General features: G+C 55.1%; 52 protein-coding genes and 1 tRNA gene (1 of these 53 running past the window's edge). 19 read left to right on the forward strand and 34 right to left on the reverse strand.

Annotation, left to right across the window (positions count from 1 at the left end; genetic code table 11):
• Positions 1-391: 391 nt before the first annotated feature.
• Together TH19_RS18705 and TH19_RS23210 are read right to left on the reverse strand one after the other, a co-directional pair.
• Positions 392-1,222, reverse strand: coding sequence for a substrate-binding periplasmic protein (locus TH19_RS18705; RefSeq protein WP_114103887.1), 831 nt, complete (start codon positions 1,220-1,222; stop codon positions 392-394).
• A 224-nt stretch (positions 1,223-1,446) separates the two neighbouring features.
• On the reverse strand, positions 1,447-3,258 hold the full coding sequence (locus TH19_RS23210; protein WP_114103888.1) for a DEAD/DEAH box helicase: 1,812 nt from the start codon (positions 3,256-3,258) through the stop codon (positions 1,447-1,449).
• Positions 3,259-3,637: 379 nt separating this feature from the next.
• Here TH19_RS23210 and TH19_RS18715 point away from each other — a divergent pair, with 379 nt between their 5' ends.
• Positions 3,638-5,308 (forward strand): methyl-accepting chemotaxis protein, encoded by a 1,671-nt coding sequence (locus TH19_RS18715; RefSeq protein ID WP_114103889.1) that lies wholly within the window; start codon positions 3,638-3,640, stop codon positions 5,306-5,308.
• A gap of 83 nt (positions 5,309-5,391) precedes the next feature.
• Here TH19_RS18715 and TH19_RS18720 read toward each other — a convergent pair whose 3' ends face one another.
• Together TH19_RS18720 and TH19_RS18725 are read right to left on the reverse strand one after the other, a co-directional pair.
• Complete coding sequence (locus TH19_RS18720) at positions 5,392-6,252, reverse strand: prephenate dehydratase (protein WP_114103890.1); 861 nt, start codon at positions 6,250-6,252, stop codon at positions 5,392-5,394.
• Between the two features lie 140 nt (positions 6,253-6,392).
• Positions 6,393-7,133 carry a 3-deoxy-manno-octulosonate cytidylyltransferase gene (locus TH19_RS18725; protein ID WP_114103891.1) on the reverse strand — a complete coding sequence of 247 codons (741 nt, stop codon included), beginning with the start codon at positions 7,131-7,133 and terminating at the stop codon, positions 6,393-6,395.
• Between the two features lie 629 nt (positions 7,134-7,762).
• Here TH19_RS18725 and TH19_RS18730 point away from each other — a divergent pair.
• From TH19_RS18730 to TH19_RS18740, 3 genes are all read left to right on the forward strand, one after another.
• A complete protein-coding gene (locus TH19_RS18730) occupies positions 7,763-8,386 on the forward strand; it encodes a c-type cytochrome (protein WP_114103892.1) in 624 nt (207 codons plus the stop codon).
• A gap of 164 nt (positions 8,387-8,550) precedes the next feature.
• A complete protein-coding gene (hisN, locus tag TH19_RS18735) occupies positions 8,551-9,333 on the forward strand; it encodes a histidinol-phosphatase (RefSeq protein WP_114103951.1) in 783 nt (260 codons plus the stop codon).
• Between the two features lie 118 nt (positions 9,334-9,451).
• Positions 9,452-10,669, forward strand: coding sequence for a cation:proton antiporter (locus TH19_RS18740; RefSeq protein WP_114103893.1), 1,218 nt, complete (start codon positions 9,452-9,454; stop codon positions 10,667-10,669).
• Positions 10,670-10,764: 95 nt separating this feature from the next.
• Here the strand turns inward: TH19_RS18740 and TH19_RS18745 are convergent, their stop codons facing one another.
• The 3 genes from TH19_RS18745 to TH19_RS18755 are packed head-to-tail and all read right to left on the reverse strand — an operon-like array spanning position 10,765 to position 12,883.
• The gene (locus TH19_RS18745; RefSeq protein WP_114103894.1) at positions 10,765-11,430 is read right to left on the reverse strand and encodes a LysE family translocator; all 666 of its coding nucleotides are present in this window, start codon (positions 11,428-11,430) and stop codon (positions 10,765-10,767) included.
• Positions 11,430-11,927, reverse strand: coding sequence for a DinB family protein (locus tag TH19_RS18750; protein ID WP_114103895.1), 498 nt, complete (start codon positions 11,925-11,927; stop codon positions 11,430-11,432). The genes TH19_RS18745 and TH19_RS18750 overlap by 1 nt, the downstream gene beginning before the upstream one ends.
• Before the next feature lie 32 nt (positions 11,928-11,959).
• The gene (locus TH19_RS18755) at positions 11,960-12,883 is read right to left on the reverse strand and encodes a DMT family transporter (protein WP_114103896.1); all 924 of its coding nucleotides are present in this window, start codon (positions 12,881-12,883) and stop codon (positions 11,960-11,962) included.
• Between the two features lie 36 nt (positions 12,884-12,919).
• Here TH19_RS18755 and TH19_RS22810 point away from each other — a divergent pair, with 36 nt between their 5' ends.
• Complete coding sequence (locus TH19_RS22810; protein ID WP_181846483.1) at positions 12,920-13,318, forward strand: hypothetical protein; 399 nt, start codon at positions 12,920-12,922, stop codon at positions 13,316-13,318.
• 68 nt (positions 13,319-13,386) lie between these two features.
• Here TH19_RS22810 and TH19_RS18765 read toward each other — a convergent pair whose 3' ends face one another.
• Positions 13,387-15,495 carry a potassium/proton antiporter gene (locus TH19_RS18765; protein ID WP_258548041.1) on the reverse strand — a complete coding sequence of 703 codons (2,109 nt, stop codon included), beginning with the start codon at positions 15,493-15,495 and terminating at the stop codon, positions 13,387-13,389.
• Between the two features lie 134 nt (positions 15,496-15,629).
• A complete protein-coding gene (locus TH19_RS18770) occupies positions 15,630-16,091 on the reverse strand; it encodes an Lrp/AsnC family transcriptional regulator (protein WP_114103898.1) in 462 nt (153 codons plus the stop codon).
• Positions 16,092-16,258: 167 nt separating this feature from the next.
• Between TH19_RS18770 and TH19_RS18775 the strand changes: the two genes are divergently transcribed.
• The 4 genes from TH19_RS18775 to TH19_RS18790 all read left to right on the forward strand — a co-directional run bounded on the left by TH19_RS18775 (position 16,259) and on the right by TH19_RS18790 (position 20,106).
• Entirely contained in the window at positions 16,259-17,281 is a 1,023-nt protein-coding gene (locus TH19_RS18775) for a DMT family transporter (RefSeq protein ID WP_114103899.1), read from the forward strand.
• A complete protein-coding gene (locus TH19_RS18780) occupies positions 17,274-18,218 on the forward strand; it encodes a DMT family transporter (RefSeq protein WP_114103900.1) in 945 nt (314 codons plus the stop codon). Before TH19_RS18775 ends, TH19_RS18780 begins: the two co-directional genes overlap by 8 nt.
• A 36-nt stretch (positions 18,219-18,254) precedes the next feature.
• Positions 18,255-19,220, forward strand: coding sequence for a DMT family transporter (locus TH19_RS18785; RefSeq protein WP_114103901.1), 966 nt, complete (start codon positions 18,255-18,257; stop codon positions 19,218-19,220).
• 124 nt (positions 19,221-19,344) lie between these two features.
• On the forward strand, positions 19,345-20,106 hold the full coding sequence (locus TH19_RS18790; protein WP_114103902.1) for an SDR family NAD(P)-dependent oxidoreductase: 762 nt from the start codon (positions 19,345-19,347) through the stop codon (positions 20,104-20,106).
• Between the two features lie 107 nt (positions 20,107-20,213).
• On the opposite strand, the gene TH19_RS18795 is transcribed toward TH19_RS18790, so the two are convergent.
• From TH19_RS18795 to TH19_RS18805, 3 genes are all read right to left on the reverse strand, one after another.
• Positions 20,214-20,504 carry a 4a-hydroxytetrahydrobiopterin dehydratase gene (locus TH19_RS18795; RefSeq protein ID WP_114103903.1) on the reverse strand — a complete coding sequence of 97 codons (291 nt, stop codon included), beginning with the start codon at positions 20,502-20,504 and terminating at the stop codon, positions 20,214-20,216.
• 88 nt (positions 20,505-20,592) lie between these two features.
• On the reverse strand, positions 20,593-21,228 hold the full coding sequence (locus tag TH19_RS18800; RefSeq protein WP_114103904.1) for a uracil-DNA glycosylase family protein: 636 nt from the start codon (positions 21,226-21,228) through the stop codon (positions 20,593-20,595).
• A 3-nt stretch (positions 21,229-21,231) separates the two neighbouring features.
• On the reverse strand, positions 21,232-21,891 hold the full coding sequence (locus tag TH19_RS18805; RefSeq protein ID WP_114103905.1) for a glutathione S-transferase family protein: 660 nt from the start codon (positions 21,889-21,891) through the stop codon (positions 21,232-21,234).
• A gap of 189 nt (positions 21,892-22,080) precedes the next feature.
• Here TH19_RS18805 and TH19_RS18810 point away from each other — a divergent pair, with 189 nt between their 5' ends.
• From TH19_RS18810 to TH19_RS18825, 3 genes are all read left to right on the forward strand, one after another.
• On the forward strand, positions 22,081-23,052 hold the full coding sequence (locus tag TH19_RS18810; RefSeq protein ID WP_114103906.1) for an alpha/beta hydrolase: 972 nt from the start codon (positions 22,081-22,083) through the stop codon (positions 23,050-23,052).
• Between the two features lie 218 nt (positions 23,053-23,270).
• Positions 23,271-24,671 (forward strand): leucyl aminopeptidase family protein, encoded by a 1,401-nt coding sequence (locus tag TH19_RS18815; RefSeq protein WP_114103907.1) that lies wholly within the window; start codon positions 23,271-23,273, stop codon positions 24,669-24,671.
• A 324-nt stretch (positions 24,672-24,995) separates the two neighbouring features.
• Complete coding sequence (locus tag TH19_RS18825; RefSeq protein WP_114103909.1) at positions 24,996-25,343, forward strand: MarR family transcriptional regulator; 348 nt, start codon at positions 24,996-24,998, stop codon at positions 25,341-25,343.
• Between the two features lie 321 nt (positions 25,344-25,664).
• Here the strand turns inward: TH19_RS18825 and TH19_RS18830 are convergent, their stop codons facing one another.
• From TH19_RS18830 to TH19_RS18860, 7 genes are all read right to left on the reverse strand, one after another.
• Positions 25,665-26,336 carry a LysE family translocator gene (locus tag TH19_RS18830; protein WP_114103910.1) on the reverse strand — a complete coding sequence of 224 codons (672 nt, stop codon included), beginning with the start codon at positions 26,334-26,336 and terminating at the stop codon, positions 25,665-25,667.
• A gap of 110 nt (positions 26,337-26,446) precedes the next feature.
• Positions 26,447-27,145, reverse strand: a complete 699-nt coding sequence (locus TH19_RS18835) for a hypothetical protein (RefSeq protein WP_258548046.1) — start codon at positions 27,143-27,145, stop codon at positions 26,447-26,449.
• 74 nt (positions 27,146-27,219) lie between these two features.
• Complete coding sequence (locus TH19_RS18840; protein WP_114103911.1) at positions 27,220-28,854, reverse strand: ABC transporter ATP-binding protein; 1,635 nt, start codon at positions 28,852-28,854, stop codon at positions 27,220-27,222.
• 12 nt (positions 28,855-28,866) lie between these two features.
• Complete coding sequence (locus TH19_RS18845; protein ID WP_114103912.1) at positions 28,867-29,898, reverse strand: ABC transporter permease; 1,032 nt, start codon at positions 29,896-29,898, stop codon at positions 28,867-28,869.
• Positions 29,899-29,900: 2 nt separating this feature from the next.
• Positions 29,901-31,010, reverse strand: a complete 1,110-nt coding sequence (locus tag TH19_RS18850; RefSeq protein ID WP_114103913.1) for a microcin C ABC transporter permease YejB — start codon at positions 31,008-31,010, stop codon at positions 29,901-29,903.
• A 3-nt stretch (positions 31,011-31,013) separates the two neighbouring features.
• The gene (locus TH19_RS18855; RefSeq protein ID WP_258548042.1) at positions 31,014-32,966 is read right to left on the reverse strand and encodes an extracellular solute-binding protein; all 1,953 of its coding nucleotides are present in this window, start codon (positions 32,964-32,966) and stop codon (positions 31,014-31,016) included.
• A 168-nt stretch (positions 32,967-33,134) separates the two neighbouring features.
• Positions 33,135-34,061, reverse strand: coding sequence for a LysR substrate-binding domain-containing protein (locus TH19_RS18860; RefSeq protein ID WP_114103914.1), 927 nt, complete (start codon positions 34,059-34,061; stop codon positions 33,135-33,137).
• Positions 34,062-34,227: 166 nt separating this feature from the next.
• On the opposite strand from TH19_RS18860, the gene TH19_RS18865 reads away from it, so the two are divergent.
• Positions 34,228-34,437: a DUF1127 domain-containing protein gene (locus TH19_RS18865; RefSeq protein ID WP_114103915.1), complete on the forward strand. Its 210-nt coding sequence runs from the start codon at positions 34,228-34,230 to the stop codon at positions 34,435-34,437.
• 318 nt (positions 34,438-34,755) lie between these two features.
• On the opposite strand, the gene TH19_RS18870 is transcribed toward TH19_RS18865, so the two are convergent.
• The 3 genes from TH19_RS18870 to TH19_RS18880 form a co-directional block, all read right to left on the reverse strand.
• Positions 34,756-36,033, reverse strand: coding sequence for a class I SAM-dependent methyltransferase (locus tag TH19_RS18870; RefSeq protein ID WP_114103916.1), 1,278 nt, complete (start codon positions 36,031-36,033; stop codon positions 34,756-34,758).
• An 86-nt stretch (positions 36,034-36,119) separates the two neighbouring features.
• Complete coding sequence (locus TH19_RS18875; protein WP_114103917.1) at positions 36,120-37,103, reverse strand: NADPH:quinone oxidoreductase family protein; 984 nt, start codon at positions 37,101-37,103, stop codon at positions 36,120-36,122.
• A gap of 134 nt (positions 37,104-37,237) precedes the next feature.
• Entirely contained in the window at positions 37,238-37,543 is a 306-nt protein-coding gene (locus TH19_RS18880) for a hypothetical protein (RefSeq protein ID WP_114103918.1), read from the reverse strand.
• Between the two features lie 347 nt (positions 37,544-37,890).
• On the opposite strand from TH19_RS18880, the gene TH19_RS18885 reads away from it, so the two are divergent.
• Positions 37,891-37,980, forward strand: a tRNA-Ser gene (locus tag TH19_RS18885).
• Positions 37,981-38,049: 69 nt separating this feature from the next.
• Here TH19_RS18885 and TH19_RS18890 read toward each other — a convergent pair.
• On the reverse strand, positions 38,050-38,565 hold the full coding sequence (locus TH19_RS18890; RefSeq protein WP_114103919.1) for a MarR family winged helix-turn-helix transcriptional regulator: 516 nt from the start codon (positions 38,563-38,565) through the stop codon (positions 38,050-38,052).
• 81 nt (positions 38,566-38,646) lie between these two features.
• Here TH19_RS18890 and TH19_RS18895 point away from each other — a divergent pair, with 81 nt between their 5' ends.
• Both TH19_RS18895 and TH19_RS18900 read left to right on the forward strand, forming a co-directional pair.
• Positions 38,647-39,558, forward strand: a complete 912-nt coding sequence (locus tag TH19_RS18895; protein ID WP_114103920.1) for an EamA family transporter — start codon at positions 38,647-38,649, stop codon at positions 39,556-39,558.
• Positions 39,559-39,595: 37 nt separating this feature from the next.
• On the forward strand, positions 39,596-40,297 hold the full coding sequence (locus TH19_RS18900; protein ID WP_114103921.1) for an NAD(P)-dependent oxidoreductase: 702 nt from the start codon (positions 39,596-39,598) through the stop codon (positions 40,295-40,297).
• Positions 40,298-40,385: 88 nt separating this feature from the next.
• Here TH19_RS18900 and TH19_RS18905 read toward each other — a convergent pair whose 3' ends face one another.
• The 8 genes from TH19_RS18905 to TH19_RS18940 all read right to left on the reverse strand — a co-directional run bounded on the left by TH19_RS18905 (position 40,386) and on the right by TH19_RS18940 (position 48,670).
• Positions 40,386-41,168 carry a pyrroline-5-carboxylate reductase gene (locus TH19_RS18905; RefSeq protein ID WP_114103922.1) on the reverse strand — a complete coding sequence of 261 codons (783 nt, stop codon included), beginning with the start codon at positions 41,166-41,168 and terminating at the stop codon, positions 40,386-40,388.
• A 50-nt stretch (positions 41,169-41,218) separates the two neighbouring features.
• Entirely contained in the window at positions 41,219-42,091 is an 873-nt protein-coding gene (locus tag TH19_RS18910; protein WP_114103923.1) for a hypothetical protein, read from the reverse strand.
• A 90-nt stretch (positions 42,092-42,181) separates the two neighbouring features.
• Entirely contained in the window at positions 42,182-42,736 is a 555-nt protein-coding gene (thpR, locus tag TH19_RS18915; protein WP_114103924.1) for an RNA 2',3'-cyclic phosphodiesterase, read from the reverse strand.
• 51 nt (positions 42,737-42,787) lie between these two features.
• A complete protein-coding gene (locus tag TH19_RS18920) occupies positions 42,788-43,654 on the reverse strand; it encodes a pirin family protein (protein ID WP_114103925.1) in 867 nt (288 codons plus the stop codon).
• An 84-nt stretch (positions 43,655-43,738) separates the two neighbouring features.
• On the reverse strand, positions 43,739-44,779 hold the full coding sequence (locus TH19_RS18925; protein WP_114103954.1) for an NADP(H)-dependent aldo-keto reductase: 1,041 nt from the start codon (positions 44,777-44,779) through the stop codon (positions 43,739-43,741).
• A 171-nt stretch (positions 44,780-44,950) separates the two neighbouring features.
• Positions 44,951-46,069 carry an FIST signal transduction protein gene (locus TH19_RS18930; protein WP_114103926.1) on the reverse strand — a complete coding sequence of 373 codons (1,119 nt, stop codon included), beginning with the start codon at positions 46,067-46,069 and terminating at the stop codon, positions 44,951-44,953.
• Between the two features lie 160 nt (positions 46,070-46,229).
• Entirely contained in the window at positions 46,230-46,934 is a 705-nt protein-coding gene (locus TH19_RS18935) for a J domain-containing protein (protein WP_114103927.1), read from the reverse strand.
• 1,028 nt (positions 46,935-47,962) lie between these two features.
• Positions 47,963-48,670, reverse strand: a complete 708-nt coding sequence (locus tag TH19_RS18940; RefSeq protein ID WP_114103928.1) for an arylesterase — start codon at positions 48,668-48,670, stop codon at positions 47,963-47,965.
• A gap of 168 nt (positions 48,671-48,838) precedes the next feature.
• Here TH19_RS18940 and TH19_RS18945 point away from each other — a divergent pair, with 168 nt between their 5' ends.
• Positions 48,839-49,585: an ABC transporter ATP-binding protein gene (locus TH19_RS18945; protein ID WP_114103929.1), complete on the forward strand. Its 747-nt coding sequence runs from the start codon at positions 48,839-48,841 to the stop codon at positions 49,583-49,585.
• A complete protein-coding gene (locus TH19_RS18950) occupies positions 49,582-52,140 on the forward strand; it encodes an ABC transporter permease (RefSeq protein ID WP_258548043.1) in 2,559 nt (852 codons plus the stop codon). The genes TH19_RS18945 and TH19_RS18950 overlap by 4 nt, the downstream gene beginning before the upstream one ends.
• Positions 52,141-52,259: 119 nt before the next feature.
• Here TH19_RS18950 and TH19_RS18955 read toward each other — a convergent pair whose 3' ends face one another.
• Both TH19_RS18955 and TH19_RS18960 read right to left on the reverse strand, forming a co-directional pair.
• Positions 52,260-53,876, reverse strand: a complete 1,617-nt coding sequence (locus tag TH19_RS18955; protein WP_114103931.1) for an acyl-CoA synthetase — start codon at positions 53,874-53,876, stop codon at positions 52,260-52,262.
• 138 nt (positions 53,877-54,014) lie between these two features.
• Positions 54,015-55,493, reverse strand: a complete 1,479-nt coding sequence (locus TH19_RS18960; RefSeq protein WP_258548044.1) for a hypothetical protein — start codon at positions 55,491-55,493, stop codon at positions 54,015-54,017.
• A gap of 238 nt (positions 55,494-55,731) precedes the next feature.
• Here TH19_RS18960 and TH19_RS18965 point away from each other — a divergent pair, with 238 nt between their 5' ends.
• Positions 55,732-56,451: a Bax inhibitor-1/YccA family protein gene (locus TH19_RS18965; RefSeq protein WP_114103932.1), complete on the forward strand. Its 720-nt coding sequence runs from the start codon at positions 55,732-55,734 to the stop codon at positions 56,449-56,451.
• 158 nt (positions 56,452-56,609) lie between these two features.
• Here the strand turns inward: TH19_RS18965 and TH19_RS18970 are convergent, their stop codons facing one another.
• On the reverse strand, positions 56,610-57,671 hold the 3' portion of the coding sequence (locus tag TH19_RS18970; protein WP_114103933.1) for a hypothetical protein. The gene runs 537 nt beyond the window's last position; only the last 1,062 of its 1,599 coding nucleotides appear in the window; its start codon lies off the right edge, out of view — the gene reads right to left on this strand; its stop codon occupies positions 56,610-56,612.

Raw genomic sequence — 57,671 nt, forward strand, 5'->3', positions numbered from 1 at the left:
AGGCGTCGTCATCGCTCTGTCTCTGTCGTGGTCAGTAGCTTGGGCTTGGGCTTGGGCTTGGGCTTGGACTTGGACTTGGACTTAGGCTCGGGCATCGAGCGTGAGGCATCGAGCATGGGGCGCGGGGCTTGGAGCCATGAGTCCGGGTTCCGATCCGGGCTCTAGGCTTTGGGCTTTGGAGTTTGGGTTCTGAGTGGCAGGCTTTCGGATGCCGACTACGAGCTACGGGCGCGCTGCGGATACAGTTACCGTGCCAGCTCTCGCTGGCGCTTCTGGCTCCGAGCTAAAGGCTCGGAACTATGAGTTACGAGTTCCGGCTTCCGGTTTGGGATATGGTGCGAATGCATGCTTTGGAATGTTTAGTCGAGGCCACACCTAGACTGAAAACAGCCTAGTTGGTGTTTTCGCCCCAGCGCTGGATATTGGCTTCGAGCATTTCCGTCATGGCATCATCGGCGATCAGTTTCAGTACCGCCTTCGTGATGCGCCCGCGCAGCGCGCCGGTGTTGCACGCCGATTTGTGCGACATGGTCAGATAGAGATTTTCGGTGCTGACCGGGGTGTCGTAGCTGCGGATATTGGTGATGTGTTCGCGTGCGGCATAGGCCTTGCCCGGGAATTCTTCGTAAATCAGATATTCCGCACGATCACGCGAAAGCATTTGCAATCCCTGCTCGAGGCTGGGCACCTCGGTAATCGTCAGATTGCCTGCCGCATAGGTGTCAAATTCCTGCCCGAAGCTGTTATTGATCACGGTCAGGCCTTCGAGTCCCCGAAGGTCGGCCCATTGCTGATAATTCAGATCAAGGTTATCGCGGGTCCAGATAACGGTGCGCGTGCCCTGAAACGCCGGGAAGAAATAATCCATATATTCAAGACGCGGCATGGTCAGGAATGCACCGGCAATCATATCAAGGGTGCCGTCCTGCATATTGTGCTGCACACGCCCCCAGCTTCCGGCATGGATGACTTCAATCTCGACTCCGGACAATTCGCCCACGCGCTTGATGAAATCGGCTGCCGCCCCTTCAAGGGTCAGACCATCATCGGATTTCCAGAGATACGGAGGATAATCGGGGTTGCCTGACGCCAGAAGCCGCGTGCAATCACGCGTCCCGTCTGCCTTCACTACAAAATGCCCAGCCTTGTCATGCGCATATGCCACAGCCGCCCCGGTAATCCAGGTCATTGCAGCCATCAGGATAACCAAGATCCTTCTCATGCAGGGCTAGCTCCTTGTTACTTCAGCAACGGCGAACAGATACTATACCTATGTGGGGTCGTGTTGCGAAATTTCCCCTACAAAGGATAGGTTCCTTGCAAAAAAAGCTTAGCGCTTAAGTTTGCACAAATTCAATCAAAAGTAAAAAAGTCGGCTGAAAGCAGCCGACTTTTTTAAAAATCTTGATCTTTGGCCCGATGCGAAATCACACGGGCGGGCGATGATTACGCAGAACGGCGTTTCATGCCCTGGCTGCCACCGCGGCCTTCGGAACGGCGCGGACGATCACCGAAGTCACGACGACCGCCATCACGGGCACCGTCACGACCGGCACCATCGCGACCACGGAAGTTGCCACCGCGATCACCGCGCGGCTTGTCTGCGAAACGGCGTTCTTCACGGTTGCCGCCTTCGCCGCGACCTTCACCACGCGGGCGGAAATTGCCACCGCGGCTGCCACCACGTTCTTCACGATCACCGCGCGGTGCACGATCATCATTGTCAAAACGCGGTTTGCGGAATTCACGATCTTCGCGACGCGGACGATCGGCGAAATCACGACGGCCACCATCGCGGCCACCATCACGGCCGCCGTCACGACCACCAAAAGCTTCGCGCGGTGCGCCATCACGACCACCAAAGCCGCGTGCAGCGCGTTCACCCTGGAAGCCGCCATCGCGACCGCCATCACGGGCACCGTCACGACCGCCGCCGAAACCGCGACCGCGACCACCGTCACGACCACCATCCCGGGCGCCATCACGACCACCGCCGAAGCCACGGCCACGACCACCGGCATCACGACCGCCGCCGAAGCCGCCACGACCGCGACCACCAAAGCCGCGACCAGCGCCTTCACGGCCACCACGACCACCACCGGTCGAACGCGGCGGCGGGGGCGGAGCATGGAATTCGTGATCTTCGTCGATATCGACATCCTGCTTGATGATGCGTTCGATGTTGCGAAGCAGGCGAATGTCGCGCGGCTCGCAGAACGAAATCGCAGTACCTTCGGCGCCACCACGACCGGTACGGCCGATACGGTGGACATAGCTTTCCGGATCGTGCGGCAGGTCATAGTTAATGACGTGCGTGATGCCCGGAACGTCGATACCACGTGCAGCAACGTCGGTCGCAATCAGAACCGGGAACTGGCCATTGCGGAAGTTGCGCAGGATTTTCTGACGGATGCGCTGCTGTTTGTCGCCATGGATCGCGTCGCTATCAACGCCTTCATCGCGCAGCTGGAACGAAAGTTCGTCTGCATCAGCCTTGGTTTTGGTGAAGACCAGAACACGTTCGACTTCGTCACGGTTCAGGAGCTGAACCAGAAGCGACATCTTGTCATGGCGTTTCACGAACATGCCAAGCTGGGTCACACGATCGGTTACGCTCGACTGCGGTGCAGTTTCAACCTTGACCGGGTCTTTGAGCAGACGGTCGGTCAGGTGTTTGACTTCGGCCGGCATGGTTGCCGAGAACATCACGGTCTGGTGGTTGTTCGGCAGAAGTTCGGCAACGGTCAGAACGTCTTCGGAGAAGCCCATGTCAAGCATACGGTCGGCTTCATCAAGGATGAAGACTTCGACATCGTCAAAGCGAACAGTGTTGCGCGACATGTGGTCAAGCAGACGACCCGGGGTCGCAACCAGGATATCAACGCCACGGCGCAGTTCCTGAATCTGCGGGCCCATCGGCGAACCGCCATAGACAACAGAAGAAAACAGGCGGATGCCTTTTTTGAAGTCACGCAGGCACTGACCGATCTGGGTTGCCAGTTCGCGGGTCGGTGCAAGAATGACGGCGCGCGGCTGGCCCGGTTTCGGACGCTGCGGGTTTTCGGCAAGACGCTGCAACAGGGGCAGGCAGAAAGCGGCAGTTTTGCCGCCACCCGTATGGGAAATACCCATAAGGTCGCGCCCTTCGAGAAGTGCAGGAATCGTCGCAGCCTGGATTTCGGTTGGCGCGGAGAAACCAGCAGCTTCAACATTGCGCAGCAGGGGCTCGATCAGGTTGAGCCCATCAAAATTCGTCATAAAGGATAGCCCTTCGTTTATCCGGTCGGCGCCATGTTAACGCCATTGGTGCCCGCTCAAACGCAGTCGAGACCGGTGCATGGCAAAGCAGCCACTGCGTCGGACCCTGCATGAGAGGCAAATGATGTGAGGTCACGACGTCATCACGTCGAAACCGCCCTCGCCTTTTTCATACAGTTCCTGACAGCTGATTCTGTCTTTGCAAGCGAAGGAATGAGCGGGGTGATACATGCGCCGACCCGATATGTCAATCAATCCCGGCGCCGGGCAGCCATGCAAAAACGCGTGGAAGACCCAACATATTATCAGATGTTAACTTTTTGGTTGAATATTTTCAGACAATACTCAGGCAAAACAGACAGCTAGAAGGGGACGGAAAATGCGTTTCAGGGTCGTTACCGGAATATTTTCAATTCCGGCAATTTGTCTTCTTGTATTGCTTGCTATCATCGCGACGGTTGCACTGAACTATCAGACCAGTCTGCGAAATGGCAAATTCGAACAGATTTCACATCTGACCGAAGGTGCGGTCAGCATCGTCAACAGCTATGTCGCCAAAGCCAAAAGCGGGGATATGAGCCAGGACGAAGCCAAAGCCGCCGCACTTGCCATCCTGAATGCCTACCGGTTTGACGGTGCGAACTATATTTATGCGTCGGACTACGCGCATTGCATGGTGCTTGACCCGTTAAGCCCCGAAGATGTCGGGAAATGTAACCCTGACAGCAAGGTCCGCCAGATGATCGTCAATACCGCCAAAGCAGGCGGCGGCATCATCACCTATGAAACCAAGAAACCCGGCGAAGGCGACAAACTGATCGAAAAAGCCGCCTATGTGCGTCCGATCAAGGATTGGAACTGGGCGCTGGGTGCCGGTGTTTATATGGATGACGTGCAAGCCGAATTTGCATCGGTCATTCAGCACATTGCCATCATCTCGATCATTGCGATTGTGATTGCCGGTGTGCTGTCCTGGTTTGTCGGCACGCGAATCACCAGAAGTATTGTCGGGTTGAACAGCGCCATTCGCACCATTGCCGAGGGCGACTACAAGGCCGCGGTTGATAGCGAGTCCCGCTTTGTCGAGATCGGCGATATGGCAGCCGGTGTTCAGGCACTGCGCGACAAATCGGCACAGGCCCAGCAGCTTGAAGCCGATGCCGCCATGCACAAGCAAAAGGCAGAGCAGGAACGGCGCAGCAATATCCGGTCGATTGCCCAGAAACTTGAAAGCGAAGTGGGCAGCATTGCCGGTGCCGTGAACCATTCCGTTCAACGCAGTAACGATCTCGCGATCAGCATGGCGCACAATGCCGACGGCATTCTGGGCCAAAGCCGACAGGTCGCAGCCGCGGCCGGTGAAGTATCGCAAAATGTCGATGCCGTTGCCGCCGCAACCGAGGAATTGTCATCGTCGATCACGGAAATCAATGTCCAGATTTCCCAGATGTCACACACGGTCGAACGGGCAACCGATGAAAGCCAAAGCGCATCAAACGATGTTGCCGGTCTTTCCGAAACGGTCGAGAAGATCAAGGAGATCATTGGCCTGATCAACGATATCGCCGGTCAGACCAACCTTTTGGCCCTGAACGCAACCATCGAGGCCGCCCGTGCCGGTGAAGCCGGCAAAGGCTTTGCCGTGGTCGCCAACGAGGTCAAGAACCTTGCCACCCAGACCGCCAAGGCAACCGACGAAATTGCCGCGCAGATCAACGACATTGTTGATGGCACCGAACGCGCGGTGACCGGTATTTCGCGGGTATCTGAAACCATCGAACAGGTGCGCAGCGCATCCACCGCAATTGCCGCAGCAATTGAGGAACAGGGTGCGGCAACACAGGAAATCTCGGGCAATGCCAATCGCAGTGCGGATGGCGTGAAACAGATTTCCTATAGCGTTGATGAAACCATGAAGAATGCGCAAGACACCACCCATGATGCCGACGAACTGAAATCGGCATCCGCAGAACTTTCAAGCCGTTCGGCCGAGCTGACCCAGATCATTCAGCGATTCTCGGGCGATCTTTTGAAGCAGGCCGGGGATTGATCCCTGCCCTCTGAAACAGGCTGGAACAATTGGGGCCGGACATCTTGTCCGGCCCTTTTGCATTTCGGGATCCTGCAAGCGCGTTATTCAGCCGGAAGATCATTTTCCCGGCGGAAGGAATGGGCCGGATAAACACCGAGAATACGGACTTCGTGGGAGAAGAATTGCAGTTCTTCGAGCGCATGGCGCAGGCCAAGCTGTTCGGGATGGGCTTCGACCTCGGCAAAGAACTGGGTCGCGGTGAAGTGACCTTCGACCATGTAGCTTTCAAGCTTGGTCATGTTGATGCCATTGGTGGCGAAACCGCCCAGCGCCTTGTAAAGAGCCGCGGCAACGTTGCGCACCCGGAAGACAAAGCTTGTCACGACCGGCTTGCCGTCATTGGGGATATCCAGTGGTTCACGGGCCAGAATGATAAAGCGCGTGGTGTTGTGGGCGGCGTCTTCGACCTCGGTGCGCAGCACATCAAGGCCGTAGATTTCCGCCGCCAGAACCGGGGCAATCGCGGCAATGGATTTATCACCGCGATCAGCGACTTCCTTGGCGCAACCGGCCGTATCGGGACCGACCACCGCATTTACACCCAGTTCCTTACGCAGTTTGCGGCATTGGCCGAGCGCGTGAACGTGGCTGTGGATTTCCTTGATATCTTCGATCTTTGTGCCCGGCACGGCGACCAGCGCATGGTTAATGCGCAGGAAGGTTTCACCGATGATATGCACACCCGATTCCGGCAGGATGTGGTGCACGTCGGCAACGCGACCGGCAAGGGTGTTATCAATCGGGATCACCGCCAGTTCGACTTCGCCTTCTTCCAATGCACTAAAGGCGCCTTCAAAGGTCCTGTACGGTACTGTCGTTGCACCCGGAAAGGCGCGACGGGCTGCCTGATCTGAATAGGCACCGTGCATTCCCTGAAAAGCGATCCTTTGTTGCGCAGTCATCTGGCTGTTTCCTGATTTGATAGAAAGACTTGTTATCGGCCGCACCCGAATGCGTGCGGCCGGATAGAAAACCCCAATTGGAACGGGAACTCAATGCAAACATTGGCCAACCATTGACCAATAGCTGGCAATGTCAGAAATCAGCCGCCCAAAACCTGACGGGCACGTTCGAGGTCTTCGGGGGTATCAACGCCAAGCGGCACGCCATCGACCAGTGCCACCGCAATCACCATACCGTTTTCAAGCGCGCGCAGCTGTTCAAGCTTTTCGCGTTGTTCAAGTTCGGCAGGCGGCAGGGACACGAACCGGTCAAGGGCCGCACGGCGATAGGTATAAAGACCGATGTGATGATAAAGCGGACCATCGCCATAAGGTGCCGTGGTGCGGGTGAAATAAAGGGCACGTGCAACACGACCACCGCCAAAGGCCGCAATCGCCTTGACCACGTTCGGGTTGGTGCGTTCTTCCTCGCGGGTGATTTCGGCAGCCAGGGTTGCAATATCAACGGCCGGATCATTGAGCGGTTCAAACACTGCCCGAATGTCGGCGGCATCAATGGTTGGCAAGTCGCCCTGAACATTGACGACCGCGTCATATTTGCCTTCGGGGTCAAAAGTCTGAAGCGCCTGATGCACACGGTCCGAACCGCTTGGCAAATCCGGATCGGTCAGAACGGCGATGCCACCGGCAGCTGTGATCGCATCGGCGATTTCCTGTTCGGCGCAGGCAACCAGAACCGGGCCGATTCCCGCCTCGGTGGCGCGACGCCAAACCTGCACGATCATCGGTTCGCCGCAAATATCAGCCAACGGTTTGTTGGGCAAACGCACAGAGGCCATGCGGGCAGGAATTACAACAACAGGATTGCGCGGCGTCGACATTTTGGAACTCCGGTCAGGCATAATTTCCCGTATCTTTGATCTCGCGCAATGCATGTCTTGTTTACGCGATGGCAAAACACGGGGGTGAATCGGCGCGACATTAGCCGGTTTTAGGGTCAGGACCTATTAATTTGATTCGAATGGCAGAGTTTATATTGGCGAAATCCAAGGAAAATCCCGCCGTGCGGGCTGGTATCCCGGACAAGGGGTTTGACGCCGGAGTTCGCCAATATAAACTCTGTCCTTCGGATCGTTCAGATTTGCACGGGCTACATTGTCGCGAAACCTTGAAAGATGCATATCTTCCGGCGGCTTCGCTTCGCGTATCCGCACAAGTCTGAGCGACCATTCGAACCAGATTAACAGATCCTGACCCTTGGGGCGGGCGAAAGACGGAATCGCTGTTTGCAGATGACTAGACGAAAGTTTTAGAGCATCCGTTTTCGCCTTGGTGTTTAAGAAAGGTTGATGCAAATCGCTGAAACGTATAGTTTCCCACCGACCAGTTTTGCCTGCGGTTACATGTGTGTTTCTCAATCTTGAGGATTATTCAGGGGGGCGCATGGGTGAACTGAGTGAATACTATAATGAGAAACCTGAGAGTGATTAGGCTGTAACGGGGTCCCGTCATGAACACGATGGAAATCAACAAGATCGTCGCCGGAGTCATCTGCGCCGTACTTCTGGTAATAGTTGTCGGCAAAATTGGTAGCGCGCTGGTTCATCCCGATGAACTGGAGGCACCGGTTTATCCCTTCTCCGAAGATCTGATGGCGGGTGCGAGTGCCAACGCCGCAGCAGCGCCAGCTGCACCGACCGGTCCGGAACCGATTCTTGCCATGCTGGCATCGGCTGATCTTGCCGAAGGCGAAAAAGTCTTCAAAAAATGCGCATCCTGCCACGATGTCGAAAAAGGCGGCCCGAACAAAACCGGCCCGAACCTTTATGGAATCGTTGGTGCGGCCTTTGCGCATAAAAGCGACTTCTCCTATTCCGATGGCATGGCCAACCATGGCAGCAATTGGGGCTTTGAAGAGCTGAACGAGTTCCTTTACAAGCCGCGCGATTATATCGACGGCACCAAAATGAGCTTTGGCGGCCTGAAAAAGGCATCTGACCGTGCCGCCGTGATTGCATGGCTGAACAGCAAGTCTGACAGCCCGCTTCCGTTCCCGGATCCTGCCGCAGCAGAGGCAGCAGCCCCGGCAGAGGATGCCGCCGCACCGGCTGAAGGCGAAGCGACCGCACAGTAAAAGTTTTGAAATCTCGCTGATTTTTTTCCGATCAGAGATTGCATTTTCGCAGGGGACAGGTAACTGTCCCCTGTTTGCATTTGGCCTTGTCGTTTCAGGCCCGTGCAGCGTCAATCTGCGGCCCCGCCGTGCCTTATAGCGACTGCCTTCAGGGATGTGCTTTGATGGAAAATCTCGACCAATTTCTGGAAATTGCCCACAAACTGGCCGATGCGGCCCGCCCGGTTGTGCGCAAATATTATCGCACCCCTGTTGCAGTTGACGTCAAAGCCGATGCCAGCCCGGTGACAATTGCCGACCGCGAGGTTGAACGCACCATGCGCGATATCCTCAATGCGGAACTGCCCGATCACGGCATTCTGGGCGAGGAACATGGTCGCGAGAATATTGATGCCGAATATGTCTGGGTTCTGGACCCGATTGACGGCACCAAATCCTTTATTTCCGGCAAGCCGAGCTTCACCACCCTGATTGCGCTTTGCCACAAAGGCAAACCGGTGATCGGCATTATCGATCAGGCCATTACCGATGAACGCTGGGTCGGGGTCATGGGACAGGCCAGCACCCTTAATGGTGCCGAAATCAGCGCACGTGAATGCGAAAACCTGGCCAGCGCGACCTTCTTTACCACCGCGCCGGAGCTTTTCCGTGACAAGGCGTTTGATGCCTATCTCGCGGTTTCGAAACAAAGCCGAATTCCGATGTATGGCGTTGATGCCTATGCCTATGGCCTGACCGCCATCGGTCTTGCTGATACGGTGGTTGAAATCGGGCTTCAGGCCTATGATTTCTGTGCGCTGGTGCCGGTTGTCGAAGGGGCTGGCGGTGTTGTCACCGACTGGTCGGGCAAGGAATTGACCATCGACAGTGCCGGTGACGTGGTGGCCAGTGGCGATGCACGCTGCCATCAGGAAGTTCTTGCCAGCATCAAGACGGCAATGGCCTGATCTACCAGCCCGGACAGACCAGCCCAGTTACCATCCAAGCCCGAAACCGTTGGAATAATTGTTATTTCGCGGTTTTTCGGGCATGATGCCCGGATGAAACAACCAGTCAGGTCGGGCGATGTTTGAGTGGGTGATCATCCTTTTTCTGGGATCGGGATTGGTGTACGGGCTTTTTTCCCGACGCCTTGAACATCGGAATATCTCGTCACCGATGGTGATGGTTTTAAGCGGTGCGGTGATCGCCTTGCCACTTGGCATCTGGCATGAAGCACCGTTGACCGCACTTAGTGGCAGCATTCATTTCGCCACCACCTTTGCCGAAATGACCCTTGCGATCATTCTGTTTCTGGATGCTGCGGTTCTTGATTATCGCAAGGAACGCGCTGCACGGACCCTTGCCACGCGGCTTTTGCTGATCGGGTTGCCGCTGACCATTCTTGCGACATGGGCGTTTATTTTCGGCACCGATCCGACCATCGGCCTTGTCCCGGCGCTTATTCTTGCCCTGATTGTCAGCCCGACCGATGCCGCCCTTGGCCGTCCGGTACTTGAAAACACCGACGTGCCCGAACCGGTCCGCCAGGGCATCAATATTGAAAGCGGGCTTAATGACGGGCTCGTCCTGCCGGTTTTTACCACCGCGGTATTGCTTGAAGCCAATGTCCTGAGCAACGGGCATCAGGGATGGATCAAGGAAGCGCTGCTTGAAATTTCCATCGGGGCCGGGGCCGGGGTTTTGATCGGCTTTGTCCTTGGCAAGATCGTTAACCGGACCGTGACGCAGGATATGATCGTTGACCGGTTTGAACGGTTGCTTGGCGTTCTGGCGGCACTGTTTATTTATCTTCTGGCCGAGCAGCTTGGCGGCAATGGTTTTGTCGCGGCCTTTGCCGGGGGGCTTGCCCTTAATATTTCAAGCGAGAAAGTCCGCGACACCATCGAAAGCTTTGGCGAGGCCGAGGCAGAGCTTCTGACCATGCTGACATTCTTTGTCTTTGGGCTGCTTGTTGTGCCCGCAGTTTATGAAAGCTGGACCTGGATGATGCTTGTCTTCTCGGTCGTCAGCCTTGTGATCCTGCGGCCGCTTTGTGTGTGGATTTGCATGATCGGATCACCCTACAGCCTTGGCGAAAAGCTTTATATCGGGTGGTTCGGGCCGCGCGGGATTGCGTCCGTGATCTATATGCTGATCATGGCGACCCTGATCAGTCCGGGCGAAATCAAATCCCTGATTGCGGCGGGCACCATGATCATCTGTATCAGCACCGTGGCGCACGGCGTCAGTGCCGCACCGCTTTCACAGGCGCTTGTCCGGTATCTTGGCAGGCGAGGGTAATCCTGAACAAAGCTATGAACGCATTCGGTTGCCCGGCATTCCCTGACTGGCGGTCTTTGCTTATGGCGGGGCTTATTGCCGGGCCAATTGTCGGTTTATTGCTGACTGAGGGCAAGCTTTGCCCCCAAGGCAATGAACATGCCGCCAAGCGCACGCTGTAACCATGCGCCCACAGCACCGTTTGCCTTGATCCGCGTTGCCGCACTTGCCACCATCAGAACGATGCAGCTTTCAACAATCAGCCCGATCAGATTGACCATCGATCCAAGGACCAGAAACTGTGTCGCGCCCTGCCCGTGCGCCAGATCGACGAATTGCGGTAGAAACGCCATGAAAAAGATCGCGACCTTGGGGTTCAGAACATCGATCATCACGCCCTGACGCCAGGCCTGAAGGGCGGTCATCGGCTTGGTGGAAATCGCAACAGCCGGGACAATTTCATCATCGGCGTTACAGTTGGCCTTGCGGGCAAAGCTTGACCGCAATGCGCAGATCCCCAACCACACCAGATAGGCCACCCCGACCCATTTGACGATGGCAAAGGCCAGCGCCGAAGTCGCAAGGATCGCCGACAGGCCAAGGGCCGCGGCAATCACATGCACAAAGGCCCCCGACACCACCCCAAAGGTCGAAAACAGGCCGATCTTGCGGCCATGAACGGCGGTTTGACCAATGATATAGGCCATATCAGGCCCCGGCGAGATATTGAGCAAAAACGCTGCAATCAGAAACGGGGTATATTGCACCAGAAGGTCAGTCATCAAAGTTGCTCGCGCCCGTAATAGATCAGATCGATTTCAAGTGCCTTGCCGCCTGCTTCGAGCACCATGTTGGAAACCTGTCCGCGGTGATGGGTCTGATGATTGAACATATGACCCAGCACCAGATCACGCGGCATGGTATAGGCCCCGGCAGTCACCGACTGATAGGTCAGGTCCGATGCGATGATGTCTTCGGTCAGGCTTGCGGTGAAATCGGCAATGTCGCGATCCTGCCCGATGCGCGCGGCCCGCAAATCATCGAAACCGGCAAACAGGATGGTATCAAGCGGCATGGCAACCGGCGCGCCAACCAACCGCGACAGCCAAAGCCGGTCTGCGACCAGAAGATGATTAAGCGTGCGCATGATCGACGGAAAGAAGGCGCGTCGCGGTGCCTCCAGCTCGGCCACCGGAAGGGCGGCACAGGCCTCATAGACATGCCGGTTGGCCCAGGCATTATAGTCTGCCAGACGCTTGAAATAGGCGACGCTGTTCATATCTGATCTCCGCTCTCTGGCAGGCTTTCTGCTCAGGACTTTGCACTGGTCGGGTTTGCGGCAACCCGGTCAAGAACCCCGGCCGCCGGTTTGGGCACACGTTTGGTCAGAATAACCACATTACCCACCAAAGTCAGGCCAACACCCCAGATGATATGCGCCGTCCAGTGGAAATCCTCAAACCAGGTCGACAGCAACAGGGCAACAACCGGAAACATGACCGAGCTATAGGCCGCGCGATCCGGGCCGATCTTGCCCAACAGCGTCAGATAGAACCCGAATGCCAGAACCGATCCGAACAGCGACAGATAAACCAACGCCGCAATGAAGCTTGGGCTGGTATCAAAGGTAACCGGAATCCCGGCCAAGCCGATATAGGCAAACAACAGGATCGAGCCATACAACATGCCAAAGGCATTGGCCTGAAGGACCGGAATGCCGTGGGCATGGTTGCGCGCCGAGGCCATATTGCCCAGCGACGCGATATAGGACCCGACCAGTGACACCATCAAACCGATGCTGCCCCCGGTTGCCAGATCAAATGTCGCCAGATCATCGGCAAAGACCAATGCAATCCCGGCCAGGCCGATACTCGCCCCGATCAGGGTGCGGGTTTCGGGACGGCGACGGAAAAAGATCACGCCATTGATCATGTTCATGATCACGATGGTCGAAAACACAACCGCCAGCAGACCTGATGTCAGATGCACACTGGCGACATAGATCAGAACATAGTTCAGGGAGAACAGGCAGACGCCCAGAACAGCCATGAAGAAATGATCACGCAAGCCAAAACGCATCGGCAAGCGACGCACCGCACACCATGCCATCAAAATCAGGGTCGCCAACGCAAAACGAAGAGCCACCGCGACTTCGGGCGCGACAGAAAGCTGATACTGAATGGCGATCCAGGTTGATCCCCAGATTAAAACGACGGCTGCATAAAGACCAAACATGGCCGGGGCGCTCCAAAAGAATTGAAGCGGCAATTTATGTCAGAATCTCACCCGAACCAAACCAGCATTTTTGATCCTGACATTAGTCAAACTAATGCAAAAACAGTCAAAGTAATGCGTGGGGCATCAGGGTTTCTGACCCTGCCTTTGAGCTGGGTGTGCGAGGGGCGTCGTATGGGTGGGGGATGGGTTGTATGGGATGCGTTGCTCGTGCCGGGTTGGCCGTGGGGGGGGTACGTAAAGGACGGATTGGGCGTGTTTGGGGCGTCGGATGATCTGGCCCGGCGTCAGAGTTGGGGTTGGGGTTGGGGTTGGCCGCTGGAGCTGGAGCTGGAACTCGAACTGGAACTGGAGCTGGAGCTGGAGCTGAAACTCGAACTGGAGTTGGGTCGCAGTCTGAGTGTGAACGGGTCGAGAGCCGGAGCCGGAAATTAGCCAGAGGTGCGCCCTAGTTGATCGGGGGCCGGGGCAGAAGCCATTTGGCAACCAGCCCCGCAGCCGACTTATTCCTTGGTGCGTTTGCGTCGTTTGGTCGTTTTAACCGGTGCATCGGTATTTGCATCGGCGTCTTCGCCACCTGCATCCTCGCCCGTCGGGTCCGGCTTTTTCAGCGGTTCGGCTGTTTCGCTGTCAGAGGCGGCGTCAGGTTGCGGTACGTCCGCGACGTCTTGGGCGTCAGGGGTCACATCCTTGTCAGCTTCTGCAACCGCAGTAGCAGTATCGGAGGCAGCAGTCTCGATTTCGACGGAGTCGCCGGTATCACTTTCTGACGTGCTGGTGGTGTTGGCAGCGCGCAGGGTAGCGTTCTTTTCGTCGCGTTTGCGTTTTTGCCAGTCTTTCCAGATTTCAAGCAGTTCCGAGCGCGACTGGAAGATCGGGATGCGGCGTTTGGGTTTGGTTTTCTGAACTTCGACGGCAAGGCCGACTTCGATCACACCATGTTCGTCATCGGTCCGGCGCACAATCAGTTCGACTGTGCCATAGGTGACACGATCACCGAGTTCGACATCGCCCGACAGGTCGCGTTCAAGAATATCGGCCACGGTCAGTTCCGCGTCATCGTCATCAACACCAAAGCCATAGAGGCGACCGATATCGACAATATGGGTATCAGCCGGGAAGCTGAAATCACCGAACAGATCGACGTCATTGGCCCCCTCGGCCGGACCGGCAAACAGTTGATCAAGCAGTTCGACATGCTTGGGCGGGGTGATGATATAGACCTGATCACCGGCCTGAATGTGACCGGCAGAATGCGGACGCAAGGATGCCCCGTCGCGCAGGATCAAACTGGGACGGGCCCAGCGCGGTATGCGATGACCGGTGGCAACGGCACTGGCTTCGTGTACGCGATAGACAACGATTTCCTGATTGGCATTACCGGGTAATTCAAGGTCAATACGATCGACCGGCCCGTGACGCGGCGGCACGATAATGCCCAGCCATTTCGCCACCCGTCTGATCGTCCAGCCCTGCAACAGAAGCGATGTGATCACGACGATAAAGGCGGTGTTAAACAAAAGCTGCCCTTCGGGCACGCCTTCGACCATCGGCACAATCGCAAGCAGGATCGACACCGCACCGCGCAAACCGACCCATGAAATAAAGGCGGTGTCATTGCGCGAGAAGTTAAAGAACATCAGGCACAGCCACACGGCAACAGGGCGTGCGATAAACACCAGAACAAGCGCAAGAACCACACCGGGAATGATCACCGCGCCAAATTCGGACGGGGTCGCCAGCAGACCGAGTGTGACAAACATCGCGATCTGGGCAAGCCATGTGGTGACATGCTGAAACCGCCGGACGCCGACACTCATATGCATCTTGCTGTTACCGGCAAACAGACCGGCGACATAAACCGCCAGGAAGCCACTGCCGCCCAGTATACTGGTCGCGCCAAACAGGCTGAGTGCGCAGGCCATGGTAATGATCGGCACCAGCCCCGGTTCCAGTTTGATGCGGTTGATCATCTGCACCAGCGCATAACCGCCCGCCAAGCCGAACACCGCGCCCAGACCGATCTGAAGCACAAAGCGTTGCAGCAGTTCGACCGCGATATTTTCTCCGCCGCCGATAATGATCAGTTCGACCAGTGAAATGGTCAGGAACACCGCCATCGGATCGTTCGAACCCGATTCGACTTCAAGCGTGCTGCGCGTACGATCACGCAAATTGATCCCGCCAACCCGTAGCAGGAAAAACACAGCAGCCGCATCGGTTGAACTGACAATCGCCCCAAACAGCAAGGCCACCAGCCAAGGCACATCAAGCACCAGCCAAGTCACCGCCCCGATCACCCCGGTCGTGATCATCACGCCAAAGGTGGCCAGCACAAGCGACGGCCATGCGGCAATTTTCAATGTTCGGAGCTGGGTTTCAAAGCCGCTGTCAAACAGGATCAGGGCCAGCGCGATCGAGCCGATAAAATAGGCCAGCGGCGCATTGTCAAAATTGATGCCGCCAATCCCGTCTTCGCCGGCACCAAGGCCGACAAACAGGAACACCAACAGCAAAGGGGCCCCGACCCGGAAACTGACCAGGCTGGTAAAGACCGCGACCACAACCAGAATCGATGCAATCAGGATCACCAGATTCATCGATTCAATCATGTTGGGGCTCCTTGTTTGTAATTATCGTAATGACTTTGTCTGGCTGAACACCATGGCGATCATTGCATGAGATATTTAGGAAATGGTGACCGCGAAAGGCCATTACCCAAAGAATTTGGCGAAATTACTGCAAATCAGTCAGTTTCGAGCCGTGCCGGAACAAACATTGTTTCCTTGGCCGTCGACAGGGCAATTTCCGGCAGAACTTCGACAATGCCGGGCATTTCCTTGATCGTATCCGACACAAAACTTTCGAGATGAGCCGTATCACGCAGGCGCAGTTTGACCAGATAATCAAAGCGCCCGGTCATATGATGACATTCAAGAACCTCGTCCGCCTTGATCAGCGATTTGACCAGTTTCTTGTTGCCCTTGGCCGGATCCGTGCGCAGCCAGACCATCGCGGTCAAGGAACGGCCAATGGCGTTCGGATCGACCGCAACACGATAGGCCTGAATGATCCCCTGTTCGCGCAATTTGCGCACCCGGTCATTCACCGCAGAGACCGACAGACCGACCTTTGTCCCCAAAACCGAATAGGACAGCGACGCGTCTTCCTGCAAAATGTCGATCAATTTGCGATCAATAGCATCCATTTATCTTCCCCCTGATGGATTATTGTCGACAGCCTTGATCTTACACGAAAATCAGGCCTGCGCGAACTGTTCACCAAATTCGCCGGGGCTGCTATGCGCAAATCGTATGATAAATTGGCCCTCGCAGACTGGATTTTTTCCAAAATCACGCTTATTCGTTGAGGATAATGGTTTTTTCACCCGCCTCTTCTGACAATGCAGCCCTTAGGGGCGCCCTGTTGATGATTTCCGCCGCACTGTGTTTTGCGGCCATGGCGGTGCTGATCCGTTATGTCACCCGCGATGTTCATCCGTTCGAAGCAGCATTTTTCCGCAACTTTTTCGGTTTGCTGCCGATGGTACCCTGGCTGATTGGCAATGGCATTGGCGGATTGAAGACCGAACGGTTCAAGCTGCATTTCCTGCGCGGGGCACTTGGGTTTGGCGCGATGTCGTGCCTGTTTACCGCCCTTGCCATCACCCCCGCCGCCCAAGTGATTGCGATCAACTTTACCCTGCCGATCCTGACCACGGTTCTGGCCGCGATCATTGTGCGCGAAACCGTGCGCGCGCGCCGCTGGAGTGCGATTGCTATCGGTTTTGTCGGGGCGATGATCATTATCCGGCCATTCGGGCAGGATTTTGAAACCGGTGCCATTCTGGCCTTGCTGGCGACCCTGTTCATGGCAGCGGCCATGACCACCGTCAAAATGCTGTCGCGGACTGAAAGTGCCAATGCCATCGTCACCTGGATGGGACTGGTCATGACGCCCTTGTCCCTGCCACCTGCGATCTATTTCTGGGAAACACCCAGTTTGTGGCAGTTGTTCATTTTGCTTTTGATTGCGGTATCGGGCACCGCCGGTCAGCAATTGCTGGTGCGGGCCTATCGCACGGCGGACCAGTCCTATGTGATGATTTTCGACTTCCTGCGCCTGCCATTTGTGGCAGCAATGGCCTTTGTCATGTTTGGCGAGGTGGTTGATCTTTGGACCTGGGGCGGGGCCGCCCTGATTATCGGATCAGCCCTTTATATCGCAAGGCGCGAAGCAGTATTGGCAAAGCGGGCCAAAACGGAAACCCGCCTGCCAACCACGGCCCCGGCCGACCCGCAGGCCATTCCGGCCACCAAGATTGATCGCCCGGAACAACATCAGGTCAATCCCGGCGAGACAAGCAAACCCAAAGACGAAAGAACACCCGATGCGTGATCGGTTCAACGCCCTTCCCCCCTATTTGCAGGCATCCGTCTTCGGGGTGATGGCGTCGATCAGTGCAGCGATCTTTTCGGTTTTTGTCCGCCTTGCGACCGAACATATTGATCCGCTTCAGGCGGTATTTTTCCGCAATTTTTTCGGATTGATCCTGATTGCGCCTTTGGCATTTCGTGCAGGCATTGCGCCGCTTAAGACAAAGCGTCTGCCAATGTTTGCCTTGCGTGCGGTATTGTCGATGGGGGCGATGAGTTTCTGGTTTTCCGCCATTGCCTATATGCCGCTTGCCGAAGCCACGGCCCTTAATTTCACCGTGCCGCTGTTTGGCACCATTCTGGCGGCGATCTTTTTGGGCGAAACCATTCGCAAATACCGGGTCGCGGCATTGCTTGTCGGTTTTTGTGGTGTTCTGATCATTATCCGGCCGGGTAGCGACACCGTGCAGCTTGCAAGTCTGTTTCCGATCGCGGCAGCAATCTGTATGGCAAGTGCGGGGCTTACCATCAAGTCACTGTCCAAAACTGAAAACCCGACCACCATCATCCTTTATATGATGGCGCTGACCACACCGATGACCTTGATCCCGGCCCTGTTTGTCTGGGAAACACCCAGTCTTGAGGTTCTTGGCCTGATGGCGGCCGGGGCGTTCATGGCCAATATCACCCAGATCTGCAACACCAATGCATTCCGGGTTTATGATTACGGATTTGTCATCGGGTTCAATTATCTGCGCCTGCCGATTGTGTCGGTCATCGCCCTTGTGATGTTTGGCGAGATTCCCGAAATCTGGCTTTTGCCCGGTGCGGTTCTGATTATCGGATCGGCCCTGTTCATTGCGCGCCGCGAAGCCAAACTGAACCGCGAAGCCAACCGGATCAAACGGGGGCCGTCATCAACCGCCAGCGACCTTGATCCGCCACCGTCACGCGACTGATCGAGTATCGCCAACGTAAAAGCAAAGGCCCCGACAATGCCCGGTGTGGTTAGAACATGGTTTGAACGCCAGCCTGCATCGATCCGGGCCAGTTTCTTTGCCCTTGCCGCGGCCATCCTTGCCGCGTGCTTTACCCTGACCATCCGGTTTGCCACCGCCGAACTTCATCCCTATCAGGCGGTGTTTTTGCGGTTTGCCTTTGGCCTTATCATGATTGCGCCAATGGTGATAAAAGCCGGGCTAACAAGCCTTCGAACCACGCGCCTGCCGCTGTTTGGCGTGCGCGGCATCCTGTCGGCAGCAGAGATGTGTTTGTGGTTCATGGCGGTGCTGTATCTGCCATTGGCCGAGGCCACGACACTTAATTTCACCGTGCCGCTGTTTGGCACCATATTGGCCGCCCTTGTCCTGCGCGAGACGGTGCGTATTCATCGCTGGCTTGCGGTTGTTATCGGCTTTGTCGGGGTCGGACTGATCATTCAGCCGGGCACCGATGCCATGCAACCGGCAAGCCTTTTGCCAATTGCGGCGGCCATGTGCATGGCCTGTGCGGGCATGATCACCAAACGACTGGTCAGCACAGAAAGCACGGTGTCGATGTTGTTTTATCTGATGATCATTACAACGCCGGTGTCACTGGTACCTGCCCTGTTTGTCTGGCAGACACCAAGCTGGGGCGTCCTTGGCCTGATGGCTGTTGCCGCCCTGATGATGAATGTCATGCAGGTTTGTAACGTCAAGGCATTGCAGCTTGCCGATTACAGCTTCTTTGTCGGCTTTTCCTATTTGCGTTTGCCGATCATCGCCATTCTTGCCCTTATCCTGTTTGGCGAAGTGCCCGATATCTGGATCATCCCCGGCGGGGCGATGATTATCGGGGCGGCGATCTATGTCGCCCTTCGCGAACACAAGCTTGCCCGCCAGAAAACCGGCGAGGACACTGATGCCATTACCCTTCCAGCCCAAGACCCGCAAGGCAGCACAATCCGCAAAGACAAATAGCGATACGCGATCCGTATTTCCGTACCTTTCCGGCATCTGAATTGAAGCTTGCCCGTTAAAGGTATAATTTGGTATACAAATACCAAATTAAGGGATTTCCATCAGAAACGGGAGGCTTCACGCCATGATCATCAAGGGTTCCATTGCCATTGTTACCGGGGCTGCATCGGGACTGGGTGCCGCAACAGCCGCGACATTGGCCGGGGCCGGGGCACGGATTGTTGCCTTTGATCTGAATGAAGCCGGGGCCAAAGCCACCGCCGAAAAACTGGGCGGGATCGGGTTTGGCGTTGATGTTTCGAACGCGGCAAGCGTTGAAGGGGCGGTTTCCGAAGTCGTCAAATCCGTCGGTATTCCGTCCATTCTGGTCAATTGCGCCGGGATCGTGCATGGCGAACGCATTGTCGGGCGTGAAGGCCCGGCCGATCTTGACGCCTTTGCCCGTGTCATCAATGTCAATCTGATCGGCACATTCAACATGATGCGGGTGACCGCCACCGCCATGAGCCGCAATGAACCATCACCAAGTGGCGAACGCGGAGTGATTATCAACACCGCCTCGATCGCCGCCTTTGAAGGGCAGATCGGTCAGGCGGCCTATGCCGCATCCAAGGGCGGGGTTGCGTCCCTGACATTGCCGGCCGCACGCGAATTGTCGCGTCACGGGGTACGTGTTGTGTCGATTGCACCGGGCCTGTTTGGCACACCGATGTTGATGGGCCTGCCCGACGAGGTTCAGGAAAGCCTTGCGGCCAATACGCCATTCCCCAAACGTCTGGGCGATCCGGCCGAATATGGCCGGTTGGCGATGCATATCTGTGAAAATGAAATGATCAATGGCGAGACCATCCGGATTGATGGCGCGGTTCGTCTGGAACCAAAGTAGTCCCACAGCTTTGGTTTAGCTATCTACCGCAGCCAAAAACACCCTGCCGTCCCCTACCGGCAGGGTGTTTTATTTGGGGAAGCGATTTTTCTTTAAGGCAATATGCCTCAGGTGCCCGATGCGGCATCACAGAAAACGGCCAGTTCAATGTCTTTCATGGTGACGCCCCCGGCATCATGGGTGGTCAGGGTCACATTGACCTTGTTGTAGACATTGAACCATTCCGGATGGTGATCCATCTTGTCCGCCATCAGGGCAACACGGGTCATGAAGCCAAACGCGGCGTTGAAATCTTCAAACCGGTAGACCCGGCCAATCGACAGGCCATCTTCGGACAATACCCAGCTTGGCAAGGATTTCAGTGCCGCTTCAATCGACGGCTTTTCCAGTTTGATCATACTCTTTGTCTCCTGATTTCCTGGCCTTGATTATCGGGGCGAGACGTCAGACCATTTGACCACAAAAAGTTGCATAAAGCATTCCTAATTAACCAAAAATCTTCTGAACGCGTTCGCGCAGGACCGGCAAAAGATCGGCTTCGAACCACGGATTCTTTTTCATCCAGGCGGTATTGCGCCAGCTTGGATGGGGCATCGGCAAAAGGGTGTCGGGCAGATAGTCGGCGAAGCGATGCACGGTTTCGGTCATGGTTTTGGCCCGGCGCGACCCAAGATAGCGTTCTTGCGCATATTGCCCGATCAGAAGGGTCAGTTCGATATCGGGTAGATGTTTTAACAATTCATCATGCCAGGCAGGCGCGCATTCCGGCCGGGGCGGCAAATCCCCGCCGCGATCAAACCGGCCGGGATAACAAAAGCCCATCGGCATGATTGCCAGTTTGGCGGGGTCATAGAAATCATCGACCGACAGATCAAGCCAGTCCCGCAGGCGATCCCCGGACGCATCATTCCAGGGCAGGCCGGTTTCATGAACCTTGGTGCCCGGGGCCTGCCCGATGATCAGAATGCGCGCGCCCTTGGCCATGCGCACCACAGGACGCGGCCCCAGTGGCAAAGCCCCGGCACAGATGCGGCACGCCCGGACTTCGTCCAGAAGGGCGTCAAATGCAACGTCCCCGCCCGCCGGATCAATTTCAGGAAGATCGCCGCAAAGACCGGGCATGTATTATTTCACCTCGGAATCTTCGATGACCCATTCTTCGGCGGCGGCATCGGCGTACCATTCCTTCATCGCAGGCAAATCAAGGATCGCCTGCATATAGGCATTGCCAACCGGATCAAGTTCGACCCCATAGGTTTTAAACCGCGTCACCACCGGGGCATACATGGCATCGGCAATCGAAAAGCCCCCAAACAGGAAATCACCGCCCTGCCCGTAACGGGTTCGGCACATTTTGAAAATCTCGCCAATGCGGGCGATATCCTTGTCCACGCCATCTGCCCGGCCCAGCCCCGGCAGGCTTTTGCGGCAATTCATCGGCATGTTGTTGCGAAGGGCCGAAAACCCGCCATGCATTTCAAGTGACACCGCACGCGCAATGGCCCGCACATCGATATCAAGCGGCCACAGCAACGTATCAGGTCGGCTATCGGCGATATATTCAAGAATGCCCAAGGCCTCCCAGATGGTTTTGGTGCCGTCAAAATATGCCGGAACCTTGGCAGTTGGTGAAAAGACCGGGGCCTTTGCCGCCCATTCATCGCTGCGCAACGCGATCAGGCGTTCTTCAAAGTCGATCCCGGCGACCTTCAGGCCAAGCCAGGCGCGCAGTGACCAGGATGAATAATTCTTGTTGCCGATATAAAGAACGGGGCGCGTTTCCATGATGGTTTCTTTCTGTTCGGGGACGATGATCCCAAGGCCGGGACACCGGAACTATCGGGTGTTTGGATATCGGGTTCAAGCCCATCTCGGGAATTTGATTTACCGTTTTTGATGCCCCGGACGTCGTAAAGATCAGAGGCGGCATCATTTCAGTTTGCCCCGCATGCATCATCTGGTTCAGGGGGCTTTATGCCGGTATCACTTCGTCGATTTGTCTTTGCAGCCGCGTCGCTGTTTGGCGTTATCCATGCAGGCACGTCACTTGCCAATGACCAGCCCAAAACACCAACCATCATGGCCCCGACCGAGGTGATTTACGAACATGTAGTGCATTCGGACCTTTTGGGTCGTGACATGCGGCTTCTGGTCTGGAAACCCGATCATGATGCGCCCAAAGACGGTTATCCGGTGATTTACAGCTTTGACGGGGAAACATCGATTACGGCATTGGCCGAATTTGCCGCCCAGGCAGAGGTTCTTGGCGCGCGCTATAAACTTGGTGCACCAATGGTCGTCGCCTTTGCCGAGATGCCGGGCGATTACAGCCATGAACAGCGGATGTATGACTTCACCCCCTTTGCCAAGACCTATGAGCTTCATGAACGGCCCAATATGCTTGAATGGCCGAAACTGGGCGGCGGGGATACTTACCTTGAAGCCGTAATGACGGAATTCAAACCGTTCATTGCCCAGACTTATGCCATCGACAAGGACCGGGAAACATTGTTCGGACATTCCCTGGGCGGGATGCTTGTTTTGCATATGCTGGCCACCCGGCCCGATGCGTTTGATGCCTATGTCGCGGTCAGTCCGTCCTTGTGGTTCAACACACCGCAACGGTTTGACGAGATCAGCACGTTGCTTGCCGATCCCGGCTTTGCCCCCGCACGCCCCGTACCGTTGATGATGACGGTGGGGGCCGATGAATCGGACCTGACAAAGTGGGATATGCGCCTGCCCGAAGATATGCGCAGCCGGCGCCTTGAATGGAAAAAGATCAACGCGATGGTCGATAATGCGCGCAAGATGGCGGGCGTTATTGCCAAGGAAGGGGCCGGGAAGATCGATCTTGATTTCTCGGTCCTTGATCGCACCAACCATCATACCGCCAAGCCGATCACCATGTATCGGGCGATCGAGATGGCGATGACCCCGCGTTAAGCGGCCTTTGCCCTTATCGTTGCCATTGCGGTTATCATTGCAGAATTTCACAGCCCCGCCCCGACCTTGATCCGGTTGGCGGGGTTTTGTTTTCTGGAATTGCTCTGAGAGAGTGGCAGCCGTAAGATCAGGACATATATCCTTTTCTGACAGGCCGTTTTTGACGCCTTTGCCTGTCTGCAATCTTTATCCCACGTCACCATCAGGGAAGACTTAAATTGTTCGACCACATCATCGCACGCGATAGTTCCACCAACCCGATCACCATCACCCCGATTGCCGAGGGCGATTTCCAAAGCTGGCTTTCGGATCAGTCCGAAACCACCAAGGCATGGGTGGCGGCAAACGGCTATGAGGCAAAGCGCGGCGCCCAGCTTGCCCTGCCCGGAACCAACGGCGCGTTTGGATCGGTGTTGATCGGTTATGTCGATGATGCCAAGGCGATCTGGGATTTTGCAGGGCTTCCGGCCAGCCTTCCCGAGGGTGTTTACGGCCTTTCGGCCAGCATTTCGGACAATGCGGCCCTTTATGAAAAGGCAGCCCTTGGTCTTTATCTTGGCGGGTATCGCTTTGACCGCTATCGCAAGGATGACGGCAAGAAGGACAAGCGCGCCAAAATCGCCCTTCACAACAACGAAGCCGCCAAGCGTGCGGAAAATGTTGCACGTGGCATCGGGCTTGCCCGCGACCTGATCAATATTCCGGCCAATGATATGGGCCCGGCCGAACTTGAAGCAGCCGCCCGCACCCTTGGCGACGAATTTGGCGCCAAGGTCAGTGCGATTGTTGGCGAAGACCTTCTTAAGCAGAACTTCCCGGCCATCCACACCGTCGGCTATGGCAGCGATCGCGACCCGCGCCTGATCGACCTTGTCTGGGGCGATGCAAACGCGCCGAAGATTACCCTTGTTGGCAAGGGTGTGTGTTTTGACACCGGGGGCTATGACCTTAAACCATCAAGCAACATGCTTTTGATGAAAAAGGACATGGGCGGTTCGGCACAGGTTCTTGGCCTTGCGCGCATGATCATGGCGGCCAACCTTCCGGTGCGTTTGCGCGTTCTGATCCCGGCGGTGGAAAACATGGTATCGGGCCGGGCCTATCGCCCGAGTGACATTTTGAAAACCCGCAAGGGCCTGACGGTTGAAGTCGGCAATACCGATGCCGAGGGCCGCATTGTTCTGTCCGATGCCCTGACCGAGGCGGCATCGGAGAACCCGGAACTGGTGATTGATTTCGCGACCCTGACCGGGGCGGCACGTGTCGCCCTTGGTCTTGGCCTGCCCGCCCTGTTTTCCAATGACGATGATCTGGCCAACGGGTTGATGGAAAATGGTCTGGCGCTAAATGATCCGATGTGGCGTTTGCCGCTTTGGGATGACTATCGCCCGCAGCTTGATAGCAAGGCGGCCGATATGAACAACATTTCCGGATCACCATTTGGCGGGGCGATCATTGCCGCCCTGTTCCTTGATCGCTTTGCCGAAGGGGCAAAAAGCTGGGCGCATATCGACCTGATGGCCTGGAACCCGACCGACCGTCCGGGCCGCCCGACCGGTGGCGAAGCACAGGGAATTCGCGCTGTTTTCAAGCTGATCGAAGATCGTTTCGGTAAGTAAATAAAATGTCAAAGGGGCGTATCGATGCCCTTTTGCCGGTCACCGGATTGCTTTTGATCGTGTCTGACGGATTACCTGAAAGGGTCGTTCGTCAGACATTTGTTTTTTGGACCAACGGAATTGTTTCGTCTTCTGATGGCGGGCATCCCGGGCACAACAAAGCGATCCTTGCCTTCCCGAAAAGAAGAATGAGCCGTCAAAACGGTTTCAACCTTAAGGGAAAAGGCAGGCGAATGCATATTTCCCAATAAGACCTTTGACATATGCGCAACCGTCAGGTAGACAGATTACGTATTCGTAACAAATAAATTGTTGGGCACGAACATGTCGATCGAGATCAAACCGTCTCAGGCACTCGACCTTTGGCGTATCGCGATTGTTGAAAGTGTGCGTCGGGATTCACCCGATCTTTCTGCCCGGCAAATGGCCCTGTTGCTGAATGTTTACCTGACCCAGGCCCCCCATACGGTACGCGGCCTGTCAGAGGCGCTTAATATCTCCAAACCGGCCATTACCCGTGCCCTTGATCGCCTCAGCTCGCTGGGGATGGTCAAACGCAAGGTGGATGAAGAAGACCGCCGTTCGGTTTTGATCCAGCGTACGGTCAAAGGATCGGTCTTCCTGCGTGAATTTGGCGATATCATCGTTTCAGCCGGCAAAGAAACCGAATAACCGCCCGACCCGCGTGCCACATTTAGCATCCTTGCTGATGGCACAAACGCCCTGATCCGAACAAACGGATCCCCGGATCGCCCAGAAACCGGGATTTAGGGCAGCAAAGCTTTCCCATCGTGAATGCATAAAATCTGATATGGCGAAAATCCGCTATATACAGACCGGTTGGTTTGTAAGCCCCACTGCTATTCAACCCAGTTAACAGCGTATTTTGCGTTTAACTTCTGATAGTTATGCCGCTCACACCATATTAGAAATGATGCATTTTCGCGTTCCTGACATCAATTTTGCGGATATCAGGCGCAAGAGGCAAAGAAGCTAGAAACGGGTGCCCGCAGTGCTTTCAGGCATCTCGATCAGCGATAAAAGGCCGGCAGCAATGATCAGAATAGCCCCGGAAACCCGCGCAATAGCATTTGTGCCGCCGCGCCGAACCAGCCAGGGCATGATGCGGGCCGCCCCCATCGCATAAATCATTACGAAACTGTAATCAAGAACCACAAAGGTCGCGCCAAGCATCAGTAATTGCGGTGCCAATGGCAGGCCGGGATCGACAAATTGCGGAAACAGGGCACCAAAGAAGGCGATGGCTTTGGGATTACCGGCTGCCACCAAAAAGCCCTCGCGGAACAGTTTACGGCGACTGGCGACTTCATAAGCGCCGGAAAATTTCATTTCGATTCCGGTTTTTCCCTTGGATTTATTGGCCTTTCGGAAAAAGGACATCAGCCCCATGACCAAAAGGAACGCAACCCCGCACCATTTCACAACGGCAAAGGCCGTGGCAGATGTCGCCAGAATGGCACCAAGACCAAGTGCCGCAATCACCATCTGGATCATGTTGGCGGTCACATCGCCAAGGGCGGTGATCAGTGTCGGACGCGCGCCATAGCGCAGCGCATGGGACATGCCGATCAAAACACTGGGCCCCGGCGTCATGACCATCATAACGGACAGGACGGTAAAACTGAGCCAGACTTCGAACGACATGGGGATACTCCGGAAAGGTGATCAATCCGGAATATCACAGCAGTGCCGCGAGACAATTGCGTCCTGCGCAACCGGCCCATGCGTGGCAGAGAAATGGAGAAGGAGACAGATCAGCGTTTCTTGGCGTCGCCCGGCCAGTGATCATAGAACATGCGTACCTGCACCGAACGCAAGGTATCGGGCGGCAGGAAGGTCTGCCCGGTGCCAAGAAGCTTGTTCTGAAGGGCGGCGAAATAGCGATTGGTAACCGGCGCAAACGGGGTGAAGGCCGGTTCAGGGACAATTTCCTCGCCCTTTTCCTTGGCGGCTTCGAGTGCCTCGGCCTCGGCGGCGAGTTCTTCCTCGGTCTTGGGCGGCGGGGGCGGCAACATCGCGGGTGCGACATATTTAAAGGATCGCTTGCCCTCTTCGCGGGTTTCAAACCGTTGCAGAGTGTCGCGATACATCAAGCGTTGCAGATCGACCAGGAAGCCATTGATGATTTTGGGCAGGGTCCGTTCGATCACGCCAACAGCCTGCTTGTTCTCGGCTTCGAGCCAGATATTGAACACCATCTGGCGAATGGTCCCGGTTTTGGGCAAAACCACCGTCAAGGACACAGGATCAGGAACGATGACGGTTTCCGGCATTTCGGGCACCGCATCCTTTGCCGGTTCTTCGGTAGTTTCGGCATCGGCCTTTTTGCTGTTGGCAAGCGCAGGCCCCGTCAGAACCGCAAGCATCAGCATTGCAAGGGGCATCGCCCCCAACAACATCGCCATGCCCCAGGAACGATGACCGTTCATCCGTTTGCGTCCAAGCAAAAGCATATCCACCCTATTATCCTGTTTTCGTGTCCTTTTTCTGAACCCTTTGTATCAGGTTTGATGCGAAATTGTCGCGGTCAGTTACTGACAAAATCTGTCCCGGCGGCCTTAAGATCAAGGGCCGCGGCCAAAAGCGCCTTGGTATAGGGCTGTTGCGGGTTATCAAAAACATCCGCAGCCGCACCACTTTCAACCAGCTTTCCGCCCTGCATCACCATCACCCGGTGCGACAATGCACGCACAACCCGAAGATCGTGACTGATAAACAGATAGGCCATCTTGTGACGGGCCTGAAGATCACGCAACAGTTCGACAATCTGGGCCTGTACCGACATATCAAGGGCCGAAGTCGGTTCATCGAGTACGATAAAGCGCGGCTTCAAGACCAATGCCCGGGCAATTGAAATGCGCTGACGCTGACCACCGGAAAATTCATGGGGATAGCGATCCATGGCATTTTGCGGCAGATCGACCTCGCTGAGTGCCTCGGCAATGCGGGCTTCGCGTTCGGCGACACTCAAACCCGGTTCATGAATTTCAAGCCCCTCGCCGACGATCTGGGCAATCGACATGCGCGGGCTAAGCGATCCGAACGGATCCTGAAACACCACCTGCATGTCCCGGCGCAACTTGCGCAGATCGGCACCGGCATATTTGCGGATATCGTTCCCGGCAAACTTGATGTCGCCTTCTGATTTCAACAGACGCAGGATGGCCATGGCAAGGGTTGTCTTGCCCGATCCGCTTTCGCCCACAATACCAAGGGTTTCACCCTGTTTAAGGGTCAGGGAAATTTTATCAACCGCATCAAGATAACGTTCCGGCCGCCCCAGAATGCCCTTGCGGCCAATCGGGAAACGGACATGAATGTTGCTGGTTTCAAGAAGTCCGGCGGCATTTTCCGGCAGCTCCGGCGCATTGCCACTTGGCACCGCCGACAGCAGCTTTTTAGTATAGGGATGTTTGGGATGATCAAACAGGCTTTGCCCCACGCCGCGTTCGACAACCTCGCCATCCTTCATCACGCAAACACTTTTGGCCATCTTGCGGACAATTTGCAGATCATGGGTAATCAGCAGCAAGGCCATGCCAAGCTTGTTTTGCAAATCCTGAAGCAGTTCGAGAATTTGCGCCTGAATGGTGACATCCAGCGCAGTTGTCGGTTCATCGGCAATCAGCAGTTCCGGTTCATTGGCAAGAGCCATGGCAATCATGACGCGCTGGCGCTGACCCCCGGAAAGCTCATGCGGAAGGGCCTTAAGCCGTGATGCCGGATCGGGAATGCCAACCAGATCAAGCAGTTCAAGGATACGTGCCCGTGCCTTGGCACCCCGCAATCCTTTATGAAGCAACAGCACCTCGCCGATCTGCTTTTCGATATTGTGCAGCGGATTAAGCGAGGTCATCGGTTCCTGAAAGATCATGGAAATCCGGTTGCCGCGGATCTTGCGCAGCGTCCTTTCATCCGCACCGACCATTTCCGTGCCATCAAAGGTGATGGAACCGGATGGATGGGTGGCCCGCGGATAAGGCAGCAATTGCAGGATTGAAAGGGCGGTTACCGATTTGCCCGATCCACTTTCGCCAACCAGCGCCATGGTTTCCCCGCGCGCCATCGAAAATGAAACGCCCTTGACCGCATGGACATTGCCGAAATTGACCGAAAGGTTGCTGACATCAAGAAGCAGCGGCTGGTCTGATTGCTCTGTCATTTTGCGGGTTCCTTAAAATGTCTTGCGCGGATCAAACGCGTCGCGAACGGCTTCGCCGATGAAAATCAGAAGACTGAGCATGATGGCAATCGCAAAGAAGGCCGTCATGCCAAGCCAGGGCGCTTGCAGGTTGTTCTTGCCCTGTGACAGCAATTCCCCCAGCGACGGCGAGCCCGGCGGCATCCCCAGTGACAGGAAGTCAAGCGAGGTCAGGGCGACAATAGACCCGTTCAGCACAAAGGGCAGGAAGGTAATGGTCGCCACCATCGCGTTGGGCAGAACATGGCGATACATGATCCGGTAATCAGTCATGCCAAGCGCCTTGGCCGCCCGCACATATTCAAAGTTACGCGCCCGCAGGAATTCCGCCCGGACAAGACCGGTCAAACTCATCCAGCTAAACAGCACAAGGATGAACAAAAGCGTCCAGAAACCCGGTGCAAACAGGCTGGCCAGAATGATCAGAATGAACAGCTGCGGCAGGCCGGACCAGATTTCAATCACACGCTGGAAACCAAGATCAACCCAACCGCCGAAATAGCCCTGTACGGCACCGGCCGCGATGCCAATCACGGAACTGACCGCCGTCAGTGCCAAGCCAAACAGGATCGAAATCCGGAAGCCGTAAATCAGACGCGCCAACACATCGCGCCCCAGCTCATCCGTGCCCAGCAAATGGCGTGAGGATGGTGGCGATGGTTGGGGTTCGCGCATATCAAAATCGATGGTCGAATAGGAAAACGGGATGGGTGGCCAGATGGCAAAGCCGTGATGGTCGATCTTGCCCTGAATATAGGGATCATAGAAATCGGTCTCGACATCGAAATCCCCGCCATAGGTGGTTTCCGGATGGTCCGAGAAGATCGGCATGTACCAGTTATCGTCATATTTAACGAAGATCGGCTTGTCATTGGCAAGCAGTTCGGCAAACAGGCAGGCCACAAACAGGATGGTAAAGATCACAAGCGACCAATAGCCACGCTTGTTGGCCTTGAAATTGGTCAAACGCCGTTGATTGAGCGGAGAAAGGGTCATTGAAGTCATGATCAATTCTCCCGCGCGTCAAAATCGATCCTTGGATCGACGAAATGATAACTCAGGTCGCTGATCAGGTTCATGATCAGACCAAACAGCGTAAAGAAATACAGGGTCGCGAACATCACGGGATAGTCACGGGTCATCACGGCGTTAAAGCCAAGCAAACCAAGTCCGTCGAGCGAGAAAATCACTTCGACCAGAACCGACCCGGTAAACAACATTCCGACAAGTGCACTTGGAAAACCGGCAATGATCAGCAGCATCGCGTTACGGAACACATGCCCGTAAAGCACACGCTTCTCGGTCAGGCCCTTGGCCCGTGCGGTAACGACATACTGCTTGTTGATTTCATCAAGGAACGAGTTTTTGGTCAGCATCGTCAGCGTCGCAAAACCCGAAATCGTCAAGGCAATGATCGGAAGCGTCAGATGCCAGAAATAGTCCCCGACTTTGCCCAGAAGCGACAATTCATCAAAGTTCGAGGATGTCAAACCGCGTAACGGGAACCAGTCAAGATAGGTCCCACCGGCAAAGATGACGATCAACATGACCGCAAACAAAAATCCGGGGATTGCAAAGCCGAAAATAATCGCCGCAGACGACCAGATATCGAAGTTTGACCCGTCACGCACTGCCTTGGTGATCCCCAGAGGGATCGAAATAATATAGATGATCAGGGTCGACCAAATGCCCAGCGATATCGAAACCGGCATTTTATCAAGGACGATATCGACAACATCGCGGTCCTGGAAATAGCTTTGGCCGAAATCGAAGGTCAGATAGTTCTTCATCATCATCCAGAACCGTTCCGGTGCCGGTTTGTCGAAGCCAAATTGCACTTCGAGCTGTTTGATGATTTCCGGATCAAGTCCCTGCGCACCGCGATAGTTAGATGTCGACGAGAAGTTGTTTCCAGCCCCCGATGATGCCGAACCACCGCTGTCAGCACCCTGATTGGTGATGCGCGCAGTTGATGAAACGTCGGTTCCTTGAAGCTGGGCGATGACCTGTTCAACCGGGCCGCCAGGTGCGAATTGAATGATCACGAAATTCAGCAACATGATGCCAAACAATGTCATCGGGATCAGAAGAAGACGCCGCAGAATATAGTTCAGCATGGTCTAGTTCCCCCCCATCGGCAATTTTGCGGCCTTTTCCGGATCAATCCACCAGCGCATTACCGATTCCCCTTTAAGCGGTATCGTGTCGGGTTGGCCAAAGATGTTCCACCAGGCAAGACGTTCCCCGCCAAGGTAATATTGCGGAATGACGTAATAGCCCCACAACAAAACCCGATCGAGTGCATGGGTCGCGGTGACCAGTTCATGCCAGCTATTGGCACTTGCAACCTTTTCGACCATCGCATCAACGACCGGACTTTTGATCCCAGCGAAATTGCGACTTCCGGGCTGGTCGGCGGCTTCACTTGACCAGAAAACACGTTGTTCGTTGCCCGGTGTCAGGGCCTGTGTCCACCAGAAGGTCGTGACATCAAAGTCAAAGGCCTGAATGCGGTTGACCCACTGCCCGGTATCAATCAGACGGATATCGAGCTGCACGCCAAGCTGTTTGAGGCGGGCCTTAAGAACCAGTGCGATTTTTTCCAGCCCCGGCTGACGAATGATCAGTTCGAACCGGAAGGGTTCACCGGTTTCCTTATTGACCAGAACCTTGTCGCGGAGTTCCCATCCGGCTTCGTTCAGAAGCGTCATGGATTCGCGCAGTGCCTTGCGGCGGCCATCGGTTTCATCAAAATCGGGAAGCTTGAAAGGCTGGGTAAACAGTTCGGCCGGCAGTTGATCGCGATAGGGTTCCAGCAATGCCAGTTCATCACCGGCCGGAATGCCACTTGATGCCAGTTCGGAATTCACGAAATAGCTGTCTGTGCGCTTATAGGCCCCATAGAACATGGCGCGACTGAGCCACTGGAAATCAAAACCGTATTGCAGCGCCTTGCGCACCCGCCAATCGGCAAAGATCGGCAGGCGGTTATTCATCACATAGGCCTGCATGCCCACAGGCAGATCATCGGGCATGAATTTTTTCTGGATGTCGCCACGTTCGACCGCGGGCGTGTCGTAGGCCGTACTCCAGTCGCGTGACGAATGTTCGGAGCGCACCATATATTCACCGGCCAGAAACGCCTGTCTCTGAACTTCCGGATCGAGATAGGTGTCGTAGCGAATGGTATCGAAATTGTTCTGACCGCGATTGACCGGCAAATCCGCCGCCCAGTAATCCTTGACCCGTTCATAGGTGATGCGACGGCCGGCTTCGATACTGGCGACCTTATAGGCACCACTGCCCACCGGCAGTTCAAAGGTGGTTTTCGAGAAATCCTTACCGTCCCAGAACTTCTTGGGCATGATCGAAATGCCCGCCGCGGTCATCGGTGTTTCACGGTTATTGCCGGGCTTGAAGGTGAATTTGACGGTCAGATCATCAATCGCCTCGGCCCCTTCGATCTGGGAGAAATATTGCCGGTAGACCGGGCTTCCTTTTTCGACAAGGATTTCATAGGAAAACACCACATCTTCGGCGGTGATTTCGCTGCCATCCTGAAAACGCGCACGTGGATCAAGATGGAATATGGCAAAGGATCGGTCCTCAGGGACTTCGATGCTGCGCGCAATCAGGCCATACATCGCATAGGGTTCATCGGCACTTGAGGCCATCAGGCTATCATAAATCAGGCCAAGACCGGCGGCCGATGTGCCCTTAAGCGTGAAGGGGTTGAGCGTATCAAACGCGACAATCGATGACTGGATCAGGGTGCCGCCCTTGGGCGCATCGGGATTCACATAGTCAAAATGCGTGAAATCCGGCCCGTATTTGAGATCACCATACAGCGATATGCCATGGGATGTTGTGGTCAGCGGGGCAAGTTCGGCTTCTTCGACTTTGACTGTTGGTGCCGGATTGATGACGGGCTTGTCGGCATCCTGGGCCCGAACGGCCGCCGATGTCATCGCAGCCACACCGGCCATGACACCAAAAGCAAGAAGTGCCGATGAAACCGTCTTGCGAACAAGCTGCGTGCGCGACGGTTTCGGATTGGCGACATGCGCGTTCATGTGACGAATCGTCTTTCCCCTAATGCAAACTGATTGCGTATCGTGTCACTTCTCGGGACGCAGCAGACAAACCAATGCGGGCATATTCGCCACCTCACCACCCTGCCTGACTGAATTGTTTTTATCTACTCTTCATAATGAAGAATAAAATGGTTCAATTTCAAGGCATCATGATGATGCAGATGCCTTTTGCGCCAGTTTTCGCCGTTCGGTTTCAATTTTGATTTCACCCATCAACCAGTTACGGAATGCGCGGACCTTGCGACGTTCCAGTCGCCCCTGCGGATAGCACAGCGAATAGGCATAGGGACTGTCGACCGGCAAGTCGAACGGCACGGTCAAACGGTTGGTCACCACATATTCGCCAATCATCGCCGGATCGGAAATCACCACGCCAAATCCGCTTGCCGCGGCCTCCATCGCCATATCAAGAGTGGCGAAAACCGGACCGTGATTGGCATCAACTCCGGTGACACCCGTACCATTCAGCCAGATATGCCAGTCTTCGCGCTGGGCCGAGCAATGCAGAAGCGTCACACCTGCAAGGTCTTTGGGGGATTTTAGCTGTTTGGCCAGATCGGGATGACAGACGGGCAAAAGCCGTTCGCCGGTCAGGAATTCGTGAACCAGTTGTTCTTCCTGGGTATCGGCAAAGCGCACGGCAATATCGACCTCGTTGAAATCAACCGGGGCCTTGTCATCATTATAGGTGCCAAGCTGTACCTGAAGATCGGGATATTCCATCTGAAACCGCCCAAGCCGGGGCACGATCCAGCGCATGGAAAATGTCAAAGGGGCCAGAACCGAAAGCTGTGTGTCATCGGCGCGGTCTTCAACCTTGGCCACCGCATTTTCCATGGCATCAAAAGCCGGGGTAAGACCATCCAGAAGGTTGCGCCCGGCCCGGGTAAGCTTAAGGCTTCGATGCTGCCGTTCAAAAAGTTTACGGCCCAAAACTTCTTCAAGGTGCTGCACCTGTCGGCTGACCGCGCCTTGGGTCACGTTAAGCTCATGTGACGCTTTGGTGAAACTTTCAAGACGACCGGCAACTTCAAAGGCACGAAGCGCATTTAATGGCAATGGACGGCGTTTCATGACAATGGCTTTGCATGATTAAAACTCATGCAATGATGACAAAAGATGGTTTGAGCGCAAGTGTTTTTAGGCGTAACTCTGGGTTTAACGAAATGAGACACACGCATCACAGATGCTGGGCCGCTGATTAATCGAGAGCAGCCTGAATTTATGAAGGAATAAAATCATGGTCGCGATCACCAAAGATGCAGGCGCATTTGTTGCAACCCGCCGTCACCACAACACCGTCAACCTGATGGATCTGCCGCGCGAATGGTATAAACGCCACGATCTGCGCAAGAAACTTGGTCTGATGGATGCCCGTATGCTGCGCGATATCGGCTGGAACGTTTATGACGCCCGTCGCGAAGCTGCAAAACCGTTCTGGAAAGCATAAGTACAGAACAAACCCGCGCTTTGGCGCACAACAGAGTATGTATCATGTCTGCCCCGATCTTTCGCCTGCAAGGTTCCCTTTCATTCCCCTTGCAGGTGCTTGATGCTCTGCTGAGCATCCTGAAGGTCCCGAGCCCGCGATAGGGTTTGGAATTCTTCATTCTCCCCCCCCAGAGCTTATGCTTCAGCTTATGCTTCAGCTTATAGCTCTGGCGCAGCGCCGACTCCCCCCGTTGGCGCATGCGCGTAAGACTGCCGGTCACTCCCCCTGTGTGACCGGCATTTTCTTTTTCGGGATCAGCCCAAGGCAGCGATGTGCCTATTTCTTTTTGGGATAGCGCAGATACATCAGGTTGGCCGCATTCAGAACCGAATACATCACGGCAAATTGCGCGTTGAATTCGAACTTTTCCGGGCGCGGATCAAACATCTCGTAAATCTGGCGGATGGATCGTTTGCCATCGATGCGCGACAGGATCGCCGGTGAAGCCGCGGGCATGGTGCGGGTAACCGAAAGCCCGGTAAAAGTGATCTTGATATTACCCGACTTGGCAACCGAGCGGGCAAGGGTCGGACCATCAACCCGGTTAAAGAACGGAATGGTGTCTTCGTCGGGAACCGGCGCTTTGATCTTGTTCTTGGCCTTGACCACATAGAAGATATGCTTGGTGATATTGCCCGCCATCAGTTCCGCCAATGCCGCACGTTCGCGGAACGGCACATGGACGGCCTTTTCCAGAACATCATGGCGCGAACAATAGGTGGTTGGATCATAGCGCATCGGCTCGATAAAGCTTTGCAGGCGTAAACCGGCCTTTTCGACAAAATCAAAAACTTCATCGACCCGGTATGCCCGGTCCTGTTGATGCAGCAACAGGTCATAAAAACCGGCATCGCCGCCATGGATATGATCGCCGACAAACGGATTGCGCTTCAGCCAGTTGGTCCCCGGCAATGAATTAAAAAGCGCCTTGCCGAAATGAAGTCTGCGCGCGCCACCGGCCTCGGCATTCAGGCGTTCCATCATTTCCTGCATGTGATAGACGCCCTGACGACCCAGTTCGCCATAGACCATCAAACCCATACCACCATTGGGTTTCAGCGCATCGGCAAGCGCACGCAATCCCGCATCGGGATCGGGCAAATGATGCAGCACCCCGCAGCAGTCAATATAGTCAAACGGCCCGTATTCCGAGGCCAGATCAACGAAAGAGCCGGTCACGAAGGTCACGTTCTTTTCAAGATTGCGGCGCTTGATGCGGGCCTCGGCAATCTCGCGGGAGCTTTCGGACAGATCGATATAGACGATGTCGGCCTTGGCTTTGCGATCGCGGGCCTGCTGGGCCAGCATGACAAGCGCATCACCAGTCCCGCCCCCGGCGACCAGAATTTTGATCTTGCCGCTTTTGGTCTGGGCAGACGGATCACGCCCGCCAAAGATATAATGAACAACTTCATCCCAGTTCCCCGGCGAGCCGAAGATCAGCCGCTTGTCTTCGTCTTCGGGATCGCGCGCCGGATAAGGATAGGTCTCGTACTGGTCGCGTGTTTTTTCAGACGATTGCACCGCGTCGGCACTGTTTTTGTTGTCGGGCATTACCGAATTTTCCAGCAGAGAAATGGTTGGGACAGAAACATCCTATACCAACGAATTAATTAATAAAATCCAGCAGTTCATTCAACTTAGCGCATATTGATCACAAGTTTGCCGGTTGCCGTGCGATTGCGGATCGCCTCAAGGGCAATCATGGCCTCTGACAGTCGATAGGTCGCCGAAATCATCGGGGTGATTTTGCCCGTGGCCAAAAGGTCCAGAAGTTCGCCCATGCCCTGGCGGGCGATGTCGGGATTCTGTTCCAGATAGGCACCAAAATAAAAGCCGATCACCGTGACATTCTTGACCAGAAGGATATTGGCCGGGATTTGCGGCACCGTGCCACTGGCAAACCCGATCAGAAGGATTCGCGCCCCGGGCGCAACACAGCGCAGGCTTTGATCAAACACATCGCCGCCCACCGGATCATAAACCACATCCACCCCGGCAGGTTTGCCAAGGGATGCCGCGATTTCGCGCACCCGGTCGCGGATATTTTCGATCTTGTAATCAATGGTGTAATCAGCACCATGATCGCGGGCGATCTGGCATTTGTCCGCCCCGCCCGCCGTGGCAATCACGGTGGCCCCCAAAAGCTTGGCACATTCAACCGCGGTCAGGCCAACGCCCCCGGCCGCCCCATGCACCAGAACAAGATCACCCGACTGCACGTCGGCGCGATATTTCAACCCGAACCAGCTTGTTCCATAGGCAATCTGAAAAGCCGCTGCCTGATCATACCCAACCGTCTCGGGCAATGGAATGACAGTGGCAGCATTCGCCACCACCTGCTCGGCAAAGCCGCCCCAATCGGGCAGCGCCATGACGCGATCACCGAGATTGATGCCTTTGACATTGGCACCGATGCTGCGCACCGTGCCGCTTACTTCAAAGCCCGGGGAAAACGGGCCGTCGGGGCGTTTTTGATATTTACCGATCAGGATCAGGGTATCGGCGAAATTGACCCCGCAGGATTGCACATCAATGGCGACCTGATCGGGACCCGGAACAGGATCGGCCCAGTCCGTCAGCACAGCTTCCTCGCCAAATGCCTTGCAAATCCATGCCTTCATGCCGGTTCCCTGTTGTATCAGATCGAACGGGCACAGTGTGGCGCGTGTCCTTGGCACAGACAAGCCAACATTGGACTAACAGGCATTATTGCGGCGGGGTGGATTGGCCAAAAAGGTGGATCAGGAACGCCGGATCAGAAAATCCGGGTACGCTTGCGCTTGCGGGTCAGCAACAGCAAGACAAAGGACGGCACCAGCAAAACAACCAGCGCCGGGGCCAGCAAAACCGGCACAAAGATATTATCCCAGGCCCAGGACGAGATATAGCGCTGGATGACGGACTGCAACAGGTTCAGGCTTCCGGTATCAAGGCGATACCAAAGCTCTCCTGCGGCGACCAGCCGGAAACTGCCTGTCTGAAGCGCGGTAATGGAATCGTCAACCAGCACAGCAATACTGGCAAACAGCAAAATCCATCCCAACGCCCTTAGAACCCACATTATCCTCTCCAGACTACCCGTAAGGGTTGGTATGTACGGCCATTCTGATCGCAATCTATCGGCTTTGCTCTGCCAACCTAAAGGAGCGCAAAACCGCAAAAAATGACATTGCGAATCAAAATCCTGACGTCAAACCTTACGGCCCAGACATCAACAAGAAGTAAAGATTACGCCAAATCCCGGTTTACCAAGGGTTTTGTGCCTTGATCGGACCGCAGGTACCCGGTTTTTTCTTTGAAATCAGGCCGATTTCACGAAAGTGAAAAAAGTGGCTTATTGGGCCTTGTCAAGCAAGGTCGGGTCGGCTAATGTCCGCCCGCTTTCGCGATATATACAAGATCGCATGTGGAGAGGTGGCCGAGTGGTTTAAGGCGCACGCCTGGAAAGCGTGTTGGGGTGTAAGCCCCTCAGGGGTTCGAATCCCCTCCTCTCTGCCACTGACTAAATTCCCGAAAATGACAGATCAAACGCCACACAGTTCCCGCTGTGTGACGAAACGCGTTTGCTTATTTATCTGATCCGGTTTGGCCCGAAACAGCCATCAGCCATTTGCGCAGCAATCCATCAAGCTGTTCCATTTCATCGGAACTGAGCCCTTCGAGCAACCGGTGCTGGTTGGCGACGTGATTGGTCACGGCGGCATCAATCAGCTCGAACCCGTGCGCGGTCAGGGCGACGACAAAGCCGCGGCCGTCTTCCGGGTTGCGCTGGCGGGTGATCAGGCCTGCTTCTTCTAGCTTATCAAGCCGGTTGGTCATAGTGCCCGATGTTACCATCGTCCATTCGATCAATTGTGACGGGCTAAGTGCATAGGGCGGACCGGACCGGCGAAGCGTTGCCAGCACATCAAAGCTGGCACCATTCAGATCGTGCTGTTTGAACACGCGATCAAGTTCGATCATCAGAAGATTGCGAAGCCTTCCCATGCGGCCAATGACGCCCATCTGGGTCACGTCAAGGTCGGGGCGTTCGCGGCGCCATTGCGCCAGAATGCGGTCGATTTTGTCAGTGCTGTTTTCCATGGTTTGAGCATATGCCGAAAATTTATCTTGACGTCAAGATTTCTGATTATATCTTGACGTCAAGATAAATGGAGCTATCCCATGAACAGAACAACAGACTTACTTCTGACTGCAATCGCCCCGGTAATCTGGGGCAGCAGTTATATCGTGGCGACGGAATTGCTGCCGCATGGCTATCCGTTGACCATTTCGCTTTTACGCGCCCTGCCTGCCGGTTTGATCCTGTTGCTGGTGGTACGTCAGCTTCCCGCTGCCGGATGGCGTGGCCGGGTTTTCATTCTTGGTGCATTGAACTTCGCGGTTTTCTGGTCGTTGCTGTTTTTGGCCGCCTATCGCCTGCCGGGCGGGGTTGCGGCAACCCTTGGCGCGGTTCAGCCGTTGCTGGTGCTGTTCCTTGCCCGTTATGCATTGGGCAGCACAATCACGACGCTTGGAATTCTTGCCGCGGTTTCCGGCCTGATCGGTGTTGCGATGCTTGTCCTTGGTCCGTCGGCAAGCCTTGATCCGGTCGGCATTGCCGCAGCCCTTCTGGGTGCGCTTTCGATGGCGGCCGGTACGGTCCTGAGCCGGAAATGGCAGCCGCCGGTTTCGCCCCTGACCTTTGCCGCATGGCAATTAACAGCGGGCGGCATCCTTTTGATCCCGGTCGCCCTGATTGTCGAGCCCGGCTTCCCGATGCCGACCATCACCAATATTGCCGGCCTGGTCTGGTTGGGGCTAATCGGGGCTGCGCTGACCTATTTCCTGTGGTTCCGCGGTATTGCGCGGCTTGGCCCGACCACGGTGACAAGCTTTGGCTTCTTAAGCCCCACCAGTGCGGTTCTTCTTGGCTGGGTCATTCTTGGCGAACAGTTATCCGCCCTTCAGATGGCCGGTGTTGTTGTTGTCCTGATCAGTATCTGGCTCGGACAGCGTGCCGCACGGCCCAAACCAGTCCTTAATCCCGACACCACCAACGATACCAGCCCCCTTGCTGCCACCCAAAAATCCTGACCTGCCACCAAAACACAATTCAGAAAAGGAACGTCCGATGACCAATACCGCCCCGCATAATCGCAAAATCGTTGTTTTTGGCGCCACCGGCGATGTCGGCCGCGAAGTTGTGACCGAGGCGCTTTTGCGCGGATACCAAGTCACAGCGGTTGCCCGCGATATTGCAAAACTGTCCGCCCTTCCAGACTCTGTCGCCCGCCAAAGCATCGATATCCTTGCCAACCCGGAAATTGCCGCAGAAGTCCTTGCCGAACATGATGTTGCGGCCAGTTCGCTGCGCCCTGCGACCGGACAGGAGAGGCTGCTGCCGGAAATGACCAAAGTGCTGCTGGATGCGGCCCGTCAAAACCGGACGCCGATTTTCCTGACCGGCGGGGCGGCAACCCTGAAACTTGCAGATGGCAGCGGCCATACGGTTCTGACCGCGCCGGACTTCCTGCCCGATAGCGTACGCCCGATTGCCGAAGCCTGCGAACAGGTCGATATCCTGTTTGATCAATATGCCGATGTGCAATGGACCTGCCTGCGCCCGCCCACCATGCTGATCCCCGGCGAGAAAACCCGCAACTATGTACGCGGCACCGATACCCTGGTCACCGATCACGATGGTGCGGCCCGGATTTCTTTTGCCGATTTCGGTGTGGCTATGGTCGATCTTGTCGATGCCAGCTTTGATGCCGGCATCAGCAACCCGCAACGTTTGACGGTTGGCTATCAGTCACAGGTCGCAGCGGCCTGATCCGGCCCAAACAACACATATATAAAGATATAGATGCAAAGCGGGCGGCGCGACAAAACCGGATAAAGCCGCCCGTTTTCAATTCTGATCAACCGGATTTGGATGCGGATTTGATCCGGGCAAAGACTTCATCAAGGGCCGTATGGATTGCCGATGTGCCGTTTTCACGGACAAAGGCCTTGGCGACCTGTTCGTTCAGACCGCCCGGTGTGGAATGGCCGTCGACCAGTTGGGCAAAGCTTTGATCCGGTGACTTGGTAGTGTTCTCGGCAAGGCCGGCAAACAGTGCCGCCAGATAACGTCTGGCATCGGCATCACTCGATCCCTGTTTGACCATCCAGTCGGCCGCACTTTCAAGGACCGTGAAATAGGTCGCCATCAGCGCACTTCCCGCCGCATAGCCATCAAAGGCATCGACGGTTTTGGCTGCAACCGCCCCGCCAAGCGCACCAAACAAGGCCATCACATCATCCGATCCGGGATAGATCGCGGTCACACAGGCATGATGTTCGACCGATGGCAGGGGAATGGCGCGATCAGTTTGCGCATTGGTGTCCAGCCAGGATTTAAGATCATCAATCGGGATGGTCGCGATCAGGCTGACGATGGTTTTGCCATCCGGGACATGAAGCGGTTCAAGCACTTCACGGGCAATTTGCGGCAAAACGGCAAGAAAGATCATATCGGACTGATCAATGATCGCCTGATTGTCATCAAGAACCTGCACCTGATCAAAATCGGCTGCCAGTCGGGATGACACCCGTTCACCCCGGCGCGAAACGATAACGTCGGAAACCGGAAAATCCGATGATACCAATCCACGGATCATCGCATCACTGATTGCGCCAGTCCCGATAAACCCAAGCTTCATTCGCTATACACCGCTAAGACTGTACCCGACCTTATTGCAAGCATGCCGACTCACTGCATTAGACCTGATATCCAACCGAACACCAATTTACTTGCAAGTAATTGTAAGCCGAATCCCAAAATCAGAAGAAAGATACCGACTTTAGAGAACCAATCGTATTTTTTCCCCTTCGCCACCTCTTTATCTGAACCTGAGATTACAACTTCATTTGATCCATCTGCCGAGATCTTTGGACGAACCCCGAAGAAAAAGATCAGAACTGCACCAATGATGTCCAAAGTCAGACCTACGGCTGCGAGCCAAGAACTCATACTCCCCCCAATCACCACATTCGTTAGTAGTTGAGCATTGGGGTAGAATGCTGCAATACCGCTAAATCCACCCACAGCTAATGCGAGGAAAGAGGCAACCGCGCATACCAGTGATATTCTACTGAATACGTCACAAAGATAATTGTGTCGTCTTTGACGCTTCCACGACCTTTCAGAGTCTGCATCAATGTCTTCAGATTTTCGATCGCTGTCTGCTTTAGAAAGTGATAGGCGCCATTGTTCTTCGACTTCCATCCATCCCAATGCTGTTCGTTCTTGAGCCAAATACGTTAAAAGAAAAGAAGACAGGGCGAACAACAAACCCAGAAAGAATGACATCAAAGGCAGATGTAAGTTCCCAATGTTAACCCCATCGTTCATTGCTTTGAATGCAGGTAAAGCCACGAACGTTCCGCCATTCAGTAAAATTAAAGCCTTAATCCCTTCTCTCGCGGTAACGAGCGCTGACTCACTAGTTGTCTGACGCCACGTCTCTGCAGAGCCTACATAGGCACGATACTTTTCTAGCTGGAGCGTCTGCCGTGAGATTGTCGCTTGGAAATGGGCGACATTTCTCTCATAGGCTAAGTGTGCATCATCTTTTTCAGCCATCTAACCCTTCCCAAGCAATCTAATTATTTTAAAGTGATATATCGCTTATTTAGATAACGCTCAGCTACAATTAATCTCTCATAAAAATTGTTAGAAAAAAGCTGCTTCCGTGCCGTCATAGGCGGCAATCACCCGGAATTCCGGCCCGTCCGAGGTCGAATGGCTTTCATACAAACAAAAACGGTCGATGGTGAAAACCCGCGAGGTCTGATCGACATGATCGGCGACCGCCTGTTCGATGGTCGCACGTGCCGCTTCGCGGTTCCGGCCGAGCGTGATGTGCGGGGTGAATTTGCGGACATCGAGTTCCAGGCAATCATCAAGTGCCAGAAGGGCATTTTCAACCCGTTGGGCAAGACGACGCATCACCGGCTGATCCTTGACCCCGGCCCAAAAGATGCGGATTTTGCGGCTTGAGGCAAAAACATCCAATCCCTGAACCTGAAGGTCAAAGGGTTCGAACGATACTTGCGCAAGGGCCTGATCAATTTCTTCGGCCAGACCGGGATCAACATTGCCGATGAATTTAAGGGTGATATGCATGTTTTCCGGGGTCTGGGCATCCAGTCCCTTGATCCCGCGCGCAAGCGGATAAAGCTCGGCTGCGATATCGCCGGGGATTTCCACGCCGACAAACAGACGCATGATGGGTATCCAATTCTATTCTGGTAGCAAAGCCGGGGCCGAAAATTGTCCCTAGCCGGTGGAGCGTCCGGGCAGCGGAAGCACATCATCCTCGCCATCAATTTGCGGAAAATTGCCCGATGCCCAGTCGGCTTTGGCCTTTTCGATGCGTTCCTTGGAGGAAGCAACGAAATTCCACCATAAATGCCGATGGCCCAGCGGCAAGCCGCCCAGCAACATCACGCGGCTTTCGGTCGCAGCAACGATATCGGGGATTTCTTCGGGCGCGACATAGACAAAGCTTTCCGGGCCATAGGCGACGCCATCGATATTGACACTGCCCGAGACCACATAAACTGCCCCTTCCTGATTTTCACCGGGAAGCAGCAATTGCGCGCCTTCGTCCATGTGAACATCAAGGTAATACAGCTTGGATTTGACCGGCACCGGTGCGGTTTTCCCGAAAGCTTCGCCCGCGATCAGACGCATGTGAAGCCCGGCATCCTCGATCACCGGCAGGTCGTTTTTCGAGACGTGATAAAAGGCCGGTTCGGATTCTTCTTCTTCCTCGGGCACGGCGACCCAAAGTTGGAGACCGTCAAGTTCGTGCACCGAATTGCGCACCGCCGGTGTTTCACGTTCGGAATGGGTAATGCCATGCCCGGCATTCATCCAGTTCAGATCGCCCGGCGTGATTTCCAGATTGCTGCCCAGACTGTCACGATGCAGAACCGCCCCCTTGAACAGGTACGTCACGGTTGCCAGACAGATATGGGGATGCGGGGGAACGTCAATGCCCTGCCCCGGCTGAAATTCGGCAGGTCCCATATGATCAAAGAACACAAACGGCCCGACCGAACGGACGTCGCGATGCGGCAGAACGCGGCGCACTGAAAACGCACCCAGATCGGCTTCCTTGCCAGTGATGAGCTTAACCAAGCGCCGCCTCCTTTATATATGTCAGGTGGGAACAGCCCGAACCGGCGGACTGTCCCGGTTTAATGTGCCGATATCACTGCCCGATTACGGGCACGGGAATGGCCATTTCTGATGGATTGCTTCGATCTCGGCCAGAACATCGTCCGACAGCGTGATCTTGGCCGACCCGATATTGGTTTTCAGTTGTTCCATGCTGGTCGCGCCGATGATGTTCGAGGTCAGGAACGGACGCGAATTCACATAAGCCAACGCCATCTGGCACGGATCAAGACCGTTATCCTTGGCCAGTTTCACATAGGCCTCGGTCGATTTGATGCCGTTTTCGGTCTGATAGCGGCTGAAATATTGCGGCCATTTGGCAACACGGGTTCCTTCGGGACGGGCGCCGCCCAGATATTTGCCAGAAAGCGCACCACCACCCAGCGGCGAATAGGCCAGAAGACCGGCATCTTCGCGGATCGAACATTCAGCCATGCCGACTTCATATTGGCGGGTCAGAAGGCTGTAGGGGTTTTGAACCGAAACCACACGCGGCCAGCCATTTTTCTCGGCCAGTTCAAGGAACTTCATCAGTCCCCACGGGTTTTCGTTCGACAGACCGATATGGCGAACCTTGCCGGCCTTTACCAGTTCATCAAGGGCCTCGAGGCTTTCCTCGATCGGGGTGAAATCTTCGTCGGCGTCATGGACATAACCCAGCTTGCCAAAGAAGTTGGAGTTACGATCCGGCCAATGGAGCTGATAAAGATCGAGATAATCGGTTTTCAGACGGGTAAGCGACCCGTCAATCGCCTCAAAGATTTGGGCACGAGTCAGACGCGGCCCGTTACGAACATAGGAAAAACGTTCAGCCGGACCGACAATCTTGGAAGCAATCACCAGATCATCGCGTTTACCGCGTTTTTCAAGCCAGTTGCCGATGATGGTTTCGGTTGCGGTAAAGGTCTCTTCCATTGCCGGGACCGGGTACATTTCGGCGGTATCAATGAAATTGACTTCATTGGCGGTCGCGTAATCAAGCTGTTCGAAAGCTTCGTCCTGCGTATTCTGCTGGCCCCAGGTCATCGTGCCCAGGCAAATCACACTGACATCAATGTCAGTACGTCCCAATCGACGGTATTCCATATAACAATCCCCTTTTGCATCCCGACGCCAAGCGGCTCCTGATGGGATGCGACTTTTCACAATGGTATGAATATATCCCGTGGCGCGCGCGATGAAACCGCCCGACATAAAAAATCTTCGTCCGCCATGGATTTATCGCGCAGTTTCAAACGATGTTAGCGCTAACAAAGCCTAGATAAACAGGGTCAGAACCCCGGTATAGCCATAGAAACGGTCGTTGCAAATTTCGCCATTGCCGTAAAAACCGGTCAGGGGCAGATCACCGAGTTCGTCGCGGATGATCATCATTTCACGGCTTTCGGTGCCAAACAGATGCGGGCCGCGCGCGACACAGCTGCAATAAAGGGCGCCGCGCGGCTTGCCCGGCAGGCGTTTTTGCAATTCCGCCAGCATACGGCGCAAATCCTGTTCGGCGGCCGCACCGTCACGACGGACAAAGCGGATGGCATCACCGGCCTGCACATCGCCACTTATGGCAATCATATTGTTGTTGGGATCAATCCCCATCAGATTACGCACAACAAAATCGCCGGTATCAGAGCCGGGCACCATCAGGGCCGCATGATAACGGCCCGATGCGATGGAATGTTCACTGCCATCGGCATCAAGTTCTTCTTTCAGGACCTCAAGTGCCGGGCGATCATCAAGCGTGGAAACAATGCCTTCGCGTCCCTCGGTCACGCGGTGAACCGGCCCGACCGGCGTGCAGGCCTGACTGATGCCGACCTGTACTGTGGTTTTGCCGTCAAACAAAACGCCTGAAAGACCGCCGTCAACAACGCGATCGGCGATCTGTGGTGCGCTTCGTTCGCCAGAAGCAATCCCGCCAACAAGATAGGTTGAGCCCATCCGCGCCAATTCGGACAAGGTCGCAAGACTTTGCGGTGCGCCCGGATCGCCATGCACCAGACCGAATATCGGTTGCAGACGATCAATCGCCTTTTGCAATTCCGGCGCATCGAGATCGGCATCGGTTTTAAGCGGCTCAAAGATATGGAATTCATCACTGGCAAAGGGGGCAACCATCACGGATGCCGCCGGCACTCCGAAATAGGCCCGACCCGATCCACACACACCAACGCCCGATGTGCCGATCCAGTGTTCAACAGAAAGCCGGGATCGCAGGAAGGTCAGGATACTGCCGATATCTTCAGCCAATGCCTCGGAAACATACAGGAAAGCCAGCGCCTGATCAGGTAGCGGTTCTTTTTCCAAAAGCTCTGCCAGTTCGGAGGCAACAGAAGCCCAGTTTTCCCCGCTGGCATGTGCAGCCCGAAATTCCGCTGTCATGTATTCTCCCGATCTAGACTGGTCTGTTGATCCGGGTCTTGCGCCCGTTTTCTCCCGTAAATGCCGATTTATTGGTCACGGCACTTTCTGTTATCTAAGCACTCGGCCAAGTCTTCGACAAGGGCCAAGGCCAATGCATTGGCAAATGTCATGACCGGCATCAGGAAATATGTTTGCGCAGCAAATCCATCGCCGCATTCAACTGTGTCATCCGCTGATGGGAGCCATAATTGCTGTCAGGATGGTGAATGGCCGCCAGAACGCGATATTTGGCCCGAACAGCGCGCATATCGGGGCGCGCATTGGGGGCAAAACCCATTACATGCAGGGCCTCGTTAAAGGTCGTGACACCGCGATCAAGCGGATCAAAGGCCAGATTATCCACAATCTGGCGCAGACGTTCGAGTTCTTCGCGCGATTGCAAAAGTTCGACGGGCGGTTCGGCCTGTCGCTTTTTAAGCGCCCGGGCTTCTTCCAGGGCGGCCCGTTCCGCGGCTAGAACGTGGGATTTTTCAACCCGCATCTTCACGTAACCCGCATCGAAATCAATGGCCATTTTCAATGCTTTACGCACTGTCACAATGGCAAATCCCGGCGGAAGGCGCAGTTGCAGGCGCGGCTTGCGACGCCAGGGACGGCCTTCGGCGGGGCCGGATTTCAAAACGATGGTTTCGCGGTCACCTTTTGGTGGATCGCCCGGATCTTCGTAATCTTCAATAGCCTTTTCCGGCACAATCAACATGACGGAACGCGCCAGATCGGCGGCATTAACACCGCGGCGCTCGGCCAGTTGCAAAACAGCATCCCGGAAAACCGACGAACAGGGGATGGTATAGGATTGCTTGACACCAGTTGCTGCGGACACGCCAGACCCTTTGATAAGATACTGATTTTATTTAAAAATAATGCGGTCTTTTCGCGGGTTACCTATCACAACAGCGATGCTGTGATCCCGGATTTGGAAAAGTGTATCTGTCGATTCCGGCCTCTGCAACTGCATTTGCAGTCAAGTTTGAATCGCTTCCGATTCATCCACAGGAAAAACAGCGACTCGAAATGTGATCCCGGAGTCGACAAAAAGGATTCAAGTCCCTGATATTGCGCCATTCTTGCAGAATCCCCAATGAATCCGCGGGGCGACTCGGCGAAAACTTATTCAACAAACTTATCCACAGGGCGCTGGTATCGGTAGAGAACAATTTTTGCCTAAATCGTTGAATCAACTGGCTTCTTTGTATGAATCACCGGTTTCAACATGGCATGACAAAAACAACGTTTCAGGTCAAGAGCCTGAAATTGCCGTTTCGGAATTCAGATCGGAACACATAAAACAACATATGCAGTTAACATGTGGAGAGATCGGAACATAACCGAAAGTAAATGGTATGTTAATTTTACAGCATCCCCGCTGTTGAGAGGGTAAAAACGGCGTTTTCACCCGTTTTTCTACCTGTTTTCAGCGGCCCACACATCACTTTAACCCATTGTTTTAATACACACTTTCAGACAATCACCTGGTCTCTCACCGGATCAGGCACGCAACCAAATTATTCGTTTCGGGTTGTTGATAATTTCTATCTACATATGCAGTTTTATTTTCTGAGGACCTCCAATTTTAGCCACCAGCAGCGTAATTTCAGAATTTGAAAGACGCCACACGCCCTGATAACACCCTGTAATACTGCGATTTTTTAGCATCTGCAAAATGGAGATGGTGAAAGCCGCGAACAGCATCCTGATCTGCGATCAAGACGATCCGTGATCAGATCGAAAATCGCCTGATGTGCCGATTTGACATTATCCAGAGGCGCAGGCACGCGACCGACACGCCATTTGGGTATAAAAAAGCCCTGTCACGGCAAGCATGACAGGGCTTTGGGGTATTGTGATTGATCAGGAGGCGTCATCAAGAAGGTTGATTACATTGGGTAGAATACGTTCGACAATTACCCCGACCCCGTCGGCATTCGGATGCATTCCATCATCCTGATTAAGGGTGGGCTCGGCCGCAACGCCATCAAGGAAAAACGGATAAAAATCAATCTCGTAGCGCCCGGCAAGGTCGGGATAGATGCTGTTGAATTCATCGCCATACGCCGCCCCCATATTGGGCGGCGCCATCATTCCGGCCAGAAGAATATCCACATCCTGCGCCCGCAGCTTTTCAATGATCTGTGCCAAATTATCGCGGGTCTGGGACGGTTCGACCCCGCGCAGGGCATCATTGGCCCCCAGTTCAAGCAAGACGGCATCAGGCTTGTCGACAAGCGCCCAGTCAAGGCGGGCCAACCCGGCCGCCGAAGTATCACCGGACACCGAACTGTTGATCACCCGAACATCATGCCCTGCGTCCTTAAGGGCGGCTTCAAGTTTCGGGGCGAAGCCATCATCATGGGAAAGGCCATATCCGGCCATCAAGCTATCCCCAAACAAAACAATGGTTTGCGGTGCTTCATCCTTGGCCTGAACTGGTGCAATCCCGCCGAACAATGCGACAAACCCCAACAGGATCGCCGACAGAACCGGTGCGAAATGCCGTTTGCGCAACCGCAAAGCAGTGAACTCGATTACAGTGCGACCTTGCCCGGAAGCCCAATTCATATCAATTCTCACCTTGTAAGCTGTCACCTTGCTGATGTGGTTACCTACCGGTTACCCTTCGACAGCGCATTCAAACCGCTAGAAGTTTGAACCAGAAACGTCCTGATCCGTAAGCTTATGTAACCTGCTTTGTTGATCTTGCAACGGACAAGCCCGATTGGACCCGATATGAGTGTGACCGAAACCACCACGATCCCGGAACAAACAGATATTTCCGCGGGCGAGAAACCCAAACAGACAATTGATGTCCGGAACCTTAAGCTGCGCCTGCAAGGTCCGGCCGGCATTGTCGAGATTCTTAAGGGTGTTGATCTGTCACTGAATGCCGGGGAACGGGTCAGTCTGGTCGGCCCGTCCGGGTCGGGCAAAACATCACTTTTGATGGTTATTGCGGGATTGGAACAAGCGCAGGAAGGGGTCGTCAATGTCTGTGGCAATGATCTGCGCGCCCTTGATGAAGACGGCCTGGCACTTTATCGCCGCCACCATGTCGGCATTGTATTTCAGGACTTCCATCTGATCCCGACCATGAGTGCGCTTGAAAACGTTGCACTTCCGATGGAGTTCGCCGGACGCAAGGATGCCTTTGAAAAGGCCCGCGCCGAACTTGAACTGGTCGGGCTTGGCCATCGTACCGATCATTATCCCGGCCAATTGTCCGGCGGCGAACAACAGCGTGTCGCCCTTGCCCGTGCGCTTGCCACCGATCCGGAGCTTTTGCTGGCCGATGAGCCGACCGGCAACCTTGATGGTGCGACCGGTGAAACGATTATTGAATTGCTGTTTGATCTGACCAAACGCCGTGGCTCCACACTGCTTCTGATCACCCATGATCCGGGCCTTGCCGAGCGGTGCGACCGCACAGTGATGCTTCGTGATGGTGAAATCGTTTCGCAGCTGGAATCGCAGTCATGAGCATGGATCAGTCTTTATCCCCAAGCGATGACCGCCTTTGGTCGATTGCCTGGCGGGTTTGCCGTCGGGAACTGCGGGGTGGTCTTTCGGGATTTCGCATTTTTCTGGCCTGCCTTGCACTGGGTGTCGGGGCGATTGCCGCAGTTGGAAACGTTTCGGAGTCCGTTCTTTCGGCGCTGGAGCGTGACGGGCGCAAGCTTTTGGGCGGCGATGTTGAACTGCGCCTGACCCATCTCGAAGCGACAAGCGAACAGCTTGAATGGCTGGAAAATAACAGCGAACGCCTTGGTCAACTGGCCACCATGCGCACCACTGCCTATGGGCCGGATCAACGCCGTCTGGTCGAGTTGAAGGCGGTTGATGACCTTTATCCGCTGTTTGGCGAGATGGAGATTGAAGGCGGCATTCCCTTTGACGGCATCCTTGATCAGAAGGACGGCATCTGGGGGGCAGTGACCGAGGCCGGGCTTCTGGAACGCCTTAACATCGCGATCGGCGATACTGTCAAACTTGGCGATATCGATGTGCAAATCCGGGGTGTGATTGCCAAGGAGCCTGACAAGGCTGTCGGCTTTTTCAATTTTGGCCCGCGCCTGATGATTGCCAAGGCTGCCCTGCCCGATACCGGACTGGTGCAGCCCGGAAGCCTGATCCAGTATTATTACGCATTGGATCTGAACGATAATGAAACACCAACCGCGTTTCGCGAACGGCTTGAAGACCGGTTCGAAGATGCAGGATGGCGCATTCGCGACACAGCAAACGCCAATCCGGGATTGCGTCGTTTCATTGAACGTTTGACCCTGTTTCTGACCCTTGTCGGCCTGTCGGCCCTTCTGGTTGGTGGCATCGGGGTTGCCAATGCGGTACGCAGCCATATCGAAAGCAAAACATCCGTTATCGCCACCCTGAAATCCATCGGGGCGTCGCATGGTCTGGTCTTGCGGATTTACTTCCTGCAAATCCTTGTGCTTGCCCTGATAGGGATTGGCATCGGGCTTTTGATCGGGGCAGTCACGCCAGCGGTTGTTGCCCCGCTTCTGGCCGGGCGGTTGCCGATTGATGTGACCCTTGGACCGGCATTGCCATCCCTGATCATTGCAACCAGCTTCGGGGTTCTGACCACATTGGTCTTTGCCCTGCCGTCGCTGTTGCGCGCACGTGAAATCCCCGCAGCACGATTGTTCCGGGCCAGTGCCGGGCTGTTTAACGGAAGTCCGGTACGTAAACGCGACCTGCCCTATATCGGTGCGCCGCTTGTTCTTTTGCTGATTCTGACGGTTTTGACGGCAACGGATCAGGCGATTGCCGTTGGCTTTATTGCCGGATCGGCCGCCGCTGTGGTGATTTTCACCTATGCCGGACGGGGGATTGTATCCCTTTCGAAACGGTTTATCACCGGACGGGATGCCTTTTCGCGCCTTGCACTTGCCAACCTGCATCGTCCGGGCGCAAGTACGGTTCCGGTGGCGCTTTCGCTTGGGCTTGGTCTGACCCTTCTGGTGACGATTTCCGGGATCGAGGGCAATCTTGATAACGAGATCAACGAGAACCTGCCGGAATCCGCCCCGGCATTCTTCTTCCTTGATATTCGTCCCGATCAGATTGATCAGTTCCGGTCCGAGCTTCTGGCCCAGAAAGATGTTTCGGATATCGAACAAACACCGATGCTGCGCGGGCGTGTCACGGCCATTGACGGGGTTGATGCCAATGATGTCGGCCCAGGGGATGATCGCTGGTTCCTGCGCGGGGATCGCGGACTTACCTTTGCCGCCACCCCGCCCCCTGAAACCAAGCTGGTGCGCGGTGAATGGTGGCCAGCCGATTATGAAGATGCGTCCAAGCCGCTGGTTTCGATCAGTGCCGATATCGGTAATGCCTTTGCGCTTGAACCGGGCGATACCATCACGGTCAATATCCTTGGCCGAGACATTACCGCCGAGATTGCCAACTGGCGCGAAGTGGAATGGCAAAGCCTGCGCATGAATTTCGCGATGGTGTTTTCACCGGGTCTGATCGACAAGGCCCCCTATAGCCTGATCGCAACAGCCCATATGCCACGTGAAATGGAAGAACCGGTGGATCGTCTGATCGGTCTGGACTTCCCCAATGTGTCGGCGATCCGCGTGCGCGAGGCACTGGAAGCCGCCAATGCCATTCTGGCCGGGATCGGGACCGCGCTTAATGCCACCAGCATGATTGCAATTGTCGCCGGTGTGCTTGTCCTTGCCGGGGCAGTCGCCGCCGGACGGCGCAAGCGGATCTATGATGCCGTGGTGCTTAAGACCCTTGGTGCGACGCGGGCCAATATCCTTTATGCCTATGCGCTGGAATACGGGATTCTTGGCCTTGCCACCGGGCTCATTGCCGCAATCGTCGGATCAGTTGCCGCTTGGTCGGTACTGGTTCTGGTGATGGGGGCCAACTGGGTTCTGTTGCCCATGACCATTCTTGGTCCGATTGGCATCGGATTGTTTGCCACCCTTGCCGCCGGTTTTGTCGGCACATGGCAGGCCCTGCGCGTTCCGGCCGCACCGTTGCTGCGAAACGAATAGCCCGCAGCATCAAACAGCATCTATCAAAACAGGGCCGATCAGATGTGATCGGCCCTGTTTGCATTTTAAAATCATTTCGATATCAAACCGGAAAACGTCACCCGGTCAAATAAACCGGTTCAGGCAATATCACGCAAGGCCCGACGCACGACCTTGCCGGTGGTTGTCATCGGCAATTGATCAAGAAACGCAATTTCACGTGGATATTCGTGGGCTGCAAGGCGGGTTTTGACAAATTCCTTGATCTCGCTTTCGAGCGCGGGCGACTGGTCATAACCGTCGGCAAGCACAACAAAGGCCTTTACGATCTGGCCACGCTGATCATCGGGCTTGCCAATCACCCCCGCCATGCGAATGGCCGGATGGGCAATCAGGCAATCTTCAATTTCGCCCGGGCCGATGCGATAGCCCGCCGAACTGATCACATCATCATCACGCCCGACAAAGCGGATATAGCCATCGGCATCGACACAGCCCATGTCACCGGTCAAAAGCCATTCACCGACAAACTTGTCGCGGGTTGCTTCGGGATTACGCCAATATTCAAGGAACATGACCGGATCGGGCGCACGCACGGCAATCCGTCCCATTTCACCAGGTGCCAGAACTTTCCCGCCCAAATCAATCACCGCCACATTATGGCCCGGTGCCGGGCGCCCCATGACGCCGGGTTTGGGCGCCATGATCGACTGGCAGGAACTGACAACCATGTTGCATTCGGTTTGGCCGTAAAACTCATTGATCGTGACATCAAATACCCGACGCCCCCAATCAAGAAGTTCCGCACCAAGCGTTTCACCACCACTTGCAATAGATCGCACATTGCAGTTGAATTTTTGCGCCACCTCATCGCCAGCCGCCCGCATCATCTTTAACGCGGTTGGCGGCAGGAAGGTATTGCGCACGCCATATTCGGCGATCAGGCCAAAGGCCGCCTCGGGGGTGAATTTTTCAAACCGGTGGGCAACGACCGGAACCCCGTGATGCCAGGCCGGCAGCAGCACATCAAGCAATCCGCCGATCCAGGCCCAGTCGGCAGGCGTCCACATCACATCGCCGTCTTGCGGAAAGAAATCGTGCGACATTTCAACACCGGGCAAATGGCCCAGCAAAACCCGATGCGCATGAAGGGCACCTTTGGGCTGACCGGTGGTGCCCGATGTATAAATGATCAGGGCCGGTTCATCGGCACGGGTTTTGACAACATCGAAATCGTCGCTGGCCTCGGCCGAGAGCGCCTTGAAATCAAAACAACCATCCGGCGCCCCATCAATCACATAGACATATTCAAGCGCGGGAAGCAGGTCCCGGATTTCGGCAATTTTCGCCGCCCCTTCCTTATCGGTGACAAGCGCCTTGGCCGCACAGTTGCCCAACCGGTATTCCAGCGCATCGACCCCGAACAGGGCAAAGAGCGGCACAGCAATCCCGCCCATTTTATAGGTCGCAATATGGGCAATTGCGGTTTCGGGGCTTTGCGGCAACAGAATGCCCACCCGGTCCCCGCGCCGGATGCCATGACGACGCATCACATTGGCAAAGCGGTTTGACAGACGTTTGAACTGGGCAAAGGTGTAATCACGGCGCGACCCGTCGCGCCTGCGATGCATCAATGCCAGACGATCCGGGTCATCAGCCCATTTGTCACAAACATCGACACCGATATTGAAATGAGTCGGCACATCCCAGACAAAATCCGAACATACCGTCGCGTAGTCATCACGACTGGTCAGCATATTTCCTCCCTGAATCTACCGCTGTTATTTGTTTTTGGCTGCGGCAAATATTGGCGACATGCTAGTGGCAAATTTCCAAAATTGGAAGAACTGCATCAGTCCTTTTCTCTGACCAGCGGATATTTCACATGCGTATGATCAGGAAGGCGGGTTCAGCAAGAAGGTGAAATTTGACGGTTGTCCGGCATCCGTCAGTGCACGGCTGTGACACCCCAAACAGGTCGCATCCGATTGATGTTGCATGAAACTTTCAAGCACACTGTTGGTCAAATAACGCGGCACTTCCCCGACACCGAATGTCGCCCCGCCGGGATTGCCGATCCATTGGGTGCCAAGCAGCATGTAGTTTTGCCAAACCGTCCCGTCGAGTTTGCGTTGCCAGACAAAGTTGGCTTCGGCAGTCCCGGAAAACAGCCGCCAACAGCGCACAATATCAGGGGAAACAACCGGTTTCCCGGATGGATCACGGGCAAAGGGTTGCCGATCCGCCCATTTCAGATCACCCGGAGTCGGGTCATTTGCAACATGTCCTTTGCCGGTCTTGCCGCCGTAAAATGCATAAACCGGCAATCCTTCGCTGGTCTTGCTGGCAGGGGCAAGGCATCCTTCGGCAAAGGGGGTGTCAGTGATGATACTGTTGGGACGGCGGGCATTGGCGGCCAGTGGCACATTGTCGATATGCTCGAAACTTGACCAGACCCAGCGATCACCATTGCCACTGGTTACCCGTTGCACCAGGTGCATCCCGACCAGACCAACGGTCACATCCAGACAGGCAGGCCTACCATCAAGAGTCTGATCCGCCCCCAGCGAGATCCGGGCTGGTCGGGTATAATAGCCGTGCGGGACCGACGGAGCAGCAGCGGCATCGTCGGGCAAAATCCGCCAAGCGAATTTCAACAATTGTGCCCCCATGTCACCGGGACCGGCGGGGGGAATAGCGTTTTCCGCGCCCTCATCCGTCTTTTCAATGACACGATCCGTTGGGGATACCTGCCCCAATGGAAATGCAATTGGTTTGCCCGAGTTGGCGAATGCCGTTCGCCCGGCCCTGGTATCCAGGCCGTTTTCCCGGATGTAACTGGTGGCAACCGGATTGATCCGGGTTTCATAGAGAACAAAATTGCCTGCCTGATCGACCAGAATATCCCCGGTTGTTTGCAGATAGCTTGCCAGCAGCAGATATCCGTCAGGCAAATCATCGGCGCAGGCCGGGTTGGGATAGCCGACCTCGGAAAACAGATCACGCTGGGTCGGGAAGCTTTGCCACAAGGCGGGTTTCTCCGGTTCATCAAGCGGCGCCATCAGGGATGTAAAAGCCTGCCATGAAAAACGGTCAAACGGGCGCTGGGCGTGATAAGCCAGAAAACGATAGATGAAATTGGCATCAAATTCCGGCACATCGACCGGTGCAACAGTGCATGGCCCGGCGTCCGATCCGTCCGAACAAAATTCGGCAGTATCGTAATCTTCGACAAAGACCGGGATTTCACCGCGTGCCGGATTGGCCGAAAGTGCCGCGTTTTGTGCGTGCGCGCCAAAGGGCATGGACAGCAGCAAAATTGCAAGACCAAGCATCACTGACATGGGGCTGGCGGCGTTGGTGGCGTTTGACATGCCTGTTTGCGTCCCTGATCCTTATCGGAGGATGATCATAAACCGGTTTGGCCAATCTGTCCTAATTGTGGAGAGTAACAATCCTGTCAGAAGCAGGGTGAACAAGATCACATAATAACCGCCCTGTCGGTTGCCGGTTCTGCCAAACCGTTGCTTTTCCCGGAAATCCTGCCATATTTTGACCATCGCAGAATTGTATAAATGATTCTGCCCACAATTGGATCAAAGAGGGATTTCAATGGCTTTTGAAACGCGTCAACGCGGCTATGACGTCTCGGTTGGCCGGTCGGCGGCCGAGATCGATGAAGGTCTCCGCGCCTATATGCTGCGTGTCTATAACTACATGGCATCCGCACTTGCCTTGACCGGTATCGTGGCAATGGCTGTGTCGACCAGCCCGACCCTGATGCAGGCTATTTTCGGCACCGGACTGCACTGGATTGTCATGCTGGCCCCGATCGGGCTTGTCTTCTTCCTGAGCGCACGTATTCATAAAATGAGTTTCGGCGCAGCACAGGCGACTTTCTGGGTCTATGCCGGTCTGATGGGCTTGTCCCTTGCTTCGATCTTCCTGGTTTACACCGGTGAATCGATCGCACGGACCTTCTTCATCACAGCTGGTACCTTTGGTGCAATGAGCCTTTATGGCTACACCACCAAGAAGGACCTGTCGGGTTGGGGCAGCTTCCTGTTCATGGGCCTGATCGGCATCATCATTGCCAGCGTGGTCAACATCTTCCTTGGCAGCAGCATGTTGCAGTTCGTTATTTCGGCTGCTGGTGTACTGATCTTCACCGGCCTGACCGCATACGACACCCAGCGCATCAAGGAAGCGTATCACGAGCATGATGACGCAACCACCGCAGGCAAAAAAGCCCTGTTCGGCGCGTTGCAGCTTTATCTCGATTTCGTGAACCTGTTCATCATGCTTCTGCACTTCTTCGGTAATCGCGAATAGAAGTGTGGTTGTCTACTGCCCCCCGGGCAGTCGCAGTCAAAACCCCCGCAGCAATCGTTGCGGGGGTTTCTTTTTGGGATCGGTTTCAAAGAGAATTTCTGCATCCGGGATCGCAAAACCAGATGGGTTCACACCGGATCGGTTTGATGTCATCCCGATCAGGACGCATCGGCCTTTTCGGCACCCTCGCCGCCGGTTGCGTCGATAATGGCCTTGCGATGTCCCAACTGCGACAGGATGTTTTCCGAACGGGTATGCCCACCCGAAGCCACACGCGCCGCCCCCTTGGCTCCGGCATCCATAAAGGCCTCGTAAGCTTGCGAGAAACCCATTCTGGCATTCGAGAGCATCTCAGTATCCTTATGGACCGTGCCATTGGTCAGATAAACCGTGGCCAATGCAAACATCGTACGTCCCCAGATATAGGGATGATCGCGCCGCGCACAGATTTTTAGCGCGGCCTGAAAGACCGGCACGACCTGGGTATCAGGAATGGTGACATCATTGACAATCGCAGCAGCAACAATGGATTCGGCAAGACCATAAGCCGTAATGGCATAAAGCGGCGCATGGGCCCGATTATTGACCATGGCAAGGGCCCGGCGATATTGCGACGCCCCGCTATCAATCAGTTTGGCATTTTCGGTTTCCTTGCCACAGGCCACCATGGCCTCTGCCATTTTGCAAATCGCCAAGGCCCGGTCGACCGGAGACCCCATCGACAATTCGAAACGCCGTTCCAGCATCTTCCAGATGCTTATGGCAAGGGTGGCCGAGCGCGCCTTCATATTGGCCACCAGAGACCAGTTCACCAGTCCGGCATACAGCGCAAGCAGCGCTGTTGATTTTGCATCAATCCTGGAAAAATCACTGACCAGTCCAACCAGATCCTCGGTCGTCAGTTCCTTTGAAGCTTCATCCTTTTGAGGCACGGCCTCACCCAGAAGCCCGGAAGATGCGCGGGGTTTGGTCTTGACCGGTTCACTGACAGGTTCCCCAGCATCACCAAGAATTTTGCGGATATGGGGCTCAAGGACACGAAGGGCACTTGCGCAATAGGTCCGGTCACCGGTTTCGGTCAGGACAAACACCCCGAACGCATAAGCAGTTGCCGCCCCCGGCCCTGCCATTTCGAAATATTCACCACGATTGACCCGTTCCTGAATATCTTCGAGATGGGTTGCCAGCCGGGCAATCTGAAGCAATCGCTGTTCGCCGCC

Origin of the sequence: Thalassospira profundimaris, assembly GCF_003326675.1 — a bacterium.
GTDB classification, from domain to species: domain Bacteria; phylum Pseudomonadota; class Alphaproteobacteria; order Rhodospirillales; family Thalassospiraceae; genus Thalassospira; species Thalassospira aquimaris.

What these genes read in the sequence shown, in the direction of transcription:
- TH19_RS18705 (WP_114103887.1), bottom strand. Translation starts at nt 1,222, where the DNA reads ATGAGAAGGATCTTGGTTATCCTGATGGCTGCAATGACCTGGATTACC.
- TH19_RS23210 (WP_114103888.1), bottom strand. Translation starts at nt 3,258, where the DNA reads ATGACGAATTTTGATGGGCTCAACCTGATCGAGCCCCTGCTGCGCAAT.
- TH19_RS18715 (WP_114103889.1), top strand. Translation starts at nt 3,638, where the DNA reads ATGCGTTTCAGGGTCGTTACCGGAATATTTTCAATTCCGGCAATTTGT.
- TH19_RS18720 (WP_114103890.1), bottom strand. Translation starts at nt 6,252, where the DNA reads ATGACTGCGCAACAAAGGATCGCTTTTCAGGGAATGCACGGTGCCTAT.
- TH19_RS18725 (WP_114103891.1), bottom strand. Translation starts at nt 7,133, where the DNA reads ATGTCGACGCCGCGCAATCCTGTTGTTGTAATTCCTGCCCGCATGGCC.
- TH19_RS18730 (WP_114103892.1), top strand. Translation starts at nt 7,763, where the DNA reads ATGAACACGATGGAAATCAACAAGATCGTCGCCGGAGTCATCTGCGCC.
- hisN (WP_114103951.1), top strand. Translation starts at nt 8,551, where the DNA reads ATGGAAAATCTCGACCAATTTCTGGAAATTGCCCACAAACTGGCCGAT.
- TH19_RS18740 (WP_114103893.1), top strand. Translation starts at nt 9,452, where the DNA reads ATGTTTGAGTGGGTGATCATCCTTTTTCTGGGATCGGGATTGGTGTAC.
- TH19_RS18745 (WP_114103894.1), bottom strand. Translation starts at nt 11,430, where the DNA reads ATGACTGACCTTCTGGTGCAATATACCCCGTTTCTGATTGCAGCGTTT.
- TH19_RS18750 (WP_114103895.1), bottom strand. Translation starts at nt 11,927, where the DNA reads ATGAACAGCGTCGCCTATTTCAAGCGTCTGGCAGACTATAATGCCTGG.
- TH19_RS18755 (WP_114103896.1), bottom strand. Translation starts at nt 12,883, where the DNA reads ATGTTTGGTCTTTATGCAGCCGTCGTTTTAATCTGGGGATCAACCTGG.
- TH19_RS22810 (WP_181846483.1), top strand. Translation starts at nt 12,920, where the DNA reads ATGTCAGAATCTCACCCGAACCAAACCAGCATTTTTGATCCTGACATT.
- TH19_RS18765 (WP_258548041.1), bottom strand. Translation starts at nt 15,495, where the DNA reads ATGATTGAATCGATGAATCTGGTGATCCTGATTGCATCGATTCTGGTT.
- TH19_RS18770 (WP_114103898.1), bottom strand. Translation starts at nt 16,091, where the DNA reads ATGGATGCTATTGATCGCAAATTGATCGACATTTTGCAGGAAGACGCG.
- TH19_RS18775 (WP_114103899.1), top strand. Translation starts at nt 16,259, where the DNA reads ATGGTTTTTTCACCCGCCTCTTCTGACAATGCAGCCCTTAGGGGCGCC.
- TH19_RS18780 (WP_114103900.1), top strand. Translation starts at nt 17,274, where the DNA reads ATGCGTGATCGGTTCAACGCCCTTCCCCCCTATTTGCAGGCATCCGTC.
- TH19_RS18785 (WP_114103901.1), top strand. Translation starts at nt 18,255, where the DNA reads ATGCCCGGTGTGGTTAGAACATGGTTTGAACGCCAGCCTGCATCGATC.
- TH19_RS18790 (WP_114103902.1), top strand. Translation starts at nt 19,345, where the DNA reads ATGATCATCAAGGGTTCCATTGCCATTGTTACCGGGGCTGCATCGGGA.
- TH19_RS18795 (WP_114103903.1), bottom strand. Translation starts at nt 20,504, where the DNA reads ATGATCAAACTGGAAAAGCCGTCGATTGAAGCGGCACTGAAATCCTTG.
- TH19_RS18800 (WP_114103904.1), bottom strand. Translation starts at nt 21,228, where the DNA reads ATGCCCGGTCTTTGCGGCGATCTTCCTGAAATTGATCCGGCGGGCGGG.
- TH19_RS18805 (WP_114103905.1), bottom strand. Translation starts at nt 21,891, where the DNA reads ATGGAAACGCGCCCCGTTCTTTATATCGGCAACAAGAATTATTCATCC.
- TH19_RS18810 (WP_114103906.1), top strand. Translation starts at nt 22,081, where the DNA reads ATGCCGGTATCACTTCGTCGATTTGTCTTTGCAGCCGCGTCGCTGTTT.
- TH19_RS18825 (WP_114103909.1), top strand. Translation starts at nt 24,996, where the DNA reads ATGTCGATCGAGATCAAACCGTCTCAGGCACTCGACCTTTGGCGTATC.
- TH19_RS18830 (WP_114103910.1), bottom strand. Translation starts at nt 26,336, where the DNA reads ATGTCGTTCGAAGTCTGGCTCAGTTTTACCGTCCTGTCCGTTATGATG.
- TH19_RS18835 (WP_258548046.1), bottom strand. Translation starts at nt 27,145, where the DNA reads ATGCTTTTGCTTGGACGCAAACGGATGAACGGTCATCGTTCCTGGGGC.
- TH19_RS18840 (WP_114103911.1), bottom strand. Translation starts at nt 28,854, where the DNA reads ATGACAGAGCAATCAGACCAGCCGCTGCTTCTTGATGTCAGCAACCTT.
- TH19_RS18845 (WP_114103912.1), bottom strand. Translation starts at nt 29,898, where the DNA reads ATGACTTCAATGACCCTTTCTCCGCTCAATCAACGGCGTTTGACCAAT.
- TH19_RS18850 (WP_114103913.1), bottom strand. Translation starts at nt 31,010, where the DNA reads ATGCTGAACTATATTCTGCGGCGTCTTCTTCTGATCCCGATGACATTG.
- TH19_RS18855 (WP_258548042.1), bottom strand. Translation starts at nt 32,966, where the DNA reads ATGAACGCGCATGTCGCCAATCCGAAACCGTCGCGCACGCAGCTTGTT.
- TH19_RS18860 (WP_114103914.1), bottom strand. Translation starts at nt 34,061, where the DNA reads ATGAAACGCCGTCCATTGCCATTAAATGCGCTTCGTGCCTTTGAAGTT.
- TH19_RS18865 (WP_114103915.1), top strand. Translation starts at nt 34,228, where the DNA reads ATGGTCGCGATCACCAAAGATGCAGGCGCATTTGTTGCAACCCGCCGT.
- TH19_RS18870 (WP_114103916.1), bottom strand. Translation starts at nt 36,033, where the DNA reads ATGCCCGACAACAAAAACAGTGCCGACGCGGTGCAATCGTCTGAAAAA.
- TH19_RS18875 (WP_114103917.1), bottom strand. Translation starts at nt 37,103, where the DNA reads ATGAAGGCATGGATTTGCAAGGCATTTGGCGAGGAAGCTGTGCTGACG.
- TH19_RS18880 (WP_114103918.1), bottom strand. Translation starts at nt 37,543, where the DNA reads ATGTGGGTTCTAAGGGCGTTGGGATGGATTTTGCTGTTTGCCAGTATT.
- TH19_RS18890 (WP_114103919.1), bottom strand. Translation starts at nt 38,565, where the DNA reads ATGGAAAACAGCACTGACAAAATCGACCGCATTCTGGCGCAATGGCGC.
- TH19_RS18895 (WP_114103920.1), top strand. Translation starts at nt 38,647, where the DNA reads ATGAACAGAACAACAGACTTACTTCTGACTGCAATCGCCCCGGTAATC.
- TH19_RS18900 (WP_114103921.1), top strand. Translation starts at nt 39,596, where the DNA reads ATGACCAATACCGCCCCGCATAATCGCAAAATCGTTGTTTTTGGCGCC.
- TH19_RS18905 (WP_114103922.1), bottom strand. Translation starts at nt 41,168, where the DNA reads ATGAAGCTTGGGTTTATCGGGACTGGCGCAATCAGTGATGCGATGATC.
- TH19_RS18910 (WP_114103923.1), bottom strand. Translation starts at nt 42,091, where the DNA reads ATGGCTGAAAAAGATGATGCACACTTAGCCTATGAGAGAAATGTCGCC.
- thpR (WP_114103924.1), bottom strand. Translation starts at nt 42,736, where the DNA reads ATGCGTCTGTTTGTCGGCGTGGAAATCCCCGGCGATATCGCAGCCGAG.
- TH19_RS18925 (WP_114103954.1), bottom strand. Translation starts at nt 44,779, where the DNA reads ATGGAATACCGTCGATTGGGACGTACTGACATTGATGTCAGTGTGATT.
- TH19_RS18930 (WP_114103926.1), bottom strand. Translation starts at nt 46,069, where the DNA reads ATGACAGCGGAATTTCGGGCTGCACATGCCAGCGGGGAAAACTGGGCT.
- TH19_RS18940 (WP_114103928.1), bottom strand. Translation starts at nt 48,670, where the DNA reads ATGAATTGGGCTTCCGGGCAAGGTCGCACTGTAATCGAGTTCACTGCT.
- TH19_RS18945 (WP_114103929.1), top strand. Translation starts at nt 48,839, where the DNA reads ATGAGTGTGACCGAAACCACCACGATCCCGGAACAAACAGATATTTCC.
- TH19_RS18950 (WP_258548043.1), top strand. Translation starts at nt 49,582, where the DNA reads ATGAGCATGGATCAGTCTTTATCCCCAAGCGATGACCGCCTTTGGTCG.
- TH19_RS18955 (WP_114103931.1), bottom strand. Translation starts at nt 53,876, where the DNA reads ATGCTGACCAGTCGTGATGACTACGCGACGGTATGTTCGGATTTTGTC.
- TH19_RS18960 (WP_258548044.1), bottom strand. Translation starts at nt 55,493, where the DNA reads ATGTCAAACGCCACCAACGCCGCCAGCCCCATGTCAGTGATGCTTGGT.
- TH19_RS18965 (WP_114103932.1), top strand. Translation starts at nt 55,732, where the DNA reads ATGGCTTTTGAAACGCGTCAACGCGGCTATGACGTCTCGGTTGGCCGG.